Source organism: Fannyhessea sp., from assembly GCF_986145555.1.
On sequence record NZ_CFRCNA010000012.1, the window covers coordinates 1 to 44,203 of the forward strand.

The window sequence follows — 44,203 nt, forward strand, 5'->3', positions numbered from 1 at the left end:
AAAAAAAAAAAAAGCTTTTGCCCCTTTTATTCCACAGGGTCCTGGGCCTCCAAAAGCCGATATTGATAAAAGCACATGGGCAAGCCAGGTGGCAAAAGCACAAAAACTTCGTGTTGGTGGTGTAAAAACCTCTATTCTATTTGCGTCTCTTGACGAAGCTGATGGAAAAATTCGTGGTTTTGATGCAGGTTTGGTTTCATTACTTACGCGCTATGTCTTAGGTGATGAGTCAAAGAGCGATCTTACCTTGGTTACGTCTAATACGCGTGAGTCGGTTCTTCAAAACGAGCAGGTTGACGTTGTATTTGCGACATATTCCATAACGGACGCACGCAAAAAAGCCGTGTCCTTTGCAGGTCCTTATTATTCAACGCAACAAGGGATTATGGTTGCTCAGTCCAACACTACTATTAATGGGTTGTCCGATCTTGCCCAGAAAAACGTTGCTGCGCAGTCGGGTTCTACAGGCCCTACGATTTTAGAGCAGCTTGCGCCCGAGGCAAAGGTTCAAGAGTTTACTACCGACGAAGAGGCTCGAAATGCACTTTCGCAAGGTAGAGTAGACGCCTATGTTATTGATGAAACCATGCAACGTGGTTCAATTGTTAGAAATCCAGGCAAATATAAGCTGGTAGGAGAGTCTTTTGGCCCGGTTGATTATTACGGCATTGGGCTTCCTCTTAACAGCGATGGTGTTGATTTTGTTAACACGTTCCTTAAAAAGGTTGAAGATGCTGGTTTATGGGCAGAACTATGGAAGGTTGCAATTGGCAACCGCACCGAGGCTACTAAAGTGCCTGCTCCGCCTTCAATAGGGGTGTAGGCTCGTAAAGATATGTCTTGTTAAGTTATAGCATCGTACAGTTGTTCATAAGCGAGGAATAATGGGATTTCAAGAATTATGGGCTACGTATGGTTCGATGTATCTAATGGCATGGACAGTTACTATGAAGATGGCACTTATTTCGTATGTAAGTGCCACTCTTCTTGGATGCATTGTTTCGATTATGCGTATAAGCCCTATTTATCCGCTGCGTTTAACAGGGGATACGTACGTACATATATTTCGTAATATACCTGCAATTTCTTTACTTGTTATTGTGGTTTATGCTCTTCCAAATTTAAAGATTATTTTGCCCTATGACGCTTGTGTTATGGTAACGGCAGCACTCATTGGCGCAGCATTTGCTTCAGAAAATATTATGACAGGCATCAATACCATTGCATTAGGCCAAATTGAGGCAGCTCGATCACTTGGCTTTACGTTTATGCAGAGTTTAAAGGCTGTTATTTTGCCCCAAGCGTTGCGTTCGTGCGTGCTTCCTATGACTAATCTTTTGATTGCGCTGATATTAACTACGGCAATTGCTTCTCAGGTGCCGCTCGTTCCGCAGGAGCTTACCGGACTGGTTTCCTACATCAACACGCGCGCCGTAGGTGGAGTTGCTGCATTTGCCATATCTGCCTTTGGCTACGTCTCCGCTTCAATTGTGGTTGCGTATGCAGGAAATAAACTGGACAGGATGGTGAGAATTAAGCGATGAATACTAATTCTTACACATCGGTTCGTGACGCGCTCTTTGAGCAGCCTGGCCCTAAAACAAAACGGTTAGTTTCAATTATCACCTTTGTGTCTTTAATTGTGCTTGCGGCATTTGTAGCAAGTATTGTGTATCGGTTTTACATAACCGGTCAATTGGCACCTCGATTTTGGAATTTCTTTTTGTTACCTACAACGTGGATCTTTTTATTACAAGGTCTTGTTGGTACGCTTTCGATAGCTCTCGTAGCAGGAATTCTTTCTTTAATGCTTGGGCTTGTGCTTATGCTTTGCCGTATAAGTCATAACCGTTTTCTTAAGATTCCAGCACGTATATGTATCGATTTCTTCCGTGGAGTGCCAAGTCTTTTACTCATTTACTTTTGTTTCTTGGTAATTCCGCAATATGGCATTAAGATGCCTTCGTTTTGGATGATTGCGCTACCTGTGGCGTCTGCCGCGGCAGCTGTTTTGGCGGAGGTCTTTCGCTCGGGTGTACATGCTGTTGCAAAAGGTCAAAAGGAAGCAGCGTATGCGCTTGGCTTTACTCGTGCTCAAGTGTTACGAAAGGTTGTTTTGCCACAGGCAATTCGCTACGTTATTCCAGCGCTTATAGCGCAGCTCGTTGTTGTTGTGAAAGACACTACGGTTGCCTATGTTGTAAGTTATCCCGATTTGTTGCAAAACGCACGGGTTCTTATCACCAATTACGATGCGCTTGTTTCGGTGTATTTGATCGTTGCGCTTATCTATATTGCAATTAACTGGTCGCTTAACAACGTTTCTAAGTGGTATACCAAAAAGACAAGTGTGCCGGTGTCAAGCTCAAAAGTTGATTTGTCGGTTGAAATGAGCGAAATTTAGGGAGTCGGTATGGAAGATATAAAACAAGCCGAAGAAATGCCAAAATCTTCTCAGGATATTCCTGTTGTTGAGTTTAAATCGGTGAATAAATATTTTGGTAAATTACATGTATTAAAAGACATAAACCTCTCTATTAAAGCAGGTGAAGTGGTTGTAATTATTGGCCCTTCTGGTTCGGGAAAGTCTACCTTATGTAGAACAATTAATCGTCTTGAAACCATTGATTCGGGCTCGATACTGCTTGATGGCGAACCTTTACCTCAAGAGGGAAAAGAACTTGCAGCAATGAGAAGCCGTATTGGCATGGTTTTTCAGTCGTTTAACTTGTTTGCACATAAAAGTATCCTCGATAACGTGTGCATGGCGCCAATTGCCGTTCTTAAACGGCCAAAAGACGAGGTACAGGATGAAGCTCTCAAGCTTTTGAAGCGCGTAGGTGTAGAAGCACAGGCGCATAAAGTTCCCGCCCAGCTTTCTGGCGGCCAGCAGCAGCGCGTGGCGATTGCTCGCTCGCTTGCAATGCACCCCGAAGTTATGCTGTTTGATGAGCCTACCAGCGCACTTGACCCCGAAATGATTAATGAAGTACTTGATGTTATGGTTTCGTTGGCAAAAGAGGGCATGACCATGGTTGTTGTAACCCACGAGATGAATTTTGCTGCCCGTGTTGCCGATCGAATTGTGTTTATGGCTGATGGACAAATTTTGGAGGAAGCTTCTCCACAAGAATTCTTTGCCCAGCCAAAAACCCAGCGTGCGCAGGACTTTTTGGACTCTATTACCAATCACTAAGCATACAATTCCAATTAATGTCGCGCCATGCGTGTAAACTAAAAAAGAAATAGGTAGTGTAGTGGCTGCATATTTTGTGCGGCCACCATTTGATTTTGGAGATGTGCATGGCGTTAGTTGCTCAAGATACATTGTTTTCCCCACAAGATTTTAATGCTGATATGTCCCATAGTCATCAAAGTGGTGAAAGTGACGCTTTGCCGCACGCGCGGCAAAGAAGGGTAGATATAGATTCTCTTAATCCGCAACAAAAACAGGCTGTATTGTGCACGCAAGGTCCTCTTTTGGTGCTTGCAGGAGCAGGTTCGGGTAAAACGCGTGTTTTAACGTATCGTATTGCATATCTTATTGAGGAACAAGGGGTTAGTCCTTGGTCTATTCTTGCAATTACCTTTACCAATAAGGCTGCAAAAGAAATGCGTGAGCGTATAGAAACGCTGCTTCCCGGCAGAACGCAGGGTATGTGGGTGAGTACCTTTCACGCCATGTGTGTAAGAATTTTGCGCACGCATGCTGAACGCTTGGGGTATTCAAAAAATTTCACCATTTATGATACCGATGATACCAAACGCCTCATTAAGCATATTATGGGTGATTTAAATCTTGATCCCAAAAAATATGTGCCCAATGCCATTCGTGAACGCATTTCTCAGGCAAAAAACGCTGCTCAGACGCCTCAAGATATGGAGGAGACTGCTGGCGGATCTGCACTGCTTGAAACCGCTGCAGAAGTTTATCGTATATTTGAGCAGCGCCTGCGCACGGCAAATGCAATGGATTTTGACGACTTATTAGTCAAAACGTACGAGTTGTTTTCTAAAAACCCTGATGTTTTGGAATACTATCAAAATATTTTTAAATATATCAGTGTTGATGAGTACCAAGACACCAATGCTGTTCAATATGCACTTACCAATTTGTTGGCACGCAAATATCAAAATTTAATGGTTGTAGGTGATGACGACCAATCTATTTATTCCTGGCGTGGAGCCGATATTACTAATATCTTGTCGTTTAGAAAAGACTATCCGCAAGCTCATGTGGTAAAGCTCGAGCAAAACTATCGATCAACAGGCCATATCTTGCATGCTGCTAACGCGGTAGTCAAGCATAATTCAAGACGCGAAGCAAAAGAGCTGTTTACCAAAGCAGGCGATGGTCAAAAGGTTGAGGTGTTTCAGGCTTCTGATGAGCGCGATGAGGGTCGCTGGATTGGTGCTGAAATTGAGAAGCTCCATGACAGTGGGTGCGCGTATAGCGATATAGCAGTGTTTTATCGTATGAACGCGCAATCTCGTATTTTAGAAGATATGTTTTTACGTGCAGGCGTGCCATATAAAATTGTGGGTGGTACGCGATTCTTTGACCGCGCAGAAATCAGAGATGTGCTTGCATATCTTAAAGTTGTGGTTAATCCCTTTGATGATGTGAGTGTTTTGCGCATTATCAATACACCGCGCAGAGGTATTGGTACAACATCTATTGATAAAATACAGACGTATGCCAATAATCGAAATATCTCGTTTTTTGAGGCGGTTTGTGCTTGTTGCGATGAAAAAGATCTTCTTAATGCACGTTTGCGCACCAAACTTTCTGAGTTTGTAGCGTGTATTCAAAAAGCTCAAACTATGCACGGCGATTTGTCGAAAGTTGTTTCGGCAATTTTGGACGAAACACATCTTGTTGAGGCACTTAAAAGCGAGGGCAGTGTTGAGGCCGAATCTCGAATCGAAAACATTCAAGAGTTTTTAAGCGTTGCTGCAGAATTTGAAGCATCGCACGACAATATGGAAGAAACTTTGATGAGCCTGCAAGACCTTGCCGAAGCAGGTTTAATTGATAGTCAACAGTTAGATGAGTTGGGTGTGCCCACTTTGGATTCTCAAACGCCGTCTGCTGTAAACGCGCGCCCATCTGCACAGGTAAAAGACATTATAGCCGTCAATCAGCAAGGCAACTCACAAACACTTGACACGGTTCAAGCGGCTGCTGTTGAGCATACAGCCGATCAGGGCGCAGTTGATGCTAATTTAGCTGCATTTATCGAATGGCTTGCACTACGTTCAGATCTTGATACACTTTCTGGCCAAACAAGTGCAATTACTATGATGACGGTACACGCCGCTAAAGGTTTGGAATTTCCTGTGGTATTTGTTGCAGGTATGGAAGACGGCATTTTCCCTCATGTAGCATTTGATAGAAGCGAATCATTAATCGAAGAAGAGCGCCGCCTTGCTTATGTTGCCATCACACGCGCTCGTAAACGCTTGTTCTTAAGCTATGCAAGCGTAAGACATATGTTTGGCAGTACGCAAACTAACCCCAGAAGTCGCTTCTTAAACGAGATCCCCGAAGAAGACATACATGCAACAGGCGTTGGTTCTTCGGGCTTCACAGGCGTTGGTTGGGAAAAGCGTGGAGATCGGCACGGAACGTTTGGATCGGGTAGAGGTCAAGATGTCTATGGCGGACACGTTTTTGGTTCGTATACACGCTCTACGGGAACAAGTACGCAGTCTCAGGCTAGTGGTATACAAAAAGATAGTACGCATGCGCTTACGTCCTTTAAGCGCGGCGACCGTGTTTCTCACAAAACGTTTGGCATAGGTGTTGTAAGAAGCGAAACACGCGATACCGTAGAGGTGTTTTTTGAAAAGACGGGTAAAACCAAGAAGCTCATGAAAGGTTTTGCGCCTTTAGTTAAACTCGATTAAACGCGTGCCGCCTTAAAACGGGCAGTGTAGCGTTTCTGTAAATGTACTATTTTCTGTAAAGCAAACTTAAACACGTTCCACGTATTTTGCGAAAGAGGTTATATGATTCAGACGTATGGCATTATCGGTGCTATGAAAGTTGAAACCGAACTTTTGGTAGAACATATGCAGCAGACGCGCCACACACGTTTTGCGTCTATGGACTTTTTTGAAGGCGTGTTATGCGGCAAGCGCGTTGTGGTGGTTCAAAGTGGCATCGGCAAAGTAAACGCAGGTATTTGTGCCCAGATCTTGTGTAATATCTATCATGTGGACGCAATCATTAACACCGGCATTGCTGGTGCTTTGGATTTGCGCTTAACGGTTGGTGATGTTGTGGTTTCAACGGAGGTAGTGAACCACGATTTTGATGTAAGCAACTTGTCGTACCCCCTAGGACAAATTCCTGGTATGGATACGCTTGCCTTTAAGGCGTCTTATGAGCTTATAGACGCTGCAGATAAAGCCATAAGTTCTGCTCGTCCAGATATACATTCTTACATGGGGCGCATTGCGTCAGGAGATCAGTTTGTGCATACGCGCGCCCGAAAAACCGAGATTGTGCAAGAGTTTGGCGCGCTTTGTTGCGAAATGGAAGGTGCTGCAATTGGGCAGGTTTGCCATCTGAATCATATTCCCTTTGTTGTTATGCGCACCATTTCTGATAATGCTGATGAAGAATCGGGAGTTGATTATCCTCAGTTTGAAAAACAAACAGCGCATGATAACGCACGGATTATCGAGCACATGCTTGTAACGCTGTAAGGTAGTGCCGTCAGTTATACAAGTTATGCTATATACAGTTTATGCGTGGCTTATGTTTTACGTAATGCAAATGAGGTGAGTTTGATGGAAAAGATTGCAAGTTTTACCGTTAATCACGAGCTTTTAGAGCCTGGTGTGTATGTGTCACGACGCGATACATATCCAAACACTTCGTATGAGGTAACTACCTTTGATATTCGCATGTGCGCGCCAAATCGCGAGCCTGTTATTGATACGGCGGCTTTGCACGCGCTGGAACATATGGGAGCCACGTATCTGCGCAATAACAAAGCATGGGCGTCGCGTGTTTTATATTTTGGCCCTATGGGCTGCAGAACAGGTTTTTACCTTTTATTGTTTGGCTCATATCAAACTCAAGATGTTATTGACCTGTTACGTGAGTTGTTTTCAAGCATGGCTACACATGAGGGTACAGTTCCAGGAGCTTTACCCAAAGAATGTGGTAACTGGCATGATAGTGATTTGCCTATGGCAAAATGGTGGGCAAAGCGTTTTCTTGAACAAACGTTGCTTCACATAGATAACGCGCACATGAATTATCCTGCGTAAGCATCTGAGAATCTACATCATTCATATAAGACGAAGCTTAATAAAAATACCCTCAAACGCTACATTTGAGGGTAAAAATTTAATCTTTGCTGTATGAGTGGTATGAGAGGCAAAAATCAGTTGTTCTACGCCTCTGATTTACGTGCAGTCTTTTAGTTATCGAGCACTTTTTGAATGCCCAAGCCAATTAAATCGGGACCGGTATGAACAAGCAGCTCAGGGGTTATATCTGCATGTTCAATACCTGCTAAATCTTTAATATCGGCACGCAACCGCTTATTAAAGTGCTCAAAAAGTTCTCTGTTTTTCTCGGTTGTACAAATTGCTATACGAACCTTACCCCAGCGGTCTGCGTGATCTTCTACCAGCGCAGCAAGCGTATCGAGTGCTTTATCCCATCCGCGCGCCTTTTTCTTGATGGCATATGCGCCGCTCTCGTCGCAGGTAAGAATCGGCTTGATGTTTAATACCTTGCTGATGTTATAAATTGCAGCATTGATTCGTCCGCCTTTATAGACATAATCAAGTGTTTTGGCACAGAAAAATACACGTGAATGATCTATGTACGCTTCAATTTTTTCTTCAAGCGCTTCAAATGGTGTTCCTTGCTCGATGAGTTCTACTGCGCGCTCTACTACCATGCCCGATACCATACCTACGAGGCGAGTATCAATAACAAGCGTTGGAAAATCACTCATTTGATCGGCAACCATACGCATAGTTTCATAGGTTGCAGAAAGTTTGCTTGCAATCGTAAAAATTACTGCTTTGGTATAACCTGCTTCGCGTGCGCTCACAAGAGCTCTGTGTATTCTATCGGGAGAGGGTAGAGATGTGGTAGGAATTTCTTTATCTAAGCGCGCAAGAATTTCTGATGAAGAAATATCCACGCAGCTCTCATAAGTTGAACCGTCTGAATAGGTAATGCGCTGTGGCACCACAAAAATGTCGTGCGCACGCACGAACGACTCGGCAACGTCAGAGCCAGAATCTACTATACATGCAATATGTTGATTATTCATGCATCCTCCAGTTGAGGCTAAATTATCTTTATGGGTATTTTCTCATGAATTTGATACTTTTCTACCAAATTGCACGGTAATTCAATAACTATAAGTATACTATGTAAATAAAAAACAAACCTATCACATAAATTCTATGTTTTAACCTTGGCATGTATCAAATTTAAGGCTGTAACGTCAACTGTTTGATAGTATATATGCATACACTGTCGGGTATTTATACGTTACCTCAATATAAAAGTTTAGGAGTAAGTGCACATTATGAAACAGCGTATATTCACCACTATTAAAGAGCCTTCGGTTATTGCACGCGTTATCAAGCGCACGCCGTTCGAGACTCTCAGCTCAGACGGTACCCTTGCTGCGGCCGTTATGGTTGCAGCTGCTCTGTGTGCAGTTATTGTTGCCAATACCCCGTTATATACCAGCGTTCATCATGCGTTTACTCAAAGCTTGGGAATTTGGATTGCCAATTTTTATGTGTCCATGACATTTGAAGCTTTCATTAACGACTTTTTAATGGCTATTTTCTTTTTACTTGTTGGTATCGAACTAAAATACGAAATGGTCGTAGGACAGCTTAGACGGCCTCGTCAAGCTCTTTTACCTATGCTTGCAGCTGTTGGGGGAGTGTGTGTACCAGCGCTTATCTATACAGCGTTTAACTGGGGAAAAAGCGTCCATGGTTGGGCAATTCCTATTGCTACCGATATTGCATTTGCCCTTGGTGTTATGTCGCTTTTGGGTAAGCGCGTGGCTCCTCAGACTAAAGTCTTTTTCCAAACACTTGCTATTGCTGATGACTTATTGGCAATTGTGGTGCTTGCTTTGTTCTATGGGCAAAGTTTAGACGTGGTTTGGTGCGCGGCTACCCTAGGAGTTATTCTTTGTTTGGCGCTTCTTTCTCGTGCAAAAATATTTTCTGCAAAGCCATATCTTATAGTGGGTTTTGTTCTATGGATCTGTATGTATAATTCCGGCGTTCACCCTACGCTTGCAGGTGTAATTTTGGCATTTTTCTTACCAGTTAAAAGCGATATCCGTCTTTCACACCTGCATAGTTGGCTTAGCCATCAAACAAATATGCTTGATGAGCATCTTGATACGGATGTGCATATTTTAGGACAGCACGACGTAAGCTATGATGCTCAGCGCATTGAACGCATTATGCACCATGTAACACCTCCACTTGAGCGTGTTGAAGGTTATATTTCTGTTTTAGTTAACTTTGTAATTTTGCCGATATTTGCATTTACGAATGCCCAGATTTGTTTAACGGGAACCGATTTTTCTACGCTTGCAAGCGACCCTGTTGTTCAAGGTGTATTCTTAGGAGCAACGCTTGGAAAACCAATAGGTATTATATCGGTTACGTTTGTACTGGTTAAAATTGGTTTTGCTAAGCTGCCTAAGCATGTTGACTGGATTCAGATTATTGCAGTTGGTATCATGGGAGCTCTTGGCTTTACGATGTCAATTTTGATTTCTGGTTTGGCATTTGATGTACCGCAAGAAATTATGGCGGCTAAATTTGCCATCCTGATGGGTTCATGTGTTGCAAGCGTTGTGGGCATTTTGTTTGTGTTTGTTGCGCAGGCAATAAAGGCAGACGCACGCGCGAAAGCTTAGTGAAAATTATTTGAGATTTTTTTATTGTCTATGGGTTGCGTTTTATTCAACGCACCCATAGACATAGCCCCAACCATGAGCAGTAATAATTGAATTTAAGTGGTCGCATAATACGCTGCGTTTATACGAGCCTCCAGGGAGCAGTTTAATAACTTCGCATAAGTCATCGCTTAAATCATCAATTTCTGCACGCATTTCAACATCAATTTTAGTCACAGAGCCAGAAGGCTTGTGCGCATATAATGCATCTACAAGCTTTTGTAGCTCACCATATTCGGCGGCACGCGCGCTGCCGCGCCTGTAAACTGCAGGATTGCAGCTATGTTGTGGAACGGTAATCTTTTTCATGAGTTCATGGTAACAAGCAAAAGGGGTTATACTTAAAAAAATGACCTGAAGGGATAAAAACCATGACTTGTACATATGAAACTATGACTTCAGACGAGCTCAAAAGCGAGATTTCTGCGCTTTCGTTACAGCTTCAGCAGTATAGGGCAATGAATCTTTCGCTTGATATGTCACGAGGAAAACCGTCATGCGCGCAAATAGAACTCTCTCGTCCGCTGCTTGATGTGGTTAACTCACAAACTCCCTTGGTAGACGGTGATGCGATCGTTGATAATTACGGCTCGCCCGATGGTCTGCCGTCGACAAGAAATTTAGTGAGCAAATTGTTAGATGTTCCGCAGAAAAATGTTATTGTGTCGGGATCATCGAGCTTAAATCTTATGCACGATTTGATTGTCTATGCATTTACCCACGGTATAAGCGGTCAAGAACCTTTTTATAAGCAGGGGAAAATTACGTGGCTTTGTCCTGCTCCAGGTTACGATAGGCATTTTAACATTACCGAAAAGCTTGGCTTTATCAATAAAGTTATTCCTATGAATGACGCAGGTCCCGATGTTGCCATGATTCGCGAACTTGTTGAACACGATCCGTCTGTAAAAGGTATATGGTGCAATCCTAAGTATTCTAATCCAACGGGTGTAACCTATTCTGACGAAGTGGTACGTAGTTTAGCGCAGCTTAAGCCTGCCGCGCCGGATTTTCGTATCTACTGGGATAATGCGTATGCGTTTCATTGCTTTAAGCAGCCCGATGTTAAACTTCTTAACATTTTTGATGCGCTTCGCGAGGCACACGCGCAAAATCTGGTGTATGAGTTTGGTTCGTTTGCAAAAATCACTTTTCCAAGTTCTGCTATTGCATATGTATGTGCATCTGATGAGGATATTGCAACTATTCATGATGCATTTATGGAAGAGCGTGTAAGCTCCGAAAAATTAAGCCAGCTTGCTCATGCACTCTACTTTAAGACGCCCCAGGATGTGTATGAGCATATGCAAAAGCACGCAAACATTATTGCACCAAGATTTGCCCTTGTAGAAGAAAAACTTTCTGCTCATCTAGGAAATCTCGGCATTGCTACGTGGTCTCATCCGCGTGGTGGCTATTTTGTTTCGCTAGATGTTATGCATGGGTGCGCAAAAAAGATCGTGTCATGTATGAAAGAGCTTGGCGTTACGCTTACTACCTGCGGTGCAACGTACCCTTATGGTAAAGATCCTCTTGATAGCAACATTCGTCTTGCGCCAACGTATCCTGCGCTTAAAGATTTAAGCTGTGCACTGGATATCTTATGTGTGGTAACAAAATTTGTATGTGCTCAACACATCCAAGAAGAGAAAAGTTGCATTTCTTAGTTTAAGTTTAATTAAGGATGGATAAGTTTGTCTCACATACAAAGAAACTATGAGTTATAGTCATATGTGTATGTCTGCTTGACGTATACGTCTTGACAGTGCATTCTATACATTTAATTTACGTGATACACAAATGCATGATTGCTTGTATTTTGTACGAAAGGTTTTGTTATGTTGCATATGAGCGGAGCTACGCATAAACGAGCGGCTGGTATGAAGTCAGCAGCATCGCGCAAGCGCCAACAGCAGGCTCAAAAGTTGCAGGAAGAGCGGGACAAAAATCGCGCGAAAAGTCCCGAGCAACAAGCAAAAGATCGCAAGAAGAAATGGTTTGAGGCAGGCGTTGTTGTTTTTGGTGTGCTTATGGCATTGGGCATGATGTTGCCATCATTGGCGCCTATTTTTTCGCATCAAGCACAGCAACAATCGCAAAAAGACGCTCAAGATAAAGCAAAAAGTGCTCAAGAACATGATGGAAATACGGATAAAAGCACATCTGGCGAATCACAGGATGCTTCCACCGATGTCAAAGACGAGTTTAGTGTGCTTATTGATAAATATGAAGCTCGCCTGAAAAAAGATGACCACGATTTAGCGGCTTTACTTAATTTGGGTAATGCCTATTATTCCCGCGGACAACTGGCGTTTAATAAGGCTAAGACAACACAGGATAAGCAGGCTGCGGCTTCATCTTTTGTCAAAGCGCAATCGTATTTTGATTCTTATCTTGCACTTAAAGACTCTAAGGCAGTTCGAGTAAGCAAGGCAATGTGCACCTTCTATCAGGGCGACGCCGGATCTGCTCTTAAACAGATTCAAAGCGTGCTCGACCAAGGAGATTATGCACCCGCGTGGGCAAATTTGGGAATTATCTATGAATTACAAGGCAATAAGTCCGAAGCAAAATCTTCGTTCCAAAAGGCTAAAGATGCTGATCCGCATAATGATTATGGAATTGCTACATTGGCAAGTACACATCTTATGCGTTTGAAACAAGAAGAAATTGTGGCTCAGCAACAAGAACAAGAGTCTGCTGAATCTAGTGATAATCAAGATCTTGCCGATAAACTAAACTCTAACCAATAGGCAAAATCTACGCAGATAAGGGGTGAACATGTCACTTTCTATTACATATAAACATGAACACACGCAAGGTATGGTAAGCGTTTCTGGTGAAGTTGACGTATCGTGTGCCGATGAATTGCGTACAAAACTGCAAGATGCGCTTTCCGATAACATTAAACAGCTCATTATAGATATAGAGCATATGAGCTACATTGATTCAACCGGTATTGGTGTATTGGTTGGCATGGCTCATCAAGCAACAACATGTGGTGTAAGTACGCAGGTTGTACATCCACAGCGTAATGTGCTTCGTATACTTTCTATGCTTGGCGTATGTGAAGAGCTAGGCATTTCTCAATCATAAGCAAGGAGGCTTTTGTGTTTGGAATTAGCGAAACAGAGCTTGCCCTTATTGCGTTATTCGGATTTTTGCTGTTTGGGCCCGATAAACTTCCAGGTATGGGAAGAACTATCGGTCGTGTGCTTAAACAGTTTAGACAAGCGCAGGAAGACTTTAATGAAGTTGTCCAAACTGAAGTTATAAATCCTATGAACGATGCTGTTAACGGTACTGCAAACGATGATGCGGCTCAAAAGAAAGCGCAAGGTTTGCATGATGCACTCTCCGATGACGCTGATATTGCAGATGACGCGGATGAAGCATCTTCGGAGCCTGTTGTGCGAAAAGAATCGTTTGCCGAGCGTCGTGCACGTTTGGAAAAAGAAAAACAGGAACGCGAAAAGCGCGCACAGGAAAAGCTCGAACGCGCACAGCACGAACAACTCGACACACTTTCAAACACACAGACCGAGCAAAAAAAGCCTGCTCAAAGCGGTGCTCAGTCCTCAAAATCCGAGGATAACCAAGTTGAAGAAGAAAGTGGTTCCTGCGATACAGCACAAGTTGTAGCTGCAGAAAAAGCTGGTGAGCAATCAGCTGTAGATGCGTCAGCTGCGCCTAACCCTTTAAGCGCACAGGCGCTTTATGCACTTAAACCAAAACAAACGCTTACGCAAACTGCAGACGCGCGCGATCATTATGAACCTGAGCTTGCGCCAGATGCTAACCATGGTGCTTGTGAAAAACCTGAGTCTACATCCGCACCTGCATGTGAAGACACAACACAGAAGGAGGAACCCTCATGCCAGTAGGTCCTGCTCGTATGCCCTTACTTGATCATTTGGGCGAACTCCGTAGACGTCTTACCATTATCGTAGTATCTGTTGTGGTAACCGCTCTTATTGTGTATGCTGCAACGCCTGTGCTTATAGACTTTCTTATGGACCCTATCCGTGCTTCTTTGCCCGAAGGTTCTCATTTGATGGTGCTTACGGTGCTTGGTGGCTTTACGATTCGTTTTAAGGTGGCTATTTTCTTTGGCATTATTATTGCAGCGCCTATTATTATTTGGGAGATGCTTGGATTTTGTCTACCTGCGCTTAAGCCAAATGAGCAAAAATGGGTTATTCCTACGGTTGCTGCTATGGTGTTTTTGTTTTTGTTTGGTATGGCGTTTTGCTACATTGTTATACAACAGGCAGCTATCGGTTGGATGATTGACCAAATTACCGACTTTGCAACTGTTGCGCCCGATGCCGAAGACTATCTTAATATTATTATGCTTTTGGAGATTGGCTTTGGATTTGCATTTCAGTTGCCACTCGTAATTTTTTACCTGTCAATTTTCCACCTGGTTCCCTATAAAGTTTTCAGGCAACAATGGCGTATTATTTACGTTGGGCTGCTTATTATTTCTAGCGTTGTTACGCCTGACGCATCCCCAGTTACTATGATTTTGATGTTTGCTGCATTAGTTGCTCTCTACGAGATTGCTTTAACGATTGCACGCTATGTTCTTATCGCGCGTCATGGTAAAGCATCGCTTTCGTGGACACGCGAAGAATACAGTGAACATCTCTAGCACATCTAGCAGGAATACTCTGATACCAATACTGAGTATGAGGAGGCATTTTGAAACTTATCGTTACCGAGAAAAATGACGCTGCACAACAGATAGCACGCTTGTTGTCAAAGGCGGGCAAGCCGGTTGTAGATAAAGTTTACGATACACCTGTTTATCGTTTTAAGTATGACGGTACCGATTGCGTGACCATTGGACTTCGTGGCCACATCATGGCTCCCGATTTTCCTCACGAATTACACTATAAAAAATCAACGGGATGGTATGCGCTTACCGAGGAAGGTGAGATTCTTTCTGCTCATCTGCCAAAAGAGTTGGCGTGCCCTCCGTTTGAATCTAAACGCAAACCCTACTTAAGCGACGGTATTGATATTAAGGGCTGGAAAGTTCCTAGTTTGCCGTATTTGATATGGTCACCCATAGAAAAGCTTCCTGCTGAAAAGGGTATTATCCGTGCGCTTAAAAACTTGGCAAAAAAAGCAGATACCATCATTATTGCAACAGACTTTGACCGCGAAGGTGAGCTTATTGGATCTGATGCGCTCCGCCAGATGCAGCAAGTTGCTGTGGACGTGCCGGTTTTTCGTGCGCGCTATTCTGCTTTTACTCAGGCCGAAATTGACCATGCGTTTGAGCATTTGGTTAAGCTCGATCAAAACCTAGCGGATGCAGGCGAAAGCCGTCAGTATATTGACCTTATTTGGGGTGCTGTTCTTACGCGTTATCTTACGATGGCAAAATTCAGTGGATTGGGTAACGTTCGCTCGGCTGGTCGCGTGCAAACGCCTACGCTTGCATTGGTGGTAGAAAAAGAGCGCGAGCGCAACGCCTTTATCCCCGAAGACTATTGGGTTGTTTCGGGCATGTTGTCTGTAACGCCTGACGCAAGCGCAGACGAAAAATTTAAGACAACGCATGCCATAGCTCGTTTTAAGGACAAAGAACAGGCAACTGCAGCGTTTAATCGGGTGCGTAGCGCGCGTTCGGCAATTGTTGAGGAAATCGAAGAAAAATCGCGCACAACGCGGCCTCCAGCGCCTTTTAATACCACGTCTTTACAAGCGGCAGCCGCCGCCGAGGGCATAACTCCAGCGCGTACGATGCGTCTTGCTGAGTCGTTGTATATGGAAGGTTTGATTTCGTATCCGCGTGTAGACAACACGGTATACCCCTCGTCGCTTAATCTTCGCGCATGCGTTAAAAATCTAGCGCAAGTACCTCAGTATCGCCCGTATTGTAACGAGCTGTTATCGCAAGAAAAGCTTACGCCAACACGAGGAAAGCAACAAACTACCGACCATCCTCCCATTTATCCAACCGCTGCTGCTGATCCTACAAAATTAGATGCCGCAGCGTGGAAACTTTACAACTTAATTGCACGGCGCTTTCTGGCCACGCTTTCTGCGCCTTCGGTAGCACAAAATACCAAACTTAAGCTTAATATTGCCGATGAGCCCTTTGTTTCTTCGGGAACCGTTATTACCACTCTTGGATTTAGAGCAATATATCCCTATGGACTTCATAAAGACGAGCAATTACCTGCAGTTTCGCAAGGCGATGTTTTGTCGGTTCATGATATGAATATGGATGCCAAGCAAACAGAACCTCCTGCGCGTTACAGCCAAGGTCGTCTTATTCAGGAAATGGAAAAGCACGGCTTGGGTACTAAGTCTACGCGTGCTTCCATTATTCAGCGCTTGTATGACGTTAAATATCTCAAAGGCGATCCTGTTGAAGCAAGTCAGCTTGGTTGTGCGGTTATTGATGCGCTTACTCAATACGCGCCACATATTACCAGCTCAAATATGACTTCTGAACTTGAAGAAGACATGACGAGCGTTGCAGAAGGAGCCTCAACGCAAGAACACGTTGTTGATCACTCGCGCGCTTTGTTGGCGTCTGTTATGGGAACGCTGATTGATCATGTTCAAGATTTAGGCGAAGCAATATCTGACGCAGTTACAGCCGATGCTAAGGTTGGAGTTTGTCCAGAGTGCGGTAAAGACCTTGTGATGAAAAGCTCTGCAAAGACGCGCTCAAATTTTGTTGGCTGTGTTGGATGGCCCGATTGCAACGTAACCTATCCTGTGCCTACTGGGCGCATTGAAGCGCTTGAAGGCGAAAAGAGCAGGTGTGAAACGTGCAAAGCACCTCGTGTAAAAGTTCATCCCTTTAGACAGCGTGCGTTTGAAATTTGCATTAATCCTGCATGTCCGAGCAATCTAGAGCCCGATATAGTTGTTGGCGTTTGCCAAACGTGTGCACAAACAGGTAAAGATTACAAGCTTATTGCGCATAAAAGCGAAAAAACAGCCAAGCGTTTTATTCGTTGCGAAAATTATGATGAATGTCAGACAAGCTATCCTTTGCCTCAACGCGGTGCGCTCACAGCTACACAACAGACGTGTCCCGAATGTGGCGCTCCGATTGTAGAAGTGCAAACGCAGCGCGGACCTTGGAAGATTTGCGTGAATATGAATTGTCCACTTAAGAAAAATGCTGCAGCAAAGAAAACGTCTTCACGTAAAGCATCTTCGCGTAAGACGTCTGCACGTAAAAAGACAACTACCAAGCGCACGACAAGCACTGCTCGCAAAAAAACATCTTCTGCACGCTCAACTCAAAAGAGCTCATCATGAGTACATCAGGTTTATTTATAACGCTTGAAGGCGTGGATGGTTGTGGTAAGTCTACGCAAATTCAGCTTCTAAGATCGTGTTTTGAGCAGGCTTCTTGTAAGGTATTATGTTTGCGCGAACCTGGTGGCACGTCTATTTCTGAGGCAATACGAGCTCTTGTGTTAGACCCTGCGCATACGTCTATGTCTTCTGAGTGCGAACTGCTTTTGTATGAAGCTGCACGCGCGCAGCTTGTTCATGAGGTTATTAAGCCTGCTTTAGCGCAAGGTTGTATAGTTTTATGTGATAGATATTTTGATTCAACTTATGCATATCAATATGGTGGTCGCAAGCTGGCAGAAGATATGGTACTTCGGGCAAATGACCTTGGTTCGTGTGGCATTGTTCCGCATAAAACATATGTGCTTGACGTAGATGTTGCTTGTGCATATGCGCGTGCTACTAAAACGAGTGTTGACAGGCTTGAGCAGGAAGGGCTTACCTTCCAACAAGACGTTCAAAAAGCGTATAAAAAGCTTGCTTGTCTTCAACCACAACGAGTTACGCTCATTTCGGGGGAGGGAACACCGCAAGAGGTGTTCTCAAGGCTTTATGCTGATATACGCAAAACTTTTCCTCAGCTGTCCCTTTAGTTTTGCCACTCTTTCTACGAGCTTTGTGTAAAATGCGCGCAAAAGATATGCGCGTGCATGGTTTGTATGATAAGTATAGGTAACGTATGGCATATACGTTTTAATTTTGAATATGAGGTGAACATACGTGAGCGCTTTTGATATAACTTCGGAAAATCTTCTTGGTGTTTTGGCACTTCAAACCCATGTGTGTTCTTTTTTCAAGCAAGCATATGCCCAAAAACAACTTTCTCATGCCTATCTCTTTATTGGCAATTATGGACTAGGGATCTCTGAGGCTCTTGATGAATTGGCAAAAATGCTTCTTTGTCCATATGGCGGCGATGAGTGTGCTTGCTGCAGACGCATTATGCATAAAAGTCATCCTGATTTACATCAATTTTATCCTCAAGGTGCACAAGGCTATGTTGTTGAGCAGATCCACGATCTTCTTGACGTTGTGCATCGTGCGCCTATTCAGGCAAAACGTAAGCTTATCGTGATTCACGAAGCGCAATCCTTAGGCGCGTCTTGTGCCAACGCATTGCTTAAAACGCTTGAAGAGCCTCCAGCTTCGGTATACTTTGTTTTGGTAAGTACATCTGCAGCGCAGGTGTTGCAAACGGTATCATCTCGTTGCCAACATATTCCGTTTACGTTTATAAATCAAGCTCAAGCAGCAAAATTGGTTGAACAGGCGGCAGCGTCAACACCTGAACAAGCACGATGGGCCTTGTATATTAAACAAAGTCCAAAGGCGGCTATAGATTTTTTGCGTTCGTCTTCAAAAATGAATATACGAAGCAAAATTATGCATATGTTTGCAATCATGCCTGATGCAGATAGTTGGGATCTTATTGAGCTGTCCGATGAGTTGTGTGTGCTCATTCAAATTCCTCTTGATCAAAAAACTGATGAGCAACAAGCCGATCTTGAACGTTCGCAAGACTTTTTATCAGCAGGTGCGCGTAAAAAGATGCAAGCAGCGCACAAACGCCAGCTTAGTCGCGCACAGCAGATATCGGTTGAAGAAATTATAGATATAAGTGCCTCTTTGTTACGAGATGCTATGTTTTTCAGCGAAGGTTCGCACGCAGAAATTATGAATCAGGATGCTGTGAATATATGTGATTGTCTTGCAGCGCGCGCCTCAACTGACGCTATGTTGGCGGCTCTTGCCTGTGTCGCGTGTGCAAAACAACAAATGCGAGCTCATGTGTCTGCACAGTTGGTACTTGAAGCGTTCTTTTTGAACGTGCATCGCGCGCTTATTGCTGGTAGATAACGCACGAAGGATAGAGGGGAAACTTATATGGGATTTAGTTTAAAAACTCAAAGTTATTTTAATGCTGCCCATTTTTTAACAAATTATAAGGGAAAATGCGAAAATCTGCACGGGCACCGTTGGCAAGTAATTGTGTATCTTTATAAAGAGAATCTTTCATCTCAAGGTGAAGACAAAGATATGCTTATAGATTTTGGCGAGTTTAAACAAATTGTTCGCGCTGAAGTTAAAAAATTTGACCACACCTTTATTGTTGAAGAAAATTCTTTACGCCCCGAAACGGTTCGTGCACTTGAACAAGAAACTTTTACGCTTACGTTTGTACCGTTTAGAACAACTTCAGAAAATTTTGCGCGATACTTTTATCAACGTTTTTGCGCGCTTGGTCTTCCTGTTGTACGTGTTGAGGTTGATGAAACGCCTCATAACTGTGCCATATATGAAGCGTAAACAAGCGACTTAACTAAATGTATAGATACATGTTTGCGTATACTCGTATGGGAAGAAGTGCGCTTTTTGCATGTATGCAAAATGTATAAATTAGGCAAAAAAATACTTATCATTTTTCCTGTTTGTCTAACCTTCGGGTGATTTTTTGGTACACTTACCATAAGCAGCCAAACACGTTAGGCTGTACGATCGCAAAAGGACGCCGATGTCTGATATTGCATTACATGGGGTAAATCTGTCAGGTTGGTTAAAGCTCGAGCCATGGATTACGCCTGAGTATTTTGCGCAAGCGCAAGTCCTTGATGAATGCGCTATGGTTAAATCGATGAGCAAACAAACCTACGCTGACCTCATTCAATATCATCGATCAACGTTTATAGGCGAAATTGATTTCAAAAATATTGCTGCCCGTGGCTTTAATGCCGTGCGTTTGTGTGTTCCTTTTTATGTGTTTGGCGATGCAGGACCTTTTACCTCTCAATTTATAGGCTGTGCCGATTATGTAGATCAAGCTTTTGATTGGGCGGATGAGATTGGCTTAAAAATTGTTTTGGTTCTTGATATAAACCCTGGTAATGAGGGTGAACTTTCTGAATACGTGCCAGAATTTTCTTCGTTTAATACCTATAAACATGATGCACTTAAAACCTTAAGCGCGCTTGCAAAACGCTATGCGTATCGCGCTGCGCTTGCGGGTTTTGAACTTGCAGTGCACCCTCGTATACAAAAAACTTTTGCGTTTAAGCGTCAAAGCGGTATACCTGCTCATTTGTTGCGCAATTATTATCGTGAAGGCTATGACATTATTCGTTCGCTTGCTGGTGATGATGTGCTGGTTATTATGCCCGATGCACACGAACCTCATATGTGGCGCTCGTTTATGGCATCTGGAAATTATAAACATACCATGCTTGACATACATCTCGATCATTTTGATGAATATTTTGAAATGCGCGGCGCGCTTACAACACAAACATTGCTAGCGACCTCAAAGAATTATTTACACGCAGCGCAAAAAAACGGTTTCAAAATTATGGTTGGTACCTGGTGCTCGGCACTTCCTGGGCTGGATAGCGCTATGACACCAGAAGGTCATATTGCGCAAGAGCGCATTTATATGTCTGACCAGCTTGATTTATACCGCGCCTGTGATGCGTGGTTCTTCCAAACATGGAAAACGCAAGGCCGTCTTTCGGGCTGGGATGCCCGTCATGCATTCTCTTCGTTTGAAAGAAGAATGATATGCGCCTAAAGCCTCAAGACGATTCTTTAAAGCTTGCTTCGCAGCGCGCGTCGCAGGGGGCGTCTTCATCTGAAGAATTGAGCACGCACGCGCCATCTGCCTTATCTCAGCAGACACAAGCAGGATATGTATCGCTTGTTGGAACCCCTATTGGCAATTTGTCCGATATGTCACCGCGCGCGGTATCGGTGCTTAAACATGCTGACGTGTTGCTTTGCGAAGACACGCGTGTTGCATCCAAGCTTCTTAACCACTTTGATATTCACACCAAGCTTATCCGTGCCGATGAGAATGTTTTGCCCGAAAAAATTCCTGCAATTCTTACGCGTCTTGCAGCTGGCGAACACATTGCTTTAGTTTCAGACGCAGGGATGCCTGGGGTATCTGATCCAGGTCAGGTTTTAGCTGACGCGGCACTTAATGCAAACTATCGTGTTGAGGTGATTCCAGGCCCTTCTGCGGTGTTAAGTGCTCTTGCGGCGTCGGGTTTTGCAATGAGTAATTTTTATTTTGAAGGCTTTTTACCTCGTAAAACAAGCGCGCTTCGCAAACGCTTGCACGTGCTTGCGCGTATTCCTGCAACACTTGTTATCTACGAATCACCTCATCGCGTGCTTCAAACGCTTCAAGAGTTGGCAGGGAAGTTTGCTCATGTGCGTTGTGCGCTGGTACGTGAGCTTACCAAAATTCACGAAGATTGTATGCGTGATACTATTGAGGAGCTTATAGTGCGCGTGCAAGCAGCTGAGCAGGTGCGGCCGCTCCGCGGTGAATGTGTGTTAGTTGTAGAATGTACGCCCGAGCGTGCGCGTGAGTGTTTGGATAATTTGGAACGCATGGACACGCATGTTGCGCGTACGTTGGAGGATGCTATTGCCGAAGGATTGCAACATCATATAAGCCCATCGGCGTTAGCAAAACAGCTGGCACATGAATTTGATATTTCTAAATCGAGTGTTTACAATAAAATAATTGCAATATCCATGTAAGTTTGTCGTAATTTACATGCTCAAACGTATAATAAATATGCTTTTAGGTTGTTGTAGCGCCCGTGCGTTGCACATAAAAGCATAGAGCAGTTTCAAATCTCAAGGAGTTTGTATGGCACAGACACAATGCCCCTCTTACTTTATAACAACGCCAATTTACTATGTAAATGCAGCTCCGCACCTAGGAACTGCATATTGCACTATCCTTGCCGATGTGCAGGCGCGTTACCGTCGTATGATGGGCTACAACGTTAAGTTTTTAACTGGTATGGATGAGCACGGTCAAAAAGTTGCCGAAGCCGCGGCAGCTCACAATCTTTCGCCACAAGCATGGTGTGACAGCCAAGCTCCTTTGTTTACTAACTTGTGGAAAAAGCTCGAAATCTCTTACGATGATTTTATTCGCACCACCGAGCCGCGCCAATACAAGGCGGTTCAGGAGTTGTGGAATCGCATGAAAGAAACGGGATATTTGTATAAGGGCAGCTATGATGGCTGGTATTGCACGCCCGAGGAAACATATTTTACCGAAACTCAAGTAAGTAAAGCAGCCGAAGCACAACAAAGCGAAGGCGAAAATCTATGCCCCGATTGTGGTCGTCCGCTCCAACGCGTGAAAGAAGAATCATATTTCTTTAAACTTTCTGCATTTCAGGACAAGCTCCTTGCATTATACGATGAGCATCCCGAGTTTGTACAGCCTGCGTTTCGCATGAACGAGGTTCGCTCCTTTGTTGCATCGGGTCTGCAAGATTTATCGGTAAGCAGGACGAGTTTCGATTGGGGTATTCCCGTTCCATTTGATGATAAGCATGTTACCTACGTTTGGTTTGACGCGTTGTTGAATTATATGACATCAGTTCGTTATGGTCTTGACGACGCTGCTTCTAAAGATGAGTTTGCATTTCGTTGGCCAGCGCAGTGTCACGTTGTAGGTAAAGACATTATTCGTTTTCACTGTGTAATTTGGCCTGCAATGCTCATGGCGCTGGGCGAGGCTTTGCCTCAAAGCGTTTTTGCACACGGATTTTTAACCGTGCGTAATCCTCAAACAGGAAATGCTGAAAAAATGTCTAAATCTCGCGGTAATGCCATTGCTCCTGCAGAAGTTATTGATAAACTTGGCGTAGAAGGCTACCGCTATTACTTTATGACTGACGTAACTCATGGCGAAGATTCAGCAATTTCGTTTGAACGTATGGAGCAAGTCTATAATGCCGATTTGGCAAATAGCTGGGGTAATCTTGTTTCTCGTACCATTACTATGTGCGATAAATATTTTGATGGGAAAACGCCTGTTGTTGATGATGCGTGGAAGCACCAGATAAGTCCGCTTCGCGACATTGCCCAACGCATGTTTGAGCCGTACCAAAAAAATATGGAGTCCATGAATTTTGCTGCTGCAAAAGACGTTGTTATGGAGCTTGTTCACGCAGCTAATCACTATATCGAGGACATGGCACCTTGGAATGTTGCAAAAGATCCCACGCGCGTAGAAGAATTGCGTTTTATCCTGCTTAACCTGCTTGAATCAATTCGTATAGCAGCACATCTTTTGGCACCATTTATGCCCGAAACTTCGCATGAAGTACTTATGCGCGAAGGCCTTGATCCCGAAGCCGAGCTGGTAGGCGGCACGATGATAGAGGGGCTTTCACTTGATGTTATATGTGCATGGGGAGGTCTTGCAGGCGATCAGCCTGTTGTAAAGGGTACTGCTCTTTTCCCTCGCCTTGGATAAGATGAAGCAGTAAGCGCATACCAGATGCTTGAGGGCACTGATGAGCATGATATTGCTTGACTGATGGCGTTAAGCGTTGGATATGAGCTTGTATCAATATCGGCTCTTTTGTTGGTGTCTGCACACAACATGAGACCTTGGGTGGGTTTGTACAGCAATCAACACTACGTAGAGGAGTATGGTGTTTTCTAAACTGGCATCAAAGCGCGCTACCTTGGATGTTTTGTCTTCATTTGGTCTATATACAAAACATCGCCTTGGTCAAAATTTTTTGATAGACGATAGTGTTATTGGGCACATTTTAGAGCTTGCACGTGTCCAAGCGGATGACTATGTTATCGAAATAGGACCAGGTATCGGCACGCTTTCATGTGCGCTTTTACCTCGTGTTAAAAGGCTTTGTGCAATTGAAGCCGATCGCGTATTGCCAGATGTGTTGGCTGAAACGCTTGGTGAATACGCCGATAAATTTGAGCTTATATCTGCCGACGCACTTAAAGTGTCTGCTGACGAGATTCGCGCAAAACTTTTTTCTGCAGATTGTGATGGAAATGCGTGTTCGGTAAAGCTGATAGCAAACTTACCGTATCAAATTGCTGCTACCGCAGTTTTGCGCTACCTCGAAATGTTGCCCGAGCTCAATGAGCTTATTGTTATGGTGCAATCAGAAGTTGCGCAAAGAATGGCAGCGTATCCGTCTCACAAACTTTACGGTGCATATTCAGCAAAGCTTGCACTGTATGCGGAGTGCGTTGGTGGTTTTAAGGTTGCGCCCTCAAACTTTTTCCCTGCGCCTCATGTTATGTCTGAAGTTATACACATACAGCGAAGGTCTGCGGATAACCAGCTGTGCAAAACTCACGAGAGGGCACATGTTGCGCGCGTGATCGACGCAGCTTTTTCTCAACGACGCAAAACGCTTCTTAATTGCTTATGTGCCTGTGGTTTTGATAAGCAAGATGTTCTTAAGGCTTGCGATAATCTGCATATTGACGCGCGCGAACGCGGCGAAAAACTTACACCTGCTCAATTTGTTGAGTTAGCTCGTGCGCTTGGGTCTGTATCTGCACAAACTCGTATGCTAACATGCAATTTTGTTGAAAAGAAGCGTGATGAGCACATATAAAAACGCCACTGACCTTTGCGATTTTTTACCAGACGATCTTATGCTTTTCCATGGTAAACGTGGTAAGGTGGTTCCTTTACCACCGTCAGGCGTGCCTGTTGCCGACACGCATGGACACCTGCATTGTTTGCGTGAACTCACCAGTTCGGCAGCTCTTGCTCGCGCAGCATTAGCAGGCGTTGGCATGCTCGTTGATCCTATAGACCCTGTTGAGGATGTACCTTTTGGTATTTATAGTGCGTCTACGGTTGATGCTTGGCGTGCTCGTACCTTAGACGAAGCCCATGCGCTTCTTGAATATGCCAAGCAAAAAGGACTTGTGCTCCCGTATTTTTCGCAGGCGCATATATACGGCTATGAGCGGCCGGCGTACAATCGTCTGCTGGATTCGTTTAGAATTATTGCAGGCGTCCACCCTTATGGGGCGGCTCAATTTGACGCGTCTGCGCGCGAGCGACTTATGCAGTTGCTTGATCTTCCGTATTGTGTGGGAATTGGCGAGATCGGCTTAGATTTTGGCCCATATAATAAGGTTGACCCTAACGATCAAATTCGTGCACTTGAATTTCAGCTGCGTCTCGCGCATGAAAGAAACTTACCTGTTGAATTGCATATTCGCGATGCACAAGATGACAACACGGCAGCAGCACATGTACAAGCGGTGCAGGTGCTTAGGAACATAGGCGTTCCGCCCCGAGGTTGTGTGTTGCATTGCTTTACATCTACGCCGCAGGTCATGAAGCCATTTGTGGAAATGGGGTGCACCATTGCGTTTGGTGGCGTGTCAACATTTGCGTCTGCGCCGTATGTTCGCCAGGCTATACAGGCATGTCCGTTAAACCAAATGGTTACCGAAACCGACGCTCCCTATATGGCGCCTGTACCAATGCGTGGTCATGCGTGCGAAATTGCACATGTTGTATTTACAGCAGCTTCACTTGTGGCAACAAAGTGTGCGGGGTCTTTTGATTCAAAAGAAGCAACGTGTATTCCACCCAATGAGCCGCATGCGGTAAGCTCTATTTCGCAATCAGAAGTTTATGGTGCGTTATGGAATAATGCATATGAACTTTTTATGAAAGAAATCTAAAATACTTTCGTTTTTGGGCTTTTGGACAATAAATTATTACGTTTAGAGAATAGTTCGTAAATAATTTCTGAAAATCAGCTCCAATATGTTATGTATATGATAGTTAATTTTTCCTTGTTATAGCACAAGTCTTGTTAAGGGGGTTACATGTCCAAACGAGACAGTAAAATTTTAGAAATTCTAACCGAAAAGAAACGCATTGATGTAACAACGCTCGCGCAAATGCTCAATGTTTCTAATGTGACCGCTCGTAAAGACTTGGATTCCTTACAAGATAAAGGCCTTGTTGTTCGCGAACATGGATATGCCCTCCTTGCAAACCCTAATGATGTTGCTGGACGCTTAGCATACCATTACGAAGAAAAGCGCAGCATTGCCGAGCGCGCTGCTGATTTTGTGTATGATGGATCGACGATTATGATAGAAAACGGCAGTTGTTGTGCTTTGCTCGCGCGCATTATTGGCGAAACCAAAAAGAATGTGAGCATTATAACAAACAGTGCTTTTATCGCGTGGTATGTACGAGATCTTCCCGAAGTTCATGTTACGTTGTTGGGAGGTTCTGTTCAGCCCGATTGCCAACTGACCGTAGGCCCTTTGATGCGCCTTGGGGCGCAGCAATTTTCGGTAGAGTACCTCTTTATTGGTACAGATGGTTGGTCAGAAAAAAGCGGATTTACAAATTGTGATCAAATGAAGGCCGAAGCTGTTCGCGCGATGGCAGACGTTGCGGCAGAAGTTGTTGTAGTAACCGAACCCGAAAAGTTCATGCATTACGGGCCAGTGCCTATTCGACTTGACTCGCGCATTACGTCAGTTGTGACAGGTAAAAACATACCAAAATCAGCGTGCGAATATCTTGAAGCACATCATACGCGTGTATATTTAGCTGATAAATAGGGTGCGCAGTCAAAAGTGTGCGCGGCATAGTGTGCGCTACGTACATAGGCGCTATGCACCTAGAATAAACTTCTCTATGACCTCTGCTACGCCGCCTTCGTTGTTATTGTCCTGGGTAACATAATCAGCTTGTGTTTTCATGGAATCATCAGCGTTTGCCATGCATACGCCTAAACCTGCGGCTTTGATCATTTCGGTATCGTTAGCGCTGTCACCAACGGCAATGGTTTCGTTCATGTCAATACCTAAGTGATGAGCCAAACGCTTAAGCGCAGCACCTTTAGAAATGCCTTTTGGCGTAAATTCAATGTAGCAGTTAGAAGAAAACGTAACACCTACGTCGCGCGTAAGGTCGCGCATGTCATGAGCCAGTTGTTGCAGATACGAAAAGTCATTATTCATGTATAAAATCTTAACGATATGCGTGTTGCGTAAAAATTCCAGATCTGCCTCACGTGTTTCAATAGCGGGTATTCCAGTTAACGTAAAGATATTTCTGTCGTCGTCGCGCCATTTTGTGGTATAAATCGAGGCGAGCGTGTATACATGAACACCAACATTTCCCAGTTGAATACCATGTTTCCATATTTTGTTACAAAAATCCCACGGTGTTGGTGGCTGCAAATCAATAATAGTATTGTGCGCATTTTCAGTAATACACGCGCCGTTACACGAAATTGCATATTCGTCTTTCATGTCTTTTGCGCCAATTTCATCGAGAATGTATTGCATAATAGCAAAGCTTCTACCAGATGACGGTACGATATATACGCCTTTTGCGCGCGCTTGTTCAATAGCACGGCGTACGCGCAATGGTACATGGCGAGCATCAGTGAGCAGCGTTTCATCTAAATCTACAGCAACAAGTTTATACATAGATTCCCATTCGTTTGAAAGTATAGGCGTTGAGCTTATGTAGCGTGACTTCATATGTATACAGTTTAGCGGTGTTAATGCGTATTGTTGGTTACGTGTTTCCAATATGCTTGTAATTCACAGCTTTTATGGATTCAAAACGTGTGCTTCATAGGGTGGTGGTTTATACCAAACAAGTGTTTGCATTTTGATTGGTAACGTGCTACTATAAAATTGCTCATACGTGCTGTTCCAAAAAAGGAATAGCAATGGATACCTGTGGACAAATTTATGAAGATGCGCTGCGTCAAGCACGTGCAGCTAAAGCTTTTGTATACAATCCCTATGTTTCGTTTTGTACGTTTGAAGCCTATCAGCAGTGTGTACATAACATATGCGCAAGCGATTTGTATGCACGCCAACGAGGTTCTTTTGCCAAGCGCGCGCTGGGATTCTCATTCGAAAAGCTTATGTGTCCTATACTTTGCGTCGCTTGTAATAAACGATGCGATAGTTTTATATGTAAATCATGCTTTCATCGCTTGTTGTGGATAGATCCTGTGTGGTCGTGTCCAAATTGCTCGGCTCCTAGTGGCTGGCTTACCTGTAGCGAATGCAGCGATCCATGGGGTTTTGCGTCATGTCATGCGGTGTATGAGTTTTCATCGTATACAAGACAGCTTATTTTGCAATTTAAAGACCAACGAGATACGCGTTTATCTGCGTGTTTAGCGGCTCTTTTGGCGTGTTTTTATCGTTTTATGTGCGCCGCGTATTATCCAAACAACACGAGCGTGAGCGCGGTACATTCTAAACTGATCTTTTCACGGCAAACATCGCAGGATATATGTCGTGCGCCACCACGCTTACCCCATAACGCTGTGTGTTTTATCCCTGCAACGCGGAAAGCATATCGTTATCGAGGTTTTGACCATATGGAGCTTGTTACGCAGCTCTTTGCGTACGCTCTAGGAATTTCTTATTGCGATGTTTTAGTAAGGCCATACGCATTGGATCAAAGGCGTCTTTCAAAGCAACAACGTGTTGATAACCTTACAGGCACTATTTCTGTACTACAAGATATGAGCAATAAACGGGTTCTCGTATTAGATGATGTTATTACCACTGGTGCGAGTATGCGTGAGGCCGCAAGAGCGTTAAAGAAAGCAAATGCTGTAGATGTATCAGCTCTTGCATTTGCGCGCGTTTGGTGATTTAGAAGAATGCTCTAGCTGCATTTTTCGCGTAAGTCTTATTTATATGCTCCCTTGAGTGTTTATACAGTAAGTGCATTACCTGTGCTTTTATGATGAGTTTCCGATTAAATTTGGTATGCATGTATATCTCCTGCAAATTATATGGTAGACGTAGGTGCACAAGTTGGTATACTTGAGATAACTTATCTAGGTTTGTGGTTGCGGAAATGCATGAGTTTATCTGTGGCATTTCTTAGTCCAAGGCAGACGAGGTCAAAAGGATCCACGTAAATACATGTGTGTGCATATGTATGAGCATGGCTCGTCCTAGGGGTTAGTCATACCGTCTGTTGATTTCAAGGCATACGGCCTTGCAGGCGAGAGAGTTTACAGTATGGGTACTGCGGTATACCAGCGAAGGCTCCAGTATGCGAGTGTGGGGTCAAATACCAGGTCAACTAGGTAAGTTATTATATTTGTACCTTAGAGCACTTTTTTCGAGATGATACTTTGTCATACGGCATGTGTTAAAGGAGCGTTATATGAGCAGGCGTCACATATCGCTTATTTTATGTTCTCAAGTTACACTCTTAAGTGTTTTGGCGCTTGGTGGTTGCTCTCTTTCTTCTGTTGAACTTCCCGTACTAGAAAAACCTTCGGTGCAACAGGCTCAATCAACTTCACAAGCTAAGTTAACACCAAAAGTTACTGATGATAATTTGGTTACCCCACAAACACTTACCGTTGGTATAAAAATGAGTTCTAACATTGCTCCTTTTGTTATGCAAACTGATAATTCTGAGCTTTGTGGTCTAGATGTTGATTTGGCATATGCTTTAGGTGACGCACTTGGCTTAAAAGTTAGTTTCGTAGAAATTTCGGATGTGGGAAGAAGTTTAGGAAAAACATGCGATATTGTGCTCAACACAAAACAAAACGAAACAACGGTTGCAAAAATTGTAGGAGGCTATGCAGAATCAGCCGCCGCACTTTTTGGTAAATCAACAGGTGAGCCTCTTAAAGCCTCAAATTTGTCTGGTAAACGTGTTGCACTCCAAAAAGGTTCAATTTCTGAGCTTGCATATAAGCGTTCGGGCTTAACGATGAAGCCAATAGAATGTTCAAATCTTAACGAGGCCTTTGATGCTGTGCAATCTGGTAAAGCTGATTATGTGTTATGTGAAGCGTATGCGGGCGCTTACATGGCAAAGCCTTTAACAAATATTACTTGTGTTGGCACGTTGGATAAACCCACACAGGCAGGTATTGCAGTGGCATCAAAAAATGAGACGTTACAACATGCGCTTGAGCAAGTGTCGTCTACTATTCAGGAAAATGGCATCTTGCAGCTCATTCGTTCTCGATGGATTGGATCGCGTATTGTATTTTCTGCAGATACGCAAATAAAGGGTATGCCTGCTCCTCAATCAAAAAATAGTGAATCTCCAGAGTCCAAAGATAAAGACGCCTCAAACACATCTTCTGCTGGTTCAAATGCGGTAAATATCTAGGACTCGTGTGGCGGTATTTGGTTGTAATGAGTGTTGAGGATATAGAGTGCCTGTTATATAGAAATATAACAGGCACTTTTAACAGGCATTTACGGTCTTTGCCTAATGCGTGGATAGGTGCTTAAACTAGGGTTTTAGATAGATCTATGAGCGCCTTTGTTCCCAGCTGCTCATGCATATTGTTTTACCTCGTTTCGCATGTTTGGAAAGATTTTTGTATATTATGCTGTAAAGTAACCACTTATAGTGTTCGTACAACCACTTATTACACAGGTGTAGAAATCGTGCCCTGCTATCTTATAGAATGCTCATTGAACAGGAGGTGAACGCATGAAAATCGAACTTAAACTTGATAAAACATATGAGGAACCAAAAATTATTATCACGGCAAATCAGGTTACGGACGAAATAAAACTCATCATGGACATGTTTTCCGATGAGCGTGCTCATGTGATCGCTGGATTTAAAGACGGTGATGTTGTTGTACTTGATCCATCTGATATCTATCGCATTTTTGCTCGATCTGGCAAAGTTTTTGCCCAAACAAGCCAAGGCGATTACACGCTTCGTTTGAGGCTCTATGAGATAGAACAGTGGCTTATAAACAAGGATTTTGTACGGATATCAAATTCTGAAATTATCAACTTAAGCAAAGTGAAGAGTTTTGACTTGAGCTTTACTGGAACAATTTACGTAAAGTTGTCAAATGGAACAGGAACATACGTTTCCAGAAGATACGTTGCCAAAATTAAACAATTCTTAGGCATGAAAGGTGGTAAATAATGAAAAAGACACTCATTCAACTTGGACTTCTTGGCTTTCCTCTCGGCATTGCAATTGGTTATGTGATAACGCTGTTTATATCAATTGGTATTGGGGACAATTGTTACTATCCCGTCAATCAAGAGCTCATAAACACAGCTGGAACCGAATTAAACGCTGTTCTTCTTCAAACGCTTTTGTGTGGCATAGTGGGTTCGTTGTTTTCAATGGGATCGGTTGTTTGGGATATTGATTCGTGGAGCCTTACCAAACAAACAGGCGTTTATTTTGTAATTGCTTGTCTGGCGATGTTTCCCATTGCTTATTTTGCAGGTTGGATGCCGCATTCTGTTGTGGGAGCCGCACTGTACGTGGGTATATTTATAGCAATATTTGCGATTTGCTGGATTACTCAGTATCTTTCGATAAAGCATAAGGTCAACGAAATGAACGCTGGACTTAATAAATTTTAAACGCTTAAGTAATGGGCATACTACTAAGTAATAAGCATAATACATAGTATACGTAAGGGCGGCTCGTACATACGGCTAAAAAATTTGTTCTTTCAAGATTTTTGCTTCATAAAAAGTGTACAATATATACCATTGCTCGTTTATACAAACACGCCTACGAAAGAACATGTATGAAAAAATTTATGCACGCTCCTCGCATGTTAGTTGCCCTTGCTTTAATATGTTCTACTTCGGGTTTTTATCCGCCACATAGCGCATACGCGATAGGTGGCGGAGGTATTTCCACCGTGACAGGGGGAGCAGTTAATTGTAAAGCCGAAAATACCTGCATCCAAAACATAGGCGATACTGCACATGTGAGCTATAAAATACAGACGTCTGCATTTCTTCTTTCGGGCAATCGCTTTCAAAGCGTTCCAAAAACTTCAATTTTTGTACCAAAGATCCTTAAAAATGTTAAATTTACCCTTGTAAGTGCACCAGTTTTTAAAACAAGCACCATAGATACTGGTGCTCATCCACAAAAACAAGAGTTAACACCTACGGGCATACCTATCTATCGTGTGCCTGTTCACAAGGTATCCAAAATCATTCCCGTAGTATCGCTTGTTTATAACAATAATGCAGGATTTTGTGACGAACACGGAAACCAAGCGCCGCTGGACAAAGGCGGATTTATTAGTTCTGACGTACATGACCAGGACATGAGTATATATAAAAGTAGCGCATATGTAGACGAGGGAGAACAAGATTCTGGAGTATCATACTTTGGCTATCAAAGCACCGCAAGTGATCTTAAGAATCATGAACTCTACGACGAGTATAGTTTTGAGTTGAAAGAACCAGGGGTGTTTACCCTTAAACTTGAAGGCGATGTTGAAACGAAGTCAGCTCTTACAGTTTTGCCGATACGCGTAACTAATGTAGTTGCTCGCTGTGTTCAGGAAACCAACGGAAGCGATGCTTACGAACCTGAATGTCAAAGTCTTACGGAGTATGAGCAGTTTAGGTATGGTGAGCTCCCAAAATATTCACTTTCTGATGATACGATTAATCAAGAGTTGCTTAAACATAATACAGAAGATGGACTTACAGGATATGGAAATTGTAGGGTTACGCGCGAAATCGATGCGCCCGATATGATTGGGTCAGATGTAGAACCTGGAAAAACATCTGCATTTGAAGCGTATAAAGATACGTTTGTGCTTGAACACAACGCCGCCGAAAGCTATTTTTTGAATGGCGTAGATGAGGATGGCTGTGATCAGGCGGCGGCTGTTATTACAGTTTGTCCAAAGCCCACACCAACACCTACGCCAACACCAACGCCCAAACCAACACCCAAACCAACACCCAAACCAGATCCTGAACCAACTCCTAATCCAGGAGAGCCTCCAACAACCTCTAAACCGCCAGCGCCTTCTACATCAGAATCTAAGGTCACTGTTCAAACAGGCGATCTCTTTGTAAACCAAAGTGCGCAAGTAATTTCTGTAGTATTGGGTTCATTGGCTGTAATCTCTGGCGTATTTCGTAAGCACTAAAACTATATTTACCATTTTGTAAATTAACCATATTCTCATGTAATGGTATTACGCGAGAATATGGTATGTAGTAACTTAAACCGCAACTGTAACCGTAACTGTAATCGCAACGGCAACTAGTATCTTTCACATCGTATACCCCAAAGCAAAACTCTACGTTTGCCTTGAGGTCATACTACACAGATGTAATCATACATGTACTCAGTTAACATTTTACAAGTGAAACATTGCCTTAAATCTTAGAACATCTCGTTTCTAAGAGCTTGAAGCAAGACATTGTCGTCTTTCTCATCGCGTACTGCAAGACGTAAATACTTTTTACCATCTACTTTTGATGACAAATCCTTAATTAAGATGTTGTATTTAGAAAGCATGATTTCAGCCAGTGCCGCGGTTGTTATGTCACCTGTGACCTGAACCATCACGTAGTTTGCTTGTGATGGAATAACTCTAAGTCCGCTGATTTGCGCGAGCGCTTGTTCAAAACGCGATCTTTCTGCTCTAATCTTTACTAAGGCACACATATAATCTTTCTTATATTTTTCCGCAATTTGAAGATAATACTCGCCAAACGAATTGATGTTCCAAATAGCAACCGTTTTTTTGATTTTTTGTATTGCCTCAACGTTTCCTGATGCCACAATGCCCAATCTAAGGCCAGGAATACCGTATGACTTTGAAATACTTTTTACTACAAATAGCTGAGGATTGTCGTCGATAATGTCTTGTTTAATAAATGAAGAATCTTCTTCGTCTGCAAAATCAACAAAGGACTCGTCTAGGATAAACATAATTCCTCGTTCTTTTGTCCATTGAACGAGTTTGAGCATCTCTTGTTTGGGGATATAATTTCCGGTAGGGTTATCTGGATTCACCAGCACTAAAGTTTTGATTGTTTTATCTGAGAAAAACGAAATAACATCATCGCAGGTATATGAATAGTCTTTATTGCTAGGATAAAAACAAATTGACTGTTGTTGATCATAACGATTGGGATATTCTTCAAAGGTAGGACGAATGAAACCAACCTCTTTTGAGGTAGAATCCATAAGTGCTTTGATAAGCTCCGATGCGCCATTTCCTACGGTAATATTTTCTTGTTTGATATTAAAATTCTTTCCTGCTAACAACGAATTTACTTCTAGCCCAGAAGGATATTGAGTAAGCAGAACCTTAAAATTAGCTTGTAATTCTTCGACAAGTTTTGTCGGAGGAAAATATGGATTTACCAGATAACAAAAATCAAGGACGTGAGGATATCTCCAATAACCTCCATAGCGTTTCATCATTTTTGCCAGTTGTTCTGATGGTTTGCAAAAAATCGAGGACGCAATATCTAAGTCTTGTGCGTCATCAATTTCATACCATTTTTCACCGTTTAGCCTTTTAGCGCATAAAAGAGAGTTATCAAGCTCAACAAGACTCTTTAAGGCACGTTCATAATATTGGTTAGTACCCATAGCGCTCATGTACGCCTCTATAAATGGCAAGTATGAACGTTTGAGAAAATCTTTTGAAAATTTGTAAATATTAACCGTTTTATAGTAGGAATCTACCCGTTTAAAGTCAAATTCCGAGCCTGGTACAAATTTTGTAATATGATCGTTTGTGTCAAGCTCCAAACATGTACCGTCCATCCAGGATTCATACTTATCTACAACGGCGAGGTTAGGACGCTTGTCAGACAATAAACCTTGAATCACCGTATCATCAAAAATTAAATCAGATTCAAGAAGAACGGTGTCGTCTTTAACAATTTCATCTTTTGCTAAATAAAATGAATAAATGTTATTGGTTTTATCATATATATCATTATGAACGTACACCAGCTCGATCCCTAAGTGTAATTGTTCAATATATTCTTGTAAAACGTCTGCCTTATATCCCACAACAACTATAACTCTTTGTATTCCCGCGTTAATAAGTTGGGTTAACATGCGTTTTATGAGAGATGTACCATTAACTTCTACCATACATTTTGCTTGATGCTTTGTTATTCTTTTTAATCTGCTTCCCATACCTGCGGCCAGTATCAATCCTTGCATAGATGATCCTCCTATTTATATTTTTTCATAATTAAAAACGATGGGAACTTTGGTTCAAAACACGTTGATTTTGGTGGCATCATTAAATTGAGATCCATAAAGTGAATAAATTCTTGGGGAGTAACAGGATATACCTCTAAGAGGACGTCATTTTGTCCTAAGACGTAATTCCCCATATCAAACTCGTTGCCCAACACAAAGGATAAGGCAGAAAAATCATTGATTCTAAACGCTACTGTTAATATTTGGGTATTTAAGCGTAAAACATCGTTATTCCAAAATTCATCATCAGCAATATTAGACAGTTTGACATAAAGCGTTTCGTCTTGATAGGTTATCTTTACCACGCCTCTTTGGAGCACAGGGTCTTCTGAGATCATGTGTCTATTTATAAAAAGGTTCTTGGCAGCGTCAAATCTTACCGCATCTACATTTCTAATAATGCGATGAATAGGATAGATTTTTACGTCGTTCATATCCATAAGACAGGCAAGCATTGTTTCTTTGTGCTTTAGAATAGAAGTAGAGTATAAACGATGATGTCCGTCAGCAACGTAGAGAGTTTCTATTTCTTTATACATGTCTAATAATTGTTGAGCTTTTTCATGTAAGTAGATATAGATAGTAAGCTCACCGAGTTGGTACACGTCATCACTTGTAACAGTTTCAACATAGCTTGCGAGGGGAATGTGCTGTTTGTGAATAAGAAGAACGGGCTGTGTTTCTGTGTTGTAGATACTAAAATTAGCCAACATTCCTTGAACAGTGTCAGGAATAACTAATTCGTGCGTCTTAATTTTGCCCGTCTTATAGTCATCAATATCAATATCGGCGACAAGGCTATATACATCCTTGTTCTTTACAATAAATGCAGCGTGTTGATAATTCTTTATGCGATCGTTATTTAACTTGTCTTTTTGTGCTTGCGATAAAAACATTACGGAATCATCAAAATTGATTTTTCCATCATGTATGTAAGTCAGGTTAATGAAATCTGACTTATAACAATTTCCGCTCACATTGAGATAAGAATCGTTCAAAGTGCGCAATTTCATAACCTTCACCTCGTCAATCAGTCAATCATAAACGACGCATCCATCTTACATACTACCATGTAGGTACTACCGCGCACTCAATGCTTGGTGGCTATAAACGTGAAGAGTAGAACCTATATGTTTTAGGCGTTGCAACAAGCTGGTATACCAATCCTTGGCATTGCAAAAATTTGCACGTTGAAAAGTTGAAAGATACTATGCCTTAACCCTGCAAGCTACTAACCTACCAACGTCCAAAATCCAAACGAGCAGGATAGTGATTTTTACGCTGTTCAACGGGGGGAAGTTGCATATAGTCACCGTCATAAAATTGCGTTAAGTGCTCATGAAGATTGGCAGGGAAATTTACTTTCATTCCCTCAAAATCAAGCTGCTTAAGCGGGTAAATTTCATCGTAAGACCAAACCGACTTATATGGATTAGTGTCACACATAAATGCAAACCTTTTGGGCTCTTCATGTGAGTGCAGAGACTTCGCCTTGTTTTCTTGAGAAATACAGGTTTTCAAAGAAATAGGGAGCAAAGAAATGATGGTACCAGCTGTATACGTTACTGCTTTAATAATGCGGCTTTTCCATCCGTTATTCAAAATAAAAGGTCGCGGAACAAGCTTGAGCATGCGCAAATGTGACCAAAACCATGCGCGTCTAGCTTGTTTGCGAAACTCTTTATCGTTTTCACTTACGGTTTCGAGTGGATAAATATCCAAAAATATACCCAAATTAAGCGGGAGATCTTTTAATGCCTCTTCGCAAAATTGCGTACCTTTGATCATAATGCGAGTGGTAGAAAGCGGATATTTGGGATCTTTATCTGCATTCATAATTTCATAGCGATCAGAATATTTTTCTTCAAAAACAGAAATCAAGGTATGGTAATCGTTTGAAGGAATACACAGGTCGATGTCATCATCCCAAGGGATAAAGCCCTTATGACGTACTGCTCCTATGCCAGTTCCTGCATAGGCAAAATACGTGAGATTATGCTCGGAACAAACGTTAATGAAATCCTTTAATATCATCAATTCAAGCTGTTGTACGTGATGAAGCGTTTCATCATCATATTCAGTCATATGCACTCCTTATACTGTGGCATAACATACTTTATGACTCGATTATTTTAACAAAAAACAGCTTAAGTTATCATTATCCTGTCTATTTTACATACTTTTGTTCTAAGCTTTTATGCGCTCTTTTCCTCTTGGCTTTCTTAAACAAATGACGAGGCCGTACTTGAAAGACGCATTAAGCGAGAAAATTCAGCCGTACAGCTATATTTGTTTGACGGATAAGCTTTGCGGGTATGAAATATATAGTAAAGCGTACTAAATTCAGCGTGGATGAGCGTATTGATGCTCGTTATAGCTGCTACAGGGTCTCACACACCTGAATTTGAAGTAACTTTATCAAAGGAGGAATCATGACAGACATTAAAATTTCCGGTCGTAAGGTTTCCGTAAGTGATGCATTGCGTGATCACGTACAGCATAAAGTAGGAGATGCGCTTAAAGTTTTTGACATTACACCGATGAGCTGCGATGTGGTTCTTCGTGTAGATAAAAATCATTCAAACCCTGATCGTAAAACGTGCGAAGTTACGGTTTACGTTCGCAATAATGTGGTTCGGGTTGAGGCAAGTTCAGAAGATATGTATGCTGCTATTGACGCTGCAAGCGACAAAGTTACCAGACAGTTGCGTAAGTATAAAACTCGTATTATCGATCGCAAACAACGCTCTCAAGCGCCTGCACCTGCGCCGTCTAAAGACCTGTCTGACTTAATTGACGAGGTTGCCGATGACGACATGCTGGTACGTGAGAAGTATATTGATCTTCATCCCATGACCGAAGAAGAAGCCCTTGTACAAACGGATTTAATTGGTCATGACTTTTATGTGTTTGAAAATGCAACAACTGGGTTAATTAATGTTGTTTATCACCGCCATAACGGTGGATACGGTATTATTAAACCTAAACTTGAAACAGAAGATGGTGAGTAGTTGTATTTGTAGATCGCGCATGCGCAGTTATGTTTGATAATCACATGTGTTAAAGCTACGCCATCTTAACCATTTGTGAGGGCTGTGTATGAATACAAATCAGTATAACCCGCTCGATACGTGCGCAAACCTAACTGGTGCTCAAAGCACTGGTCAGGATTATCCATATGGCAATAATGTTCATATTATTGTTGATTCAACATCGGATTTTTCACCAGCCATTATTAAACGTTTAGGTTTGGAAGTCATTCCGTTTACGTATGTCGATGAGGCAGGCATAGAGCACGTGGATGACATGTGGCAAACTATGTCTGCCCACGATTTTTATGAGCGTATGAGAAAAAATCCTAAGATGCACTTTTCTACAACGGCAGTAACTCCTGGTAGATACTATGAGTATTTTGAGCGCTGTGCTCAAAAGGGAACACCAACACTGTATTTATGCCTGTCGAGTGGATTGTCGTCTTCAATTGAATCGGCGCGCCGCGCGCAAGCGATGATTAAAGAAAAATTCCCTGATTTTGAGCTTTATGTGCTTAACAATCGTTGTGATTCAGCAGCAGGGGAGTTGCTTGCTATTGAGGTTGCTCATCAAGCATCACTGGGTTTAACTGCTCAAGAAGTATATGAATGGGCACGTGACGCTCGTTATTTCCTGCAGGGATTCTTTACGCTTGAAAATTTTGATGCGCTTGCAGCAGGAGGAAGAATTCCTCCAGCGGCGGCGAGTGTAGGCGGAAAGCTTAATATTAAACCAGTGCTTTCGTATGACCTTAACGGTGCGCTTACCTTGCGCGGAATGTGTCGCGGCCGTAAAAAAGCACTCAAAGCTATGATTCAGGCATTTGAAGCAGGATATGCAAAAGATACATCATTGCCGCTTGCGATTGTTTCAACCGATGCCGAAAAAGACGCTGACTGGCTTGAAAAAGAAATCAGAAAAGTTAAAGGTTGCGAGCGCGTGACTATTATCCGCTCTCAAGTGTCGCCTATTTTAGGCTCACATGTTGGACCAGGCATGGTTGCTATGGTTTATTGGGGCACAGACAGAAGGTGCGAACAGTCTTTAACCGATAAAATCGCGCAAAAAATCAAGAGAACTATGGGCGGAGCAGTTTCGTAGGCAGCCTCAGACGCGCATTTTGGTATATCGTACACATCTGTTTTCTTACTAAGGATTGATTCATCTATGAAGCAACGTATTACGACCGTGGCGTGGATCGGCACTGGAATTATGGGTGCACCTATGGCACATCATCTTCTTCGTGCAGGATATCACTTGATTGTGCATTCGCGTACTAAACAAAAGGCTCAAGCGCTCATTCAAGCAGGTGCACAGTGGGCAGAAGATGTTGCTTGTGCAGTGCGTCATGCTGATGCTGTGTGTACCATGCTTGGCTATCCGCAAGATGTTGAAGATGTTTATCTTACGCAGACAGGCATTTTGCAAAACGTTGCTAAAGATACCTGGATTATCGACTTTACCACGTCATCTCCGCTGCTTGCTCAAGAAATTCATCAGGCAGCTGCTCTTAAGCATTGCGTTGCATTTGATTGTCCGGTAACGGGAGGCGAAACAGGAGCAAAAACAGCTCATCTTACCGCCCTTATCGGAGCTCGTGAACAAGATATTTTGCCTGTTGTTCCTTTGATTTCTGCTTTTGCAAGCAAGCGATTTTATTTTAATGAAGCAGGAAAAGCGCAAGTTGCAAAACTTTGTAATCAGGTTTCTCTTGCTTCTTGTATGGTTGGTTATGCGGATGCCCTTGCGCTTGCTAAGCAATCTGGTTTAGATACTGTGCAGGTTATTGATATGATTTCATCGGGCATGGGTTCTTCGCGTGCGCTTTGTGAGCTGGCTCCTAAATCTTGTGATGGTGATTATAAGCCTGGCTTTATGGTTGCCCACATGAAAAAAGATTTATCACTTGCCCTTGAACATGCCCAAGAGGTTGAGGTTTCATTGCCTGGCGCGGATACCGCATATAACCTCTACGACATGCTCTGCGATATTGGGGGAAAACGTCTGGGAACTCAGGCAATTTCTTTACTCTATGAAGACGAAGCGCAAGGTGTTGCAGCAGGGCTTGATTGGTCGGCATATCAAAAAGATTCGTATATAGACAACGAACAAGAATCGCCATCGTCTGATCAATCGTCTGCTGATACCCATGAGCCAAAGTCTTGCGCGCAAGATCAAGATGCCAGAGGTGCTGCTTCATCTCATAGGAGCGGTCAAGAAGAATCTTCTGATTCATCCGATGGCGCGCACAGCGATATGCAGGGTCTTTTGGATAATTGGATGAAATAAGGATACGGTATGCCAACATTTAATTTTGCTTCTTTTGGTGTGGCGCTTATAGCGGTGCTTATGCTTTTATTTGGTATGGTACTTGGTACAAAAATAGGATCCGAGCTTGCCAAAAACTGTATAAATCATAAAGATTATTGGATAGCGCATCTTAAAATACTGGTAATAGGTGTTGTGATATCCGCTTTTGTGTGTTGGTTAAACCTTATTGTGCTGGCGGGCATTCCTATTGGTGCTATGGCAAGTGCTATCACGGTGCTCAAAATGGATTTTGGCGAAAGCGTTGGTGCTTGGAAATTTCATGATAAGTTCTTTCGCGTTAATAAAGATCATGTGCAGCGTGGGAAAACCAAGCAAAGCCGTCGTCGTGCAGAAGAGGTACGCCGTTCTTTGCGCGATAATACCGATGTCCCTGAGTATATAAGCGTAAGCGATAAGTAAGCGCATAAGCGTGCACAATAAGCAGGCACACCTTTTAAGTGAGCTCACAAATATATACTTCGTAAAATTTATAAATACTGTTGTCCTTACAAACACGGCGTTAATTATGCTGTCCATACGATATAATTACATGTAATATGCGATGTGTCTGATATTTATTTTTGCGTGCCAGCAAGGTATTAACGGGTATTTTATAGCTTTTACGTATATACAGACACGTCTTACAGAAAGGGTACTATTTGAGTGACATTAACCAACGTTCAATAGCTGTTTTTATTGACTACGAAAATTTTGCAGCTGGGGCAGGCGCATCAAAAAACAAAACGTCTTTGCATGGTAAGCGCGCACAGCCAAACATGAAATGCGTGTTTAGCAGGCTTGTTGATAAAGGTCGCATTACCTTAAAACGCGCTTATTGCGACTGGCAGCGTTTTAAGCAAGATGTTACGCCTCTACACGAATTGGGCATCGAACTTATAGAGATTCCTGACCGTTCATCTACGGGCAAGAATTCTGCTGATATTCGTCTGGCAGTTGATGCAACAGAGATGTGTCTTACCAAAGATCATATCGATACATTTGTGATCCTTTCGGGCGACTCAGATTTTTCGCCTTTGGTATCAAAATTAAAAGAATTTGGAAAAACCGTTATTGGAATAGGTGCAAAGCCTATTACGAGTTCCCTTTTGGTTGAAGTTTGCGATGAGTTTATCTTTTACGAAGATATTTTATCGCAGGCTGGAATTCCCGAGTTTAAAGACATTGTACCGTCCGAAAAACACCCGTGCTATCAGCTGCTGCTCGAAACAATTGACGCCCTTCAGCACGAAAACGATTCGGCTATTTTTGCTTCGCACTTAAAGATAACCATGATTCGTAAGTGTCCTCAATTTTCTGAGAGAAGCTATGGATATAGATGTTTTTCAGCTTTATTGGAAGAGGCCGCAAAATTACAGCTTATTACTATTCATAACGATGATAAAAAAGGATCTGTTATGATAGATGGCTTTTCAGAACGTTAAGAGAGGATTTGTTATGGAAGAGATAGATTATTCGAACATTCCTTTGGAAAATTTGGCTCAAGGCTTGCAGAGCACGCGTCGTCGTGAACGTCAAGATTGCGCACATGAGTTAGTTGTGCGCTGCTCGCAAAATCCCGAGGCAGTTGTCTCGTATATTCGACCCTTGCAAAAGTCGCTTGGTTGCAGCGAAGCCCAAACGCGATGGGAGGCATTGAACGCGCTGGCTTTACTGGCTCCATATGATGTTAAAAGCATGAGTAAAACGTTTAGAGATGCCGAAACATGCCTTTTTGACGATGAATCTGCTGCTGTTCGTTTGGCAGCATGTAGATTTTTAGTTGCCTATGGCAGTCAGTCAGAAAAAAATTCTGATAAATCATGGGGTGTCTTGGATGAGTTTATCCAGTGTTACCACGGTGATCCTGAATATCGCGATATCTTAAAGATGATGTTAACGTTTGCACAAGGCCATATTTCGCGCAAAACACGCACGGCTATGGAGAAACGTTTTGAATTTGATGCGCATAATTCAAACGGTTATATTAATAAATTTTCCGTTGAGATTATCCAGACACTTAAACAAGATGCCTAATATTTGTCACAATATGTTTGTTAGCGCATTACTTATTGCTTGTTAGTAATGCAGTCAGCTAAGTATATGTAACCTGTGTACGGACGGCATATGCATAATTCGGAGGTTTTTATGAGTATTCATTCAAATGGAAATCATGCTTCGCACGCGCAAAATGTTTCATCGCAGACATCTTCGGGTGCGCATGAAGCTCCACGCGAAATTGTTTTGCCTAAAAGCAGTAAGAAGGCTCAAAAGCATGGTCATGGCATTGGATTTTATGTGCTTTTGATTCTTGCATTTCTTGTTGTTTTGCTTGCAGGAATGTGTTTGGGTCATTATGTTTCGGGAATTCCTTTTCCAAACTTTTCTTCGCAACACACTGCCGATGGCCAAACGCTTACCGAAGACCAGCTTAAGTTGCCCATTGCTTCTTATGAAATAGATGGAAAGCGCGTGGACGTTATTGCACAAGACGTTATTACACAAAAACGCTCGCTTGAAAATTCAAAGAAAGATGATGGAACGTATCCTATGCCTTCTGCTGAAGACATTATGGGTTACATTCGTACTTCACTGCTTAAAAACGAAGCAGATAACCAAGGTATTGACGCTTCTGATGACGAAGTCTCGGATTTTGCTAAAACATCTTTGGGCACAGATGATATGTCGGTGATTGCAAAGAACTATGGTATGGATGAAGACAAGGTTAAGGAGCTCTTGCGAACTTCGGTTATTTTGGATAAATTGCGTAAGCAGGTTGTTACCACGCAAGCTCCTACAATACCTGAGCTTCCTAAGGCTCCTGCTGCAGGAAAAGAGAAAGAACCCTCTGCAGAGTACGCTCAATACATTATTAAGCTTGCAGGTGATGAATGGGATAGCTCTGCTGACGCATGGAAATCATCGGATAGCACATATGCTAAGGCACTAAGTAAGTTTGATATTTCAAGTAAAGGTGCCACCTTTGATGCAGTTCGCATTGCGTATTCTATTGCTATGCAAAAAGCAAATCAGATCAAACAAGCAGGTGCTGCAGAATGGAAAACGTTTGTGAACAAAACCTTTGCTCGCGTGTCTGTATCTCTTAATACGCTTGGAGCATAAGCTACGTTTGCTACAGTTTCTATGGTTGCATGAAGGTTTTAGTAGAGCGACTGAGTGCTGACTACATTGCTGATAGCGACTGATATAAAGTGGGAAAAGCTTGTCTTGTTTCAAGGCAAGCTTTTTTGATAAGAAGTTTTGCAATTTTGGTTAAATAATGCATGGCATAATTTTCTCTTGAAATATAACTGGTTTTCCGTATAGTTAATAGGCGTATGTTTTCAAACATTACATTATGAATAACATACGCTTGTGGTAGGCCAGCTTAGCTCAGTTGGTAGAGCACCGCTCTCGTAAAGCGGGGGTCACCAGTTCAAGTCTGGTAGCTGGCTCCAGTTCTTTTATTCCGTATTTGTTAGAGCTTTTAAACTTATCGCGCGTGCTTTGCGCATATAACAGCACGAATTTATTTACATGTTTCCTGCAGTTTATTTAATTTTAGATTTATCAACACGAATTTTGAAAACTCATATTTCTTGGGATAGATAAGATAATTTTAAGTAAACAAAAAAGACCTACTAAAGATTTCTTTAATAGGTCTGAAATATAAAAATAGACTATTAACTTGTGATTAGGGATATGAAATAATTAATCGTTCCATTTTCAATCA

General features: G+C 42.6%; 41 protein-coding genes and 1 tRNA gene. 36 read left to right on the forward strand and 6 right to left on the reverse strand.

Features of this window, described 5'->3' with window-relative positions; all coding sequences use genetic code 11:
* The 7 genes from AC5GD6_RS03625 to AC5GD6_RS03655 form a co-directional block, all read left to right on the forward strand.
* Positions 1–823 (forward strand): transporter substrate-binding domain-containing protein (locus tag AC5GD6_RS03625; RefSeq protein ID WP_491846259.1); only part of this gene is annotated, 823 nt, incomplete at its 5' end.
* A gap of 61 nt (positions 824–884) precedes the next feature.
* Positions 885–1,544, forward strand: a complete 660-nt coding sequence (locus tag AC5GD6_RS03630) for an ABC transporter permease subunit (RefSeq protein ID WP_353585086.1) — start codon at positions 885–887, stop codon at positions 1,542–1,544.
* Positions 1,541–2,404: an amino acid ABC transporter permease gene (locus AC5GD6_RS03635; RefSeq protein WP_353585085.1), complete on the forward strand. Its 864-nt coding sequence runs from the start codon at positions 1,541–1,543 to the stop codon at positions 2,402–2,404. The genes AC5GD6_RS03630 and AC5GD6_RS03635 overlap by 4 nt, the downstream gene beginning before the upstream one ends.
* 9 nt (positions 2,405–2,413) lie before the next feature.
* The gene (locus AC5GD6_RS03640; RefSeq protein WP_353585084.1) at positions 2,414–3,196 is read left to right on the forward strand and encodes an amino acid ABC transporter ATP-binding protein; all 783 of its coding nucleotides are present in this window, start codon (positions 2,414–2,416) and stop codon (positions 3,194–3,196) included.
* Between the two features lie 107 nt (positions 3,197–3,303).
* Positions 3,304–5,910 carry an ATP-dependent helicase gene (locus tag AC5GD6_RS03645; RefSeq protein ID WP_491846260.1) on the forward strand — a complete coding sequence of 869 codons (2,607 nt, stop codon included), beginning with the start codon at positions 3,304–3,306 and terminating at the stop codon, positions 5,908–5,910.
* 102 nt (positions 5,911–6,012) lie between these two features.
* On the forward strand, positions 6,013–6,714 hold the full coding sequence (locus AC5GD6_RS03650) for a 5'-methylthioadenosine/adenosylhomocysteine nucleosidase (RefSeq protein WP_491846261.1): 702 nt from the start codon (positions 6,013–6,015) through the stop codon (positions 6,712–6,714).
* 84 nt (positions 6,715–6,798) lie between these two features.
* Entirely contained in the window at positions 6,799–7,284 is a 486-nt protein-coding gene (locus AC5GD6_RS03655; RefSeq protein WP_311439075.1) for an S-ribosylhomocysteine lyase, read from the forward strand.
* Positions 7,285–7,436: 152 nt separating this feature from the next.
* On the opposite strand, the gene AC5GD6_RS03660 is transcribed toward AC5GD6_RS03655, so the two are convergent.
* Positions 7,437–8,306: a DegV family protein gene (locus tag AC5GD6_RS03660; protein ID WP_420027540.1), complete on the reverse strand. Its 870-nt coding sequence runs from the start codon at positions 8,304–8,306 to the stop codon at positions 7,437–7,439.
* A gap of 261 nt (positions 8,307–8,567) precedes the next feature.
* Between AC5GD6_RS03660 and nhaA the strand changes: the two genes are divergently transcribed.
* Positions 8,568–9,935 carry a Na+/H+ antiporter NhaA gene (nhaA, locus tag AC5GD6_RS03665; RefSeq protein WP_487317472.1) on the forward strand — a complete coding sequence of 456 codons (1,368 nt, stop codon included), beginning with the start codon at positions 8,568–8,570 and terminating at the stop codon, positions 9,933–9,935.
* Positions 9,936–9,977: 42 nt separating this feature from the next.
* Here nhaA and AC5GD6_RS03670 read toward each other — a convergent pair whose 3' ends face one another.
* Entirely contained in the window at positions 9,978–10,283 is a 306-nt protein-coding gene (locus AC5GD6_RS03670; RefSeq protein WP_010241795.1) for a hypothetical protein, read from the reverse strand.
* A gap of 62 nt (positions 10,284–10,345) precedes the next feature.
* On the opposite strand from AC5GD6_RS03670, the gene AC5GD6_RS03675 reads away from it, so the two are divergent.
* The 15 genes from AC5GD6_RS03675 to AC5GD6_RS03745 all read left to right on the forward strand — a co-directional run bounded on the left by AC5GD6_RS03675 (position 10,346) and on the right by AC5GD6_RS03745 (position 26,702).
* Positions 10,346–11,641 carry an aspartate aminotransferase type Ic gene (locus AC5GD6_RS03675; RefSeq protein WP_048596330.1) on the forward strand — a complete coding sequence of 432 codons (1,296 nt, stop codon included), beginning with the start codon at positions 10,346–10,348 and terminating at the stop codon, positions 11,639–11,641.
* Between the two features lie 171 nt (positions 11,642–11,812).
* Positions 11,813–12,727: a tetratricopeptide repeat protein gene (locus AC5GD6_RS03680; protein WP_464362095.1), complete on the forward strand. Its 915-nt coding sequence runs from the start codon at positions 11,813–11,815 to the stop codon at positions 12,725–12,727.
* 28 nt (positions 12,728–12,755) lie between these two features.
* Positions 12,756–13,070, forward strand: a complete 315-nt coding sequence (locus tag AC5GD6_RS03685; RefSeq protein ID WP_276790843.1) for an STAS domain-containing protein — start codon at positions 12,756–12,758, stop codon at positions 13,068–13,070.
* A gap of 14 nt (positions 13,071–13,084) precedes the next feature.
* Entirely contained in the window at positions 13,085–13,858 is a 774-nt protein-coding gene (locus tag AC5GD6_RS03690; protein ID WP_491846262.1) for a Sec-independent protein translocase subunit TatA/TatB, read from the forward strand.
* Positions 13,849–14,628 (forward strand): twin-arginine translocase subunit TatC, encoded by a 780-nt coding sequence (gene tatC / locus AC5GD6_RS03695; RefSeq protein ID WP_006302459.1) that lies wholly within the window; start codon positions 13,849–13,851, stop codon positions 14,626–14,628. The genes AC5GD6_RS03690 and tatC overlap by 10 nt, the downstream gene beginning before the upstream one ends.
* 50 nt (positions 14,629–14,678) lie before the next feature.
* Positions 14,679–17,267 (forward strand): DNA topoisomerase I, encoded by a 2,589-nt coding sequence (locus AC5GD6_RS03700; protein ID WP_491846263.1) that lies wholly within the window; start codon positions 14,679–14,681, stop codon positions 17,265–17,267.
* Positions 17,264–17,899 (forward strand): dTMP kinase, encoded by a 636-nt coding sequence (gene tmk / locus AC5GD6_RS03705; protein ID WP_491846264.1) that lies wholly within the window; start codon positions 17,264–17,266, stop codon positions 17,897–17,899. Before AC5GD6_RS03700 ends, tmk begins: the two co-directional genes overlap by 4 nt.
* A 127-nt stretch (positions 17,900–18,026) precedes the next feature.
* The gene (locus tag AC5GD6_RS03710) at positions 18,027–19,163 is read left to right on the forward strand and encodes a DNA polymerase III subunit (protein WP_491846265.1); all 1,137 of its coding nucleotides are present in this window, start codon (positions 18,027–18,029) and stop codon (positions 19,161–19,163) included.
* Between the two features lie 27 nt (positions 19,164–19,190).
* Complete coding sequence (locus AC5GD6_RS03715) at positions 19,191–19,613, forward strand: 6-pyruvoyl trahydropterin synthase family protein (RefSeq protein ID WP_061103218.1); 423 nt, start codon at positions 19,191–19,193, stop codon at positions 19,611–19,613.
* A 205-nt stretch (positions 19,614–19,818) separates the two neighbouring features.
* Complete coding sequence (locus AC5GD6_RS03720) at positions 19,819–20,865, forward strand: glycoside hydrolase family 5 protein (RefSeq protein WP_311444046.1); 1,047 nt, start codon at positions 19,819–19,821, stop codon at positions 20,863–20,865.
* Positions 20,856–21,845 (forward strand): 16S rRNA (cytidine(1402)-2'-O)-methyltransferase, encoded by a 990-nt coding sequence (gene rsmI, locus AC5GD6_RS03725; protein ID WP_491846266.1) that lies wholly within the window; start codon positions 20,856–20,858, stop codon positions 21,843–21,845. The genes AC5GD6_RS03720 and rsmI overlap by 10 nt, the downstream gene beginning before the upstream one ends.
* A 112-nt stretch (positions 21,846–21,957) precedes the next feature.
* Positions 21,958–23,586, forward strand: coding sequence for a methionine--tRNA ligase (gene metG / locus AC5GD6_RS03730; RefSeq protein WP_311439064.1), 1,629 nt, complete (start codon positions 21,958–21,960; stop codon positions 23,584–23,586).
* A 178-nt stretch (positions 23,587–23,764) separates the two neighbouring features.
* Positions 23,765–24,712, forward strand: a complete 948-nt coding sequence (gene rsmA / locus AC5GD6_RS03735) for a 16S rRNA (adenine(1518)-N(6)/adenine(1519)-N(6))-dimethyltransferase RsmA (RefSeq protein WP_464362089.1) — start codon at positions 23,765–23,767, stop codon at positions 24,710–24,712.
* On the forward strand, positions 24,699–25,802 hold the full coding sequence (locus AC5GD6_RS03740) for a TatD family hydrolase (RefSeq protein ID WP_491846267.1): 1,104 nt from the start codon (positions 24,699–24,701) through the stop codon (positions 25,800–25,802). Before rsmA ends, AC5GD6_RS03740 begins: the two co-directional genes overlap by 14 nt.
* A gap of 147 nt (positions 25,803–25,949) precedes the next feature.
* Positions 25,950–26,702 carry a DeoR/GlpR family DNA-binding transcription regulator gene (locus AC5GD6_RS03745; RefSeq protein ID WP_311439061.1) on the forward strand — a complete coding sequence of 251 codons (753 nt, stop codon included), beginning with the start codon at positions 25,950–25,952 and terminating at the stop codon, positions 26,700–26,702.
* 51 nt (positions 26,703–26,753) lie between these two features.
* Here AC5GD6_RS03745 and AC5GD6_RS03750 read toward each other — a convergent pair whose 3' ends face one another.
* Positions 26,754–27,578 carry a Cof-type HAD-IIB family hydrolase gene (locus tag AC5GD6_RS03750; RefSeq protein ID WP_311439060.1) on the reverse strand — a complete coding sequence of 275 codons (825 nt, stop codon included), beginning with the start codon at positions 27,576–27,578 and terminating at the stop codon, positions 26,754–26,756.
* 248 nt (positions 27,579–27,826) lie between these two features.
* Here AC5GD6_RS03750 and AC5GD6_RS03755 point away from each other — a divergent pair, with 248 nt between their 5' ends.
* From AC5GD6_RS03755 to AC5GD6_RS03775, 5 genes are all read left to right on the forward strand, one after another.
* Positions 27,827–28,771 carry a ComF family protein gene (locus AC5GD6_RS03755; RefSeq protein ID WP_464360909.1) on the forward strand — a complete coding sequence of 315 codons (945 nt, stop codon included), beginning with the start codon at positions 27,827–27,829 and terminating at the stop codon, positions 28,769–28,771.
* 524 nt (positions 28,772–29,295) lie between these two features.
* Complete coding sequence (locus AC5GD6_RS03760; protein WP_082734869.1) at positions 29,296–30,264, forward strand: substrate-binding periplasmic protein; 969 nt, start codon at positions 29,296–29,298, stop codon at positions 30,262–30,264.
* Between the two features lie 330 nt (positions 30,265–30,594).
* The gene (locus AC5GD6_RS03765; protein ID WP_276776604.1) at positions 30,595–31,047 is read left to right on the forward strand and encodes a LytTR family DNA-binding domain-containing protein; all 453 of its coding nucleotides are present in this window, start codon (positions 30,595–30,597) and stop codon (positions 31,045–31,047) included.
* Positions 31,047–31,499, forward strand: coding sequence for a DUF3021 domain-containing protein (locus AC5GD6_RS03770; protein ID WP_303869489.1), 453 nt, complete (start codon positions 31,047–31,049; stop codon positions 31,497–31,499). Before AC5GD6_RS03765 ends, AC5GD6_RS03770 begins: the two co-directional genes overlap by 1 nt.
* Before the next feature lie 170 nt (positions 31,500–31,669).
* Positions 31,670–33,043, forward strand: a complete 1,374-nt coding sequence (locus tag AC5GD6_RS03775) for a hypothetical protein (protein ID WP_311439057.1) — start codon at positions 31,670–31,672, stop codon at positions 33,041–33,043.
* 239 nt (positions 33,044–33,282) lie between these two features.
* Here the strand turns inward: AC5GD6_RS03775 and AC5GD6_RS03780 are convergent, their stop codons facing one another.
* The 3 genes from AC5GD6_RS03780 to AC5GD6_RS03790 all read right to left on the reverse strand — a co-directional run bounded on the left by AC5GD6_RS03780 (position 33,283) and on the right by AC5GD6_RS03790 (position 37,215).
* Positions 33,283–35,088: an aminotransferase class I/II-fold pyridoxal phosphate-dependent enzyme gene (locus AC5GD6_RS03780; RefSeq protein WP_464360910.1), complete on the reverse strand. Its 1,806-nt coding sequence runs from the start codon at positions 35,086–35,088 to the stop codon at positions 33,283–33,285.
* 11 nt (positions 35,089–35,099) lie between these two features.
* On the reverse strand, positions 35,100–36,143 hold the full coding sequence (locus tag AC5GD6_RS03785) for a DUF1015 family protein (protein ID WP_491846268.1): 1,044 nt from the start codon (positions 36,141–36,143) through the stop codon (positions 35,100–35,102).
* 223 nt (positions 36,144–36,366) lie between these two features.
* Positions 36,367–37,215 (reverse strand): LicD family protein, encoded by an 849-nt coding sequence (locus tag AC5GD6_RS03790; protein ID WP_311431132.1) that lies wholly within the window; start codon positions 37,213–37,215, stop codon positions 36,367–36,369.
* A 347-nt stretch (positions 37,216–37,562) separates the two neighbouring features.
* Between AC5GD6_RS03790 and hpf the strand changes: the two genes are divergently transcribed.
* From hpf to AC5GD6_RS03830, 8 genes are all read left to right on the forward strand, one after another.
* On the forward strand, positions 37,563–38,141 hold the full coding sequence (hpf, locus tag AC5GD6_RS03795) for a ribosome hibernation-promoting factor, HPF/YfiA family (RefSeq protein WP_006302490.1): 579 nt from the start codon (positions 37,563–37,565) through the stop codon (positions 38,139–38,141).
* An 88-nt stretch (positions 38,142–38,229) separates the two neighbouring features.
* Complete coding sequence (locus AC5GD6_RS03800; protein ID WP_491846269.1) at positions 38,230–39,264, forward strand: DegV family protein; 1,035 nt, start codon at positions 38,230–38,232, stop codon at positions 39,262–39,264.
* Between the two features lie 66 nt (positions 39,265–39,330).
* The gene (locus AC5GD6_RS03805; protein WP_006302492.1) at positions 39,331–40,452 is read left to right on the forward strand and encodes an NAD(P)-dependent oxidoreductase; all 1,122 of its coding nucleotides are present in this window, start codon (positions 39,331–39,333) and stop codon (positions 40,450–40,452) included.
* 9 nt (positions 40,453–40,461) lie between these two features.
* The gene (locus tag AC5GD6_RS03810) at positions 40,462–40,893 is read left to right on the forward strand and encodes a hypothetical protein (RefSeq protein ID WP_006302493.1); all 432 of its coding nucleotides are present in this window, start codon (positions 40,462–40,464) and stop codon (positions 40,891–40,893) included.
* Positions 40,894–41,132: 239 nt separating this feature from the next.
* Positions 41,133–41,915, forward strand: coding sequence for an NYN domain-containing protein (locus AC5GD6_RS03815; protein WP_416436704.1), 783 nt, complete (start codon positions 41,133–41,135; stop codon positions 41,913–41,915).
* Positions 41,916–41,928: 13 nt separating this feature from the next.
* Positions 41,929–42,507 carry a hypothetical protein gene (locus tag AC5GD6_RS03820; protein WP_464360912.1) on the forward strand — a complete coding sequence of 193 codons (579 nt, stop codon included), beginning with the start codon at positions 41,929–41,931 and terminating at the stop codon, positions 42,505–42,507.
* 111 nt (positions 42,508–42,618) lie between these two features.
* Positions 42,619–43,593, forward strand: coding sequence for a SurA N-terminal domain-containing protein (locus AC5GD6_RS03825; protein ID WP_311444033.1), 975 nt, complete (start codon positions 42,619–42,621; stop codon positions 43,591–43,593).
* A 259-nt stretch (positions 43,594–43,852) separates the two neighbouring features.
* Positions 43,853–43,928, forward strand: a tRNA-Thr gene (locus AC5GD6_RS03830).
* Positions 43,929–44,203: the final 275 nt, after the last annotated feature.

Coding starts and splice junctions, on each gene's coding strand:
- AC5GD6_RS03825 (WP_311444033.1), top strand. CDS start 42,619: ATGAGTATTCATTCAAATGGAAATCATGCTTCGCACGCGCAAAATGTT.
- tatC (WP_006302459.1), top strand. CDS start 13,849: ATGCCAGTAGGTCCTGCTCGTATGCCCTTACTTGATCATTTGGGCGAA.
- AC5GD6_RS03785 (WP_491846268.1), bottom strand. CDS start 36,143: ATGAAATTGCGCACTTTGAACGATTCTTATCTCAATGTGAGCGGAAAT.
- AC5GD6_RS03630 (WP_353585086.1), top strand. CDS start 885: ATGGGATTTCAAGAATTATGGGCTACGTATGGTTCGATGTATCTAATG.
- AC5GD6_RS03755 (WP_464360909.1), top strand. CDS start 27,827: ATGGATACCTGTGGACAAATTTATGAAGATGCGCTGCGTCAAGCACGT.
- AC5GD6_RS03740 (WP_491846267.1), top strand. CDS start 24,699: ATGAGCACATATAAAAACGCCACTGACCTTTGCGATTTTTTACCAGAC.
- AC5GD6_RS03775 (WP_311439057.1), top strand. CDS start 31,670: ATGAAAAAATTTATGCACGCTCCTCGCATGTTAGTTGCCCTTGCTTTA.
- AC5GD6_RS03640 (WP_353585084.1), top strand. CDS start 2,414: ATGGAAGATATAAAACAAGCCGAAGAAATGCCAAAATCTTCTCAGGAT.
- AC5GD6_RS03635 (WP_353585085.1), top strand. CDS start 1,541: ATGAATACTAATTCTTACACATCGGTTCGTGACGCGCTCTTTGAGCAG.
- AC5GD6_RS03715 (WP_061103218.1), top strand. CDS start 19,191: ATGGGATTTAGTTTAAAAACTCAAAGTTATTTTAATGCTGCCCATTTT.
- hpf (WP_006302490.1), top strand. CDS start 37,563: ATGACAGACATTAAAATTTCCGGTCGTAAGGTTTCCGTAAGTGATGCA.
- AC5GD6_RS03810 (WP_006302493.1), top strand. CDS start 40,462: ATGCCAACATTTAATTTTGCTTCTTTTGGTGTGGCGCTTATAGCGGTG.
- nhaA (WP_487317472.1), top strand. CDS start 8,568: ATGAAACAGCGTATATTCACCACTATTAAAGAGCCTTCGGTTATTGCA.
- rsmI (WP_491846266.1), top strand. CDS start 20,856: ATGCGCCTAAAGCCTCAAGACGATTCTTTAAAGCTTGCTTCGCAGCGC.
- AC5GD6_RS03645 (WP_491846260.1), top strand. CDS start 3,304: ATGGCGTTAGTTGCTCAAGATACATTGTTTTCCCCACAAGATTTTAAT.
- rsmA (WP_464362089.1), top strand. CDS start 23,765: ATGGTGTTTTCTAAACTGGCATCAAAGCGCGCTACCTTGGATGTTTTG.
- AC5GD6_RS03675 (WP_048596330.1), top strand. CDS start 10,346: ATGACTTGTACATATGAAACTATGACTTCAGACGAGCTCAAAAGCGAG.
- AC5GD6_RS03800 (WP_491846269.1), top strand. CDS start 38,230: ATGAATACAAATCAGTATAACCCGCTCGATACGTGCGCAAACCTAACT.
- AC5GD6_RS03760 (WP_082734869.1), top strand. CDS start 29,296: ATGAGCAGGCGTCACATATCGCTTATTTTATGTTCTCAAGTTACACTC.
- AC5GD6_RS03650 (WP_491846261.1), top strand. CDS start 6,013: ATGATTCAGACGTATGGCATTATCGGTGCTATGAAAGTTGAAACCGAA.
- tmk (WP_491846264.1), top strand. CDS start 17,264: ATGAGTACATCAGGTTTATTTATAACGCTTGAAGGCGTGGATGGTTGT.
- AC5GD6_RS03820 (WP_464360912.1), top strand. CDS start 41,929: ATGGAAGAGATAGATTATTCGAACATTCCTTTGGAAAATTTGGCTCAA.
- AC5GD6_RS03770 (WP_303869489.1), top strand. CDS start 31,047: ATGAAAAAGACACTCATTCAACTTGGACTTCTTGGCTTTCCTCTCGGC.
- AC5GD6_RS03780 (WP_464360910.1), bottom strand. CDS start 35,088: ATGCAAGGATTGATACTGGCCGCAGGTATGGGAAGCAGATTAAAAAGA.
- AC5GD6_RS03750 (WP_311439060.1), bottom strand. CDS start 27,578: ATGTATAAACTTGTTGCTGTAGATTTAGATGAAACGCTGCTCACTGAT.
- AC5GD6_RS03805 (WP_006302492.1), top strand. CDS start 39,331: ATGAAGCAACGTATTACGACCGTGGCGTGGATCGGCACTGGAATTATG.
- AC5GD6_RS03660 (WP_420027540.1), bottom strand. CDS start 8,306: ATGAATAATCAACATATTGCATGTATAGTAGATTCTGGCTCTGACGTT.
- AC5GD6_RS03745 (WP_311439061.1), top strand. CDS start 25,950: ATGTCCAAACGAGACAGTAAAATTTTAGAAATTCTAACCGAAAAGAAA.
- AC5GD6_RS03670 (WP_010241795.1), bottom strand. CDS start 10,283: ATGAAAAAGATTACCGTTCCACAACATAGCTGCAATCCTGCAGTTTAC.
- metG (WP_311439064.1), top strand. CDS start 21,958: ATGGCACAGACACAATGCCCCTCTTACTTTATAACAACGCCAATTTAC.
- AC5GD6_RS03655 (WP_311439075.1), top strand. CDS start 6,799: ATGGAAAAGATTGCAAGTTTTACCGTTAATCACGAGCTTTTAGAGCCT.
- AC5GD6_RS03685 (WP_276790843.1), top strand. CDS start 12,756: ATGTCACTTTCTATTACATATAAACATGAACACACGCAAGGTATGGTA.
- AC5GD6_RS03790 (WP_311431132.1), bottom strand. CDS start 37,215: ATGACTGAATATGATGATGAAACGCTTCATCACGTACAACAGCTTGAA.
- AC5GD6_RS03720 (WP_311444046.1), top strand. CDS start 19,819: ATGTCTGATATTGCATTACATGGGGTAAATCTGTCAGGTTGGTTAAAG.
- AC5GD6_RS03680 (WP_464362095.1), top strand. CDS start 11,813: ATGTTGCATATGAGCGGAGCTACGCATAAACGAGCGGCTGGTATGAAG.
- AC5GD6_RS03765 (WP_276776604.1), top strand. CDS start 30,595: ATGAAAATCGAACTTAAACTTGATAAAACATATGAGGAACCAAAAATT.